This window comes from Streptomyces sp. NPDC051909, assembly GCF_040681095.1.
In the GTDB taxonomy this organism is placed as follows: Bacteria; Actinomycetota; Actinomycetes; order Streptomycetales; family Streptomycetaceae; genus Streptomyces.
The window spans coordinates 1-57,078 of sequence record NZ_JBFAYA010000004.1; the positions used below are offsets into that span (position 1 = coordinate 1).

The 57,078-nt window shown below is 74.0% G+C and carries 47 protein-coding genes and 3 pseudogenes (1 of these 50 only partly in view); 20 read left to right on the plus strand and 30 right to left on the minus strand.

Features of this window, described 5'->3' with window-relative positions:
* Positions 1-794: pseudogene (locus tag AB0M18_RS07550) on the minus strand (sugar transferase); the annotation flags it as partial.
* Positions 795-1,245: 451 nt separating this feature from the next.
* Here AB0M18_RS07550 and AB0M18_RS07555 point away from each other — a divergent pair.
* Complete coding sequence (locus AB0M18_RS07555; protein ID WP_365755884.1) at positions 1,246-2,130, plus strand: glycosyltransferase; 885 nt, start codon at positions 1,246-1,248, stop codon at positions 2,128-2,130.
* Positions 2,131-2,415: 285 nt separating this feature from the next.
* Positions 2,416-3,468, plus strand: coding sequence for a M4 family metallopeptidase (locus tag AB0M18_RS07560; protein ID WP_365755885.1), 1,053 nt, complete (start codon positions 2,416-2,418; stop codon positions 3,466-3,468).
* 24 nt (positions 3,469-3,492) lie between these two features.
* On the opposite strand, the gene AB0M18_RS07565 is transcribed toward AB0M18_RS07560, so the two are convergent.
* From AB0M18_RS07565 to AB0M18_RS07575, 3 genes and pseudogenes are all read right to left on the minus strand, one after another.
* The gene (locus AB0M18_RS07565) at positions 3,493-4,734 is read right to left on the minus strand and encodes a sialidase family protein (RefSeq protein WP_365755886.1); all 1,242 of its coding nucleotides are present in this window, start codon (positions 4,732-4,734) and stop codon (positions 3,493-3,495) included.
* Between the two features lie 100 nt (positions 4,735-4,834).
* Positions 4,835-6,228: pseudogene (locus AB0M18_RS07570) on the minus strand (FAD-dependent oxidoreductase).
* 152 nt (positions 6,229-6,380) lie between these two features.
* Complete coding sequence (locus AB0M18_RS07575; RefSeq protein WP_365755887.1) at positions 6,381-7,091, minus strand: TetR/AcrR family transcriptional regulator; 711 nt, start codon at positions 7,089-7,091, stop codon at positions 6,381-6,383.
* Positions 7,092-7,214: 123 nt separating this feature from the next.
* Here AB0M18_RS07575 and AB0M18_RS07580 point away from each other — a divergent pair, with 123 nt between their 5' ends.
* Entirely contained in the window at positions 7,215-8,849 is a 1,635-nt protein-coding gene (locus tag AB0M18_RS07580; RefSeq protein WP_365755888.1) for an amidohydrolase, read from the plus strand.
* 20 nt (positions 8,850-8,869) lie between these two features.
* On the opposite strand, the gene AB0M18_RS07585 is transcribed toward AB0M18_RS07580, so the two are convergent.
* On the minus strand, positions 8,870-9,919 hold the full coding sequence (locus AB0M18_RS07585) for a LacI family DNA-binding transcriptional regulator (RefSeq protein WP_365755889.1): 1,050 nt from the start codon (positions 9,917-9,919) through the stop codon (positions 8,870-8,872).
* 174 nt (positions 9,920-10,093) lie between these two features.
* Here AB0M18_RS07585 and AB0M18_RS07590 point away from each other — a divergent pair, with 174 nt between their 5' ends.
* The 5 genes from AB0M18_RS07590 to AB0M18_RS07610 are packed head-to-tail and all read left to right on the plus strand — an operon-like array spanning position 10,094 to position 15,377.
* A complete protein-coding gene (locus AB0M18_RS07590; protein ID WP_365755890.1) occupies positions 10,094-11,716 on the plus strand; it encodes an ABC transporter substrate-binding protein in 1,623 nt (540 codons plus the stop codon).
* A gap of 8 nt (positions 11,717-11,724) precedes the next feature.
* Complete coding sequence (locus AB0M18_RS07595; protein ID WP_365756224.1) at positions 11,725-12,684, plus strand: ABC transporter permease; 960 nt, start codon at positions 11,725-11,727, stop codon at positions 12,682-12,684.
* A complete protein-coding gene (locus AB0M18_RS07600) occupies positions 12,681-13,574 on the plus strand; it encodes an ABC transporter permease (RefSeq protein WP_365755891.1) in 894 nt (297 codons plus the stop codon). The genes AB0M18_RS07595 and AB0M18_RS07600 overlap by 4 nt, the downstream gene beginning before the upstream one ends.
* Positions 13,575-13,581: 7 nt before the next feature.
* Positions 13,582-14,574 carry an ABC transporter ATP-binding protein gene (locus tag AB0M18_RS07605; RefSeq protein WP_365755892.1) on the plus strand — a complete coding sequence of 331 codons (993 nt, stop codon included), beginning with the start codon at positions 13,582-13,584 and terminating at the stop codon, positions 14,572-14,574.
* The gene (locus AB0M18_RS07610) at positions 14,571-15,377 is read left to right on the plus strand and encodes an ATP-binding cassette domain-containing protein (protein ID WP_365755893.1); all 807 of its coding nucleotides are present in this window, start codon (positions 14,571-14,573) and stop codon (positions 15,375-15,377) included. Before AB0M18_RS07605 ends, AB0M18_RS07610 begins: the two co-directional genes overlap by 4 nt.
* Before the next feature lie 5 nt (positions 15,378-15,382).
* On the opposite strand, the pseudogene AB0M18_RS07615 reads toward AB0M18_RS07610, so the two are convergent.
* From AB0M18_RS07615 to AB0M18_RS07650, 8 genes and pseudogenes are all read right to left on the minus strand, one after another.
* Positions 15,383-15,683: pseudogene (locus AB0M18_RS07615) on the minus strand (ABC transporter ATP-binding protein); the annotation flags it as partial.
* Positions 15,684-15,850: 167 nt separating this feature from the next.
* Entirely contained in the window at positions 15,851-16,627 is a 777-nt protein-coding gene (locus AB0M18_RS07620; RefSeq protein ID WP_365756225.1) for an SGNH/GDSL hydrolase family protein, read from the minus strand.
* A 93-nt stretch (positions 16,628-16,720) separates the two neighbouring features.
* Positions 16,721-18,673 carry an amino acid transporter gene (locus AB0M18_RS07625; RefSeq protein WP_365755894.1) on the minus strand — a complete coding sequence of 651 codons (1,953 nt, stop codon included), beginning with the start codon at positions 18,671-18,673 and terminating at the stop codon, positions 16,721-16,723.
* Positions 18,674-18,876: 203 nt separating this feature from the next.
* Positions 18,877-20,190, minus strand: a complete 1,314-nt coding sequence (locus AB0M18_RS07630) for a cytochrome P450 (RefSeq protein ID WP_365755895.1) — start codon at positions 20,188-20,190, stop codon at positions 18,877-18,879.
* Positions 20,187-21,884: an FAD-dependent monooxygenase gene (locus AB0M18_RS07635; protein WP_365755896.1), complete on the minus strand. Its 1,698-nt coding sequence runs from the start codon at positions 21,882-21,884 to the stop codon at positions 20,187-20,189. Before AB0M18_RS07635 ends, AB0M18_RS07630 begins: the two co-directional genes overlap by 4 nt.
* A 33-nt stretch (positions 21,885-21,917) precedes the next feature.
* Positions 21,918-25,196 carry a ferritin-like domain-containing protein gene (locus AB0M18_RS07640; RefSeq protein ID WP_365755897.1) on the minus strand — a complete coding sequence of 1,093 codons (3,279 nt, stop codon included), beginning with the start codon at positions 25,194-25,196 and terminating at the stop codon, positions 21,918-21,920.
* Entirely contained in the window at positions 25,193-26,701 is a 1,509-nt protein-coding gene (locus AB0M18_RS07645) for an NAD(P)/FAD-dependent oxidoreductase (RefSeq protein ID WP_365755898.1), read from the minus strand. Before AB0M18_RS07645 ends, AB0M18_RS07640 begins: the two co-directional genes overlap by 4 nt.
* Positions 26,702-26,717: 16 nt before the next feature.
* Entirely contained in the window at positions 26,718-28,346 is a 1,629-nt protein-coding gene (locus AB0M18_RS07650; RefSeq protein ID WP_365755899.1) for an FAD-dependent monooxygenase, read from the minus strand.
* Positions 28,347-28,716: 370 nt separating this feature from the next.
* Between AB0M18_RS07650 and AB0M18_RS07655 the strand changes: the two genes are divergently transcribed.
* A complete protein-coding gene (locus AB0M18_RS07655; protein ID WP_365755900.1) occupies positions 28,717-29,415 on the plus strand; it encodes a VC0807 family protein in 699 nt (232 codons plus the stop codon).
* A 177-nt stretch (positions 29,416-29,592) separates the two neighbouring features.
* Positions 29,593-31,653, plus strand: a complete 2,061-nt coding sequence (locus tag AB0M18_RS07660) for a SpoIIE family protein phosphatase (protein ID WP_365755901.1) — start codon at positions 29,593-29,595, stop codon at positions 31,651-31,653.
* A 73-nt stretch (positions 31,654-31,726) separates the two neighbouring features.
* Here AB0M18_RS07660 and AB0M18_RS07665 read toward each other — a convergent pair whose 3' ends face one another.
* The 5 genes from AB0M18_RS07665 to AB0M18_RS07685 form a co-directional block, all read right to left on the minus strand.
* Positions 31,727-32,179: an SRPBCC family protein gene (locus tag AB0M18_RS07665; protein ID WP_365755902.1), complete on the minus strand. Its 453-nt coding sequence runs from the start codon at positions 32,177-32,179 to the stop codon at positions 31,727-31,729.
* A gap of 67 nt (positions 32,180-32,246) precedes the next feature.
* Entirely contained in the window at positions 32,247-32,873 is a 627-nt protein-coding gene (locus AB0M18_RS07670; RefSeq protein ID WP_365755903.1) for a DinB family protein, read from the minus strand.
* A 99-nt stretch (positions 32,874-32,972) separates the two neighbouring features.
* Positions 32,973-34,934, minus strand: a complete 1,962-nt coding sequence (locus AB0M18_RS07675) for an ABC transporter permease (RefSeq protein WP_365755904.1) — start codon at positions 34,932-34,934, stop codon at positions 32,973-32,975.
* Positions 34,935-34,956: 22 nt separating this feature from the next.
* On the minus strand, positions 34,957-35,352 hold the full coding sequence (locus AB0M18_RS07680) for a helix-turn-helix transcriptional regulator (RefSeq protein ID WP_365755905.1): 396 nt from the start codon (positions 35,350-35,352) through the stop codon (positions 34,957-34,959).
* 124 nt (positions 35,353-35,476) lie between these two features.
* Positions 35,477-35,950 carry an Lrp/AsnC family transcriptional regulator gene (locus tag AB0M18_RS07685; RefSeq protein WP_365755906.1) on the minus strand — a complete coding sequence of 158 codons (474 nt, stop codon included), beginning with the start codon at positions 35,948-35,950 and terminating at the stop codon, positions 35,477-35,479.
* A 308-nt stretch (positions 35,951-36,258) separates the two neighbouring features.
* Here AB0M18_RS07685 and AB0M18_RS07690 point away from each other — a divergent pair, with 308 nt between their 5' ends.
* Entirely contained in the window at positions 36,259-37,761 is a 1,503-nt protein-coding gene (locus tag AB0M18_RS07690; RefSeq protein WP_365756226.1) for an FUSC family protein, read from the plus strand.
* A 108-nt stretch (positions 37,762-37,869) separates the two neighbouring features.
* A complete protein-coding gene (locus tag AB0M18_RS07695) occupies positions 37,870-38,931 on the plus strand; it encodes a lactonase family protein (protein WP_365755907.1) in 1,062 nt (353 codons plus the stop codon).
* A 111-nt stretch (positions 38,932-39,042) separates the two neighbouring features.
* On the opposite strand, the gene AB0M18_RS07700 is transcribed toward AB0M18_RS07695, so the two are convergent.
* From AB0M18_RS07700 to AB0M18_RS07720, 5 genes are all read right to left on the minus strand, one after another.
* A complete protein-coding gene (locus AB0M18_RS07700) occupies positions 39,043-39,960 on the minus strand; it encodes a hypothetical protein (protein WP_365755909.1) in 918 nt (305 codons plus the stop codon).
* 98 nt (positions 39,961-40,058) lie between these two features.
* A complete protein-coding gene (locus tag AB0M18_RS07705; RefSeq protein ID WP_365755910.1) occupies positions 40,059-41,051 on the minus strand; it encodes a BadF/BadG/BcrA/BcrD ATPase family protein in 993 nt (330 codons plus the stop codon).
* The gene (locus tag AB0M18_RS07710; RefSeq protein ID WP_365755911.1) at positions 41,048-41,725 is read right to left on the minus strand and encodes a uracil-DNA glycosylase; all 678 of its coding nucleotides are present in this window, start codon (positions 41,723-41,725) and stop codon (positions 41,048-41,050) included. Before AB0M18_RS07710 ends, AB0M18_RS07705 begins: the two co-directional genes overlap by 4 nt.
* A gap of 58 nt (positions 41,726-41,783) precedes the next feature.
* Positions 41,784-42,869 carry an exo-alpha-sialidase gene (locus AB0M18_RS07715; RefSeq protein ID WP_365755912.1) on the minus strand — a complete coding sequence of 362 codons (1,086 nt, stop codon included), beginning with the start codon at positions 42,867-42,869 and terminating at the stop codon, positions 41,784-41,786.
* 110 nt (positions 42,870-42,979) lie between these two features.
* Entirely contained in the window at positions 42,980-44,065 is a 1,086-nt protein-coding gene (locus tag AB0M18_RS07720; RefSeq protein WP_365755913.1) for an NADH:flavin oxidoreductase/NADH oxidase, read from the minus strand.
* A gap of 139 nt (positions 44,066-44,204) precedes the next feature.
* Here AB0M18_RS07720 and AB0M18_RS07725 point away from each other — a divergent pair, with 139 nt between their 5' ends.
* Positions 44,205-44,558: a helix-turn-helix transcriptional regulator gene (locus tag AB0M18_RS07725; protein ID WP_365755914.1), complete on the plus strand. Its 354-nt coding sequence runs from the start codon at positions 44,205-44,207 to the stop codon at positions 44,556-44,558.
* Between the two features lie 124 nt (positions 44,559-44,682).
* On the opposite strand, the gene AB0M18_RS07730 is transcribed toward AB0M18_RS07725, so the two are convergent.
* Positions 44,683-45,342 (minus strand): DUF305 domain-containing protein, encoded by a 660-nt coding sequence (locus tag AB0M18_RS07730; RefSeq protein WP_365755915.1) that lies wholly within the window; start codon positions 45,340-45,342, stop codon positions 44,683-44,685.
* A 193-nt stretch (positions 45,343-45,535) separates the two neighbouring features.
* On the opposite strand from AB0M18_RS07730, the gene AB0M18_RS07735 reads away from it, so the two are divergent.
* Positions 45,536-47,047 carry a hypothetical protein gene (locus AB0M18_RS07735; protein WP_365755916.1) on the plus strand — a complete coding sequence of 504 codons (1,512 nt, stop codon included), beginning with the start codon at positions 45,536-45,538 and terminating at the stop codon, positions 47,045-47,047.
* Here AB0M18_RS07735 and AB0M18_RS07740 read toward each other — a convergent pair.
* From AB0M18_RS07740 to AB0M18_RS07755, 4 genes are all read right to left on the minus strand, one after another.
* Complete coding sequence (locus AB0M18_RS07740) at positions 47,023-47,691, minus strand: helix-turn-helix domain-containing protein (protein WP_365755917.1); 669 nt, start codon at positions 47,689-47,691, stop codon at positions 47,023-47,025. The two genes, AB0M18_RS07735 and AB0M18_RS07740, sit on opposite strands and share 25 nt — an antisense overlap.
* Positions 47,692-47,820: 129 nt before the next feature.
* Complete coding sequence (locus tag AB0M18_RS07745) at positions 47,821-48,495, minus strand: phosphatase PAP2 family protein (RefSeq protein ID WP_365755918.1); 675 nt, start codon at positions 48,493-48,495, stop codon at positions 47,821-47,823.
* A gap of 67 nt (positions 48,496-48,562) precedes the next feature.
* Complete coding sequence (locus AB0M18_RS07750; RefSeq protein WP_365755919.1) at positions 48,563-49,501, minus strand: M56 family metallopeptidase; 939 nt, start codon at positions 49,499-49,501, stop codon at positions 48,563-48,565.
* A gap of 86 nt (positions 49,502-49,587) precedes the next feature.
* The gene (locus tag AB0M18_RS07755) at positions 49,588-50,178 is read right to left on the minus strand and encodes a DUF5134 domain-containing protein (protein ID WP_365755920.1); all 591 of its coding nucleotides are present in this window, start codon (positions 50,176-50,178) and stop codon (positions 49,588-49,590) included.
* 231 nt (positions 50,179-50,409) lie between these two features.
* Here AB0M18_RS07755 and AB0M18_RS07760 point away from each other — a divergent pair, with 231 nt between their 5' ends.
* Complete coding sequence (locus AB0M18_RS07760; RefSeq protein ID WP_365755921.1) at positions 50,410-50,961, plus strand: GNAT family N-acetyltransferase; 552 nt, start codon at positions 50,410-50,412, stop codon at positions 50,959-50,961.
* Positions 50,962-51,018: 57 nt separating this feature from the next.
* Here the strand turns inward: AB0M18_RS07760 and AB0M18_RS07765 are convergent, their stop codons facing one another.
* Positions 51,019-51,702 (minus strand): glycerophosphodiester phosphodiesterase family protein, encoded by a 684-nt coding sequence (locus AB0M18_RS07765; protein WP_365755922.1) that lies wholly within the window; start codon positions 51,700-51,702, stop codon positions 51,019-51,021.
* A gap of 260 nt (positions 51,703-51,962) precedes the next feature.
* On the opposite strand from AB0M18_RS07765, the gene AB0M18_RS07770 reads away from it, so the two are divergent.
* The 4 genes from AB0M18_RS07770 (at position 51,963) to AB0M18_RS07785 (ending at position 56,046) form a co-directional block, all read left to right on the plus strand.
* Positions 51,963-53,363: a DUF6421 family protein gene (locus AB0M18_RS07770; RefSeq protein WP_365755923.1), complete on the plus strand. Its 1,401-nt coding sequence runs from the start codon at positions 51,963-51,965 to the stop codon at positions 53,361-53,363.
* Between the two features lie 32 nt (positions 53,364-53,395).
* On the plus strand, positions 53,396-54,157 hold the full coding sequence (locus tag AB0M18_RS07775; protein WP_365755925.1) for an SDR family oxidoreductase: 762 nt from the start codon (positions 53,396-53,398) through the stop codon (positions 54,155-54,157).
* A complete protein-coding gene (locus tag AB0M18_RS07780) occupies positions 54,154-55,227 on the plus strand; it encodes a low specificity L-threonine aldolase (protein WP_365756227.1) in 1,074 nt (357 codons plus the stop codon). The genes AB0M18_RS07775 and AB0M18_RS07780 overlap by 4 nt, the downstream gene beginning before the upstream one ends.
* A 126-nt stretch (positions 55,228-55,353) precedes the next feature.
* Positions 55,354-56,046 carry a phenylalanine--tRNA ligase beta subunit-related protein gene (locus AB0M18_RS07785; protein WP_365755926.1) on the plus strand — a complete coding sequence of 231 codons (693 nt, stop codon included), beginning with the start codon at positions 55,354-55,356 and terminating at the stop codon, positions 56,044-56,046.
* A 36-nt stretch (positions 56,047-56,082) separates the two neighbouring features.
* Here AB0M18_RS07785 and AB0M18_RS07790 read toward each other — a convergent pair whose 3' ends face one another.
* Positions 56,083-56,820, minus strand: a complete 738-nt coding sequence (locus AB0M18_RS07790) for a lysophospholipid acyltransferase family protein (protein WP_365755927.1) — start codon at positions 56,818-56,820, stop codon at positions 56,083-56,085.
* 198 nt (positions 56,821-57,018) lie between these two features.
* Between AB0M18_RS07790 and AB0M18_RS07795 the strand changes: the two genes are divergently transcribed.
* Positions 57,019-57,078 carry the 5' portion of a thioredoxin family protein gene (locus tag AB0M18_RS07795; protein ID WP_365755928.1) on the plus strand. It continues 288 nt past the right edge of the window, so 60 of the gene's 348 nt are visible here — the first part of the coding sequence; its start codon is at positions 57,019-57,021; the stop codon falls past the right edge of the window.

Here is a 57,078-nt window from a genome sequence, read left to right on the forward strand (position 1 = left end):
GGCAGCCGAGAGAGCCGGGACATGCGCGGGGCCCGGACGTGGATCAGCGGCACCCCGCCGACCGACCGCACCTCAAGGCGCGAGGCGGCCACGTCGCCGAAGGCGGGGGCGATCAGGAACTCGCCGCCGGCGGCCGCCGTGCTCCACGCGAGCCGGCGAAGGAGCGGAGCGTCGATCTCCGCCGACGGCAGCACCACGACGGCCGTCGAGTCGCCGAACGTCCTTATCGCCCCCGGCACCTCGTCGACCCCGCCGAGCACCTTCACCTCGAAGCGGTCCACCTCGGACGCGTTCACCGGATCCGTCAGGCACACCCCGGCGATGTCCATGCCCTGGAGCACGGAGCCCGCGGGCGCGCCCGGCACCCGGTCGCGCAGCAGCGCGGCGAGCAGTTCGGCCACCCCGGCCGACGGGCCGACCAGGACGGCGGTGGTACGGCCCCGGCCGCGCGCCCAGTGCCCGCGCAGTCGCCGCCGCAGTGCGTACCGGACGGCGAGCGACAGCCCGGCGGCCACGGGGGCGGCCAGGATCATCTCGTACATCAGATCCGGATCACGACCCAGGCCCCAGCCCAGGGCGGCCGCGAGCGCCGGAAGCACCAGGGCGCCGCGCAGCACCCGCCGGAACGCCTCGGTGCCGGAGCCCAGCGGGCCCCGCGCGTAACCGCCGTGGGCGTGCAGCACCGCGGCCCAGGCCGGCGGCAGCGCCGCCACGGCCGGCCAGTGGCCGCCCGCGCGCAGCACGAACAGGGCGGCGACGGCCGCTGCCGCGGAGTCCGCGGCCAGCAGTGCCATCTGGTGTCTTCTTCGCCACCACCGGCGAAGAGGCAGGTCGACATGTGTGGATTCGACACGGTGCCGCTCATGCGTGACCGGCAGGACGGTCATCCATTCCCCCCAAGGGCGCTTCCCGCGCACCTCGTCGAACCCCCACGGCCCTTCCCCCGGTTCGCCCGGTGAGCGCACGACTCACGGGCAGGGGAAGGGCGGCGACGGTCGACGAGGGTGCGCGGCTCTTCCGCCTGACTGAACGGTGCGGACGTGAGGTCGCAAGTCTCCCCAGCCACGACCAGGTCCGCACAGGACGCAGAATCCGCCCGGGACGATTGTTTCGACCGAGCGGATCCGGCAGCGCTCAATCTAGACCAACTAGGGCAGGCCATCCAGGAGTTGTGTGAAACTCCTACCGATACTTGAAGGAAGTGTAAGAGTGGGAAGAGTGGGACTCCTTGGTCATACTGTCCCCGTGTCCAGCATCGTGATCCCCGCGCACAACGAGGAACGTACCCTCGGCCGGCTGCTCGACCGCCTCCTGGACGGCGCCGGCGAGCGGGAGTTCGACATCCTGGTCGTGGCCAACGGCTGTACGGACGGCACCGCCGCCGTCGCCGCCGCCCGCGGCCCCGGGGTGCGCGTCGTCGAGACCCCCGTCCCGTCCAAGCACGAGGCCCTGCGCCTCGGCGACCGGCACGCCCGGGGCTTCCCCCGGATGTACGTGGACGCGGACGTGGAACTCGGCGCCGCCGACGTGCGCGCCCTGGCCGCCGCCCTCTCCGGCCCCGGGGCCCCGCTCGCCGCCGCGCCCGAGCGTGAACTGCCGATGACCGGCTGCTCCTGGCGGGTGCGGGCCTACTACCGGGTCTGGCAGCGGCTGCCCGCCGTACGGGAAGGGCTGTTCGGGCGCGGGGTGATCGCCATGACCGGCGAGGGCCACGCCCGGATCGCCGCGCTCCCACCGCTGATGGCCGACGACCTGGCCGCGTCCCTCGCCTTCGCGCCCGCCGAGCGCGCCGTCGTCCCGGCCGCCCGGGTCGTCGTCCGCCCGCCGCGCACCTGGCCCGACCTGATCCGCCGCCGGATCCGCGCGGCCACCTCGACGGCCCAACTGGAGGAACGCCGGCGGAAGTCGGCGGAATCTCCCACTCCGGCCGTCACCCCCGCGCCGCCGCCGCCGACCGCCCGCACCGGCCTCGGCGACCTGCGCGCGCTGCTGCGCGCCGACCCCACCCTGCTGCCCGCGATGCTCGTCTTCCTGTCGGCGGCACTCACGGCGCGCAGGGGCGCGCGCAAGGCGATCCGGGCGCGCGACTTCGACACCTGGCTGAGGGACGAGAGCAGCCGCCAGGACTGAGTGCGCCCCGGTCCTCCCGCTCCGGCGTGCGCGCCGTCGGAATCCCGCATGATCGGCGGGACGCCCCGGGGAAGGCCATGCGGTGACGGACCGGGAGCCCGGACGGCATCGGCGACGGCCCCACGCGCCCGCCCGCGACGCCGAATCCGCGCTGCTGCCCTGAACCGCGGCGGATCCATAGGCCCGGAGCCCTCGACGCGGGGCCGTGCCGTGCGCGATGATCACGCCCGCACTACGGCACCACCCCCCTACCCTCACCTCGCATCCCACACCGGGAGGACGTTGATGGCTCGCCGCACATCCCGCGGCCTGATCGCCGCGGCCACCGCCACCGTGGCGCTGATCGCCCCGGCGGGACTGGCCGGACCGGCCGCCGCCGCGGGCGCCGCCCCGCAGCCCGCCGGGCCCCAGGCCCGCATCTTCATGGTCAACCCCGTGCAGTCCACGGGCGACCAGTCGCTCACCGACGCCAAGGACTCCGCCACCGCGGTCCCCGCCTCCGCCTACGCCCTGGCGGAGCTCCGGAACCTCGACGGCAGCGGCGGCCTCTCCGGCCGCTGGGCCTCCGTCCGGTCCGACACCGGCGCCTCGGCCAAGACCGCCGACGCCGGAGCGTACGACCGGCACGACGACCAGTTCGAGCAGGTCATGGCGTACTTCTGGGTCAACGAGGCCCAGGAGTACCTCCAGGGCCTCGGCTTCGGCACCGAACTGCCCGGCGCCAACGACCGGGTGCAGCCCGTGCGGATCAACCAGTGGGGCGCCGACAACTCCTTCTTCACCGACAAGAAGGACGAGATCCGCTTCGGCAAGGGCGGCGTCGACGACGCCGAGGACGCCGAGGTCATCGTCCACGAGTACGGCCACGCCGTGCACGAGGCCCAGGTGCCCGGCTTCGGCACCTCCGCCGAGGCCGGCGCGATCGGCGAGGCCTTCGGCGACTACCTCGCCGTCGCCGTCGGCAGCAACGCCGCCGCCCGACACGGCTGGCCGCTGCGCGCCGACGCCGCCTGCGTCGGCGACTGGGACTCCGTCACGTACAGCGGCGCCCCGCACTGCCTGCGACGTCTCGACGGCACCAAGGTCTACGCCGACCGCGTCGGCGAGGTCCACGCCGACGGCGAGATCTGGTCCCGCGCCCTCTGGGACATCCGCACGGCCCTCGGCCCCCGCACCGCCGACCGGATCATCGTGAACGCCCAGTTCGGCTTCGCCCCCGACACCTCCTTCTCGGCCGCGGCGGCCCAGACCGTCGCGACCGCCCGGAGCATGTACGGCCAGTCCGCCTCCGACGCGGTCCGCGACGCCTTCCGGGCCCGCGGGATACCGGGCGTCTGAGCCGTCGGCCGGGCTCGCCCTGGCTCAGCCCGGCCGGACCCCGGCCGGGCGTGCCGGGCTGAGCCGGTCCAGCGGGACGCGCCGGAAGGCGATCGACTCGTACGGGCCGCGCACCCCCGTCTCGTACAGCACGCCGACCGTCTCCGCGTCCACCCGCACCAGGTCCGAGTAGGCGGCGGGTCTCGGCGACAGGGTGAGCGCCCGGGTGAGGGTGCGGCCGCCGTCGGTGCTGGTCCACAGGGCCTCGGCGGCGCGCCGGCCGGGCACCGAGGGTGCGGAGAACAGCAGCAGACCGGGCCGTCCGGACCCGGGCCCGGACACGTACAGCGCACTGCCCTGCACGACCGGCACGGAGGCGAGTGCGGGCTGGGGCGCGTACGGGCGGTCGAGGGTCGCGCCGCCGTCGCCCGAGCGGCTGTCGGCGCGGTTGCCCGGGGCGTCGCCGAGCTGGTCGCGGGTGCCGAAGTAGAGACCCCCGTCCGGGAGTTCGGCCACCGTGGACTCGTTGCTGTTGACCTGGCCGTCGTACGACGCGTCCACGTAGCCGATCCGCCAGCTGCGGCCTCCGTCGTCGCTGAGCAGGGCGTGTGCGCCGTAGTGGCGCGGCTCGCGGCCGGTGTCCGTGGAGCCGGGGGCCGGAGCGGCCGAGTGGTTGGCGGGGACGACGAGCCGGCCCGCGTACCGGCCGTGGGTGAGGGCGAGGGCATGCCCGGGACCGGTGGCGTACCAGCGCCAGTCGGCCCGCTTCACCGAGGCGGTGATGTCCCGGGGCGCGGAGAAGCCGCGCCCGTCGTCCGTGCTGCGCTGCACGTACACCCGCCGCCCGTGCGCCGCGTCCACCCGGCCCTGGAGCACGGCGCGTTCGGTCGCCGTTCCCGCGTTGCCGGAGGAGAGCAGCACGACGTCGCCGCTCGCCGGGTCGACCACGGGGGCCGGATTGCCGCGGGTGTCCCCGTGCCCGGCGGCGACCACGGACAGCGGCCCCCAGCTGCAGCCGCCGTCCGACGAACGCCGCAGCACCAGGTCGACGGCGCCCGCGTCCCCCGCCCCGTGCACCCGGCCCTCGGCGAAGGCGAGCAGCGTGCCGGCCGGGGTGCGGACGACGGCCGGTATCCGGTAGACCGCGTAGCCGCCGGTCCCGGCGGTGTACGGCACCGAGCCCGCGCACCGCGCGGGCCGGGGCGGTTCGCCCGCTCCGACGGCAGCCGCCGTCAGCGCGAGCACCGCCGCAGCCCGTCCCCAACGTCCGTATCGCCCCCGTCGCATGCCGCCCACCGCATCTCGTCCCGGCGGCGGGTCACCCAACACCGGGCCACAGGACGGGAGTCGGGCGGCGAAGACGAGGTGAACGCGTGCGGGCGGAGGCTCAGCTGTCGAAGCCGAGGCCCGCGCGGTCCAGAGCGCGCAGCCACAGATTGCGGCGGCCCTCGCGGGCGTCGGCGCGGGCGAGCGCCCACTGGGTGATGCCGATGCCGAGGGAGCGCACCGGCTCCGGCGGGAACGGCAGCGGCTTGCGGCGCACCAGCTCCAGCGAGGTGCGCTCGGTGCGCTCGCCGGCGAGCAGGTCGAGCATCACCTCGGCGCCGAAGCGGGTGGCGCCCACGCCGAGACCGGTGTAGCCGGCCGCGTACGCCACCCGGCCGCGGTGGCTGGTGTCGAAGAAGACGCAGAAGCGGGTGCTGGTGTCGATCGCGCCGCCCCACGCGTGACTGAAGCGGACCCCGCCAGCTGCGGGAAGGTCGCGAAGAAGTGCCGGGCGAGGGTCGCGAAGGTCTCCGGGCGCTGGTCCCGCTCGGCCCGCACACCGCCCCGGAAGCGGTGGACGGCGTCGAAGCCGCCCCACAGGATCCGGTTGTCGGCGGACAGGCGCACGTAGTGGAAGCGGTTGGCGCAGTCGGCGAAGCCCTGCCGGTTCCCCCAGCCCACGGTGGCGAGTTGATGATCCGTCAGGGGCTCGGTCATCAGCGCGTAGTCGTAGACGGGGACGGTGTACGGGCGGTGCCGGCGCAGCAGCGAGGGGTACGCGTTCGTCGCCAGCGCCACCTTTCGGGCACGCACCCGGCCATAGGGCGTGGTGACGGCGATCCGGGCGCCGTCCTCGGCGAGCCGGGTGCCCGGCGTCTGCTCGTACACGCGCACGCCGAGCTCCTGGCAGGCCCGCTCGAGGCCCCGGGCGAGCCGGGCCGGGTCGACCATGGCGACGCCGTCCCGGTTCCACAGCCCGCCCAGAAAGGCGGGGGAGTCGATCTCGGCCCGCACCGCGACCTCGTCGAGCAGCGCGACGTCCGTGCCGTACCGCGCGGCGGCCTCGGCCTCCTCCTTCAGGCCCGCGAGCTGGTACGGCTCGGTGGCCACCACCAGCGAGCCGCTGCGCCGCCAGTCGCAGTCGATGCCGTACCGGGCGAGGGTGTCCTCGATGGCCCGCAGGTTCTCCCGGCCGAGCCGTTCCAGACGCCCGATCTCGCCGGGCCAGCGGGCCAGGCCGTTGCCGAGCCCGTGCGTGAGGCTCGCCTCGCAGAAGCCGCCGTTCCGCCCGGACGCGGCGGCGCCGACCCGGCCCGCCTCGACCAGGACGACATCGGCGGACGGGTCGCGCTCCTTGGCGAGCAGCGCGGTCCACAGCCCGCTGTATCCGCCGCCGACGACGAGCAGATCGCAGTCGGTGGGCCCGACCAGAGCGGGCGCGGCCGGCGGCCGGTGGAGGGCGTCCAGCCAGAAGGGCGTGGGCGAGGCGTCCCGGAGCGCGTGCACGGGGTCCATGGGTGGAGCTCCTTCGGATCACGGAGGCGGACGCGGCGGCGGGCCGCGCGGCCTGACGAAGTGCCGCCATGAGACCGGGCGGGTCCGATTACCGTCAATGATGTTGACATAAGCGCATCCGGCCCCGCCACCGCACCGGACCCGGATGCCCCCTACTCCTCGCCGAGCGCCGTCAGCCGCGCGCCCACCGCGTCCAGCATCAACTCGAGGGCGAACGGGTGGCCGCTGTCCCGCATGTCCGCCGCGAGCAGCGGGTAGGTCGCCGCCACGTTCGGGTGGGTGTCGGGCGAGAGCCTGCCGTAGGCCGCGTGCCAGACCTGCTCGTCGGCCTCGCGGGCCGGCTCCGGGAGGGCGAGGGCCGCGGCGTCGAGGGCGGCGAAGGCAAGGGCCTGGTCGACGAAGGCGTGGTAGATGCGGACCGCCTCCGCGTCGGGGAAGCCCGCGCGGCGGATCACGCCGAGGATCGTCTCGACCGCGCGGGTCTCGTGCGCGCGGCCCGTCGTACGGTGCGCGGCGAGCGCCGCGACCTGCGGGTTCGCGAGGTAGGCGGCATGGATGCGCAGGGCGATGTCGCGCAGGTCGGCCCGCCATTCGCCGGTGGCCCGCCAGCCCGCCTGCGCCCGCCCGACCATCTCGTCGGCGAGGGCGAGCAGCAGGTCGTCGGTGTTGCGGAAGTAGCGGTAGAGCGCGCTGGGATCGGACCCGAGGGCCGCGCCCAGGCGCCGTACGGACAGCGCCTCCGCGCCGTGCTGGGCGACGAGGCGCAGCGCGGTCTCGACGATCACCCGCTCGGAGAGCACGGTGCCCTGCTTGGTGGGGCGGCGGCGCTGCCGCCGGTCCTCCGGAACCACTCGTTCGGCCATGGCCGGACCCTATCGGGGGAGCTCTTACGACAACACCCTTGACGTTCAAACGGCCGCGCCTGTTGCATGGCGCACCTCCCCGGGCCGCCTTCCGGGGCCCCCTCACCCTCCAGGAGTACGCAGATGAGCACGGCCGACCTGGTCTTCACCGGTGGTCCCGTCTTCACCGGCGACCCGGCCCGCACCCGGGCCACCTCGCTCGCCGTCACCGGCGAGCGGATCGTCGCCGTCGGCCACGACGAGGTGCGCGAGCTCGTCGGCCCGTCGACCGAAGTCGTCGACCTCACCGGCAGGTTGCTGATCCCGGGCTTCCAGGACGCCCACATCCACGCCGTGTACGGAGGCGTCGAGCTGGCCGAGTGCGACCTCAGCGGCACCACCGGCATCGACGACTACCGGCGGATCATCGCCGACTTCGCCGCCGCCCACGCCGACCACGAGTGGATCACCGGCGGCGGCTGGTCCATGGAGAGCTTCGAAGGCGGTCTGCCCACCCGGCAGTTGCTCGACGCGCTCGTCCCCGACCGCCCGGTGCTCCTGGTCAACCGCGACCACCACGGCTCCTGGGCCAACTCCCGCGCCCTGGAACTCGCCGGGATCACCGCCGACACCCCCGACCCGGCCGACGGCCGCATCGAGCGGGACGCCGACGGCAACCCCACCGGCGTCCTCCAGGAAGGCGCGGCGGTCCTGGTCTCCCGGCTGGTCCCGCCCGGCACCACCGCCGACCGCGTCGCCGGACTGCTGCGTGCCCAGACCCTGCTGCACTCGCTCGGCATCACCGGCTGGCAGGACGCCATCCTCGGCGAGTTCGCCGGCCGCCCCGACCCCTCCGACGCCTATCTCGCCGCCGCCCACGACGGCACCCTCACCGCCAGGGTCACCGGCGCCCTGTGGTGGGACCGGGCACGCGGCGCCGAGCAGATCCCCGAGCTCGTGGAGCGGCGGGCGAAGCTGAGCCACGGCCGGTTCCGCGCCGGCTCGGTGAAGATCATGCAGGACGGCATCGCCGAGAACTTCACCGCCGCCCTGACCAGCCCCTACCTCGACGGCTGCGGCTGCGCCACCGCCAACTCCGGGATGAGCTTCGTCGATCCGCAGGCGCTGCGCGGCCATGTCACCGCGCTCGACGCCCTCGACTTCCAGGTGCACTTCCACGCGCTCGGCGACCGGGCCGTACGGGAGGCGCTCGACGCGCTCGAGGCCGCCGTGGCCGCCAACGGGCGGCGCGGCAACCGCCACCACCTGGCCCACCTCCAGGTCGTCCACCCCGACGACATCGCCCGCTTCGCCCGGCTCGGCGCGCTCGCCAACATCCAGCCGCTGTGGGCCGCGCACGAACCGCAGATGGACGAGCTGACCATCCCCTTCCTCGGACCCGAACGCGCCGCCTGGCAGTACCCGTTCGGCGCGCTCGTCCGCGCCGGCGCCACCCTGGTGGCGGGCAGCGACTGGCCGGTCAGCAGCCCGGACCCGCTCGCCGGGATCCACGTCGCCGTCAACCGAGCCGAGCCCGGCGCCACCGACGGCCGGGTCTTCCTCCCCGAGCAGCGGATCGACCTGACCACCGCGCTGGGCGCCTACACCGCCGGCTCCGCGCATGCGAACGGCCACGACGAGGCCGGCAGCCTCCGCGCCGGACACCTGGCCGACCTCGTCGTCCTCGACCGTGACATCCTCAGCGCACCGCCCGAGGAGATCGCCGACGCCCGCGTCGAGCAGACCTTCGTCGGCGGCACCCGCGTCCACGGGGCCTGAGCGCGGGCATCATGAGCGAGTCACGACGAGGCCCGCACCCGCAGCCGGGCGGTGAGCAGCACGCCGGGGGGCGTGCCGCCCCCGCCCTCCAGGGCCGCCACGAGCAGCGCCATCCCCTTCTCGGCGACCTCCACCGGGCACAGGCTCAGCGTGCTGACCGGCGGATCCGCGTGCGCGGCCGACTCGTCCTCGCTGACGCACACCACCCGTACGTCCCCGGGCACGGCCAGGCCGAGCCGCCGCGCCGCGTCCATGACCAGCGGCGGACTGGCCTCCGCGACCACGAACAGACCGTCCGGCCGCGGCTCGGCGGTCAGCGCCCGCTCGACCGCCCGCACCACCGGACCGTTGCCCGGCTCGGGGACCAGGGTCACCAGCTCCTCGGCCCCGTGGTCCGCGCACCAGGCGCGGTACGCCGCGAGCATCTCCCGGTGGAACCTCGTCGTGCTGTCGGGCAGCACCAGCGCGGTCCGCCGGGCACCGCCCGACCGCAGATGCCCCAGGCAGTCCCGTACCGCCGCGTCGGTGTCCAGGTCGACCCAGTGCGCGCCCTCCCGGCCCGCGACCGAGGCGTCGCTGAAGACCGGGATCCGGGCCGCGAGGAAGTCCTCCACCAGGGGATCGTCCTCGACGGGATCGGCCACGATCACCGCCTCGAGGGGCAGGTCGGCCCACTCCCGCTGGAGCGATCCGGCGGGCAGCATCACCAGGGCGTAGCCGTGCCGCAGCGCGGCCGCGGCCGTCGCGCCGGTGAGCTGCGCGAAGTACGGCGAGTCGAGATACGTCCAGGGCTCGCCGGCGAACTCGCCGACCACGTAGCCGATCAGCCGGGCCCGCCCGGCGCGCAGCTGGCGCGCCGTCGCGTTGGGCCGGTAGCCCATCCGCCGCGCGGTCTCGACCGCCTTCTCCCGCACGGCGGGGGAGAGGCGCCCGGTGCCGTTGAGCGCGGCGGACACGGTGGTCTTGGAGAGGCCCGCCTCACGGGCGACGTCGACGAGCCGCACCCGGGGCGCAGCCGCCCCGCCGCGGCTCTCCCCGGCATGCCCCGCGGAGGGTTCACGTGTGGTCACGGTCCGATGCTGCCACCTCCCTGACCTCGGCAGAACCGTTCCCGCAAAGTCTCCGGAAAGTCGCGGAAACCCTTGTGCGGGAACGTTCCCGCATCAATACTCGCTCCATTCCTCCCCCACGTACCCCACGTACCGAAGCCCCCCGTCACTACACCCGTAAAGGGGTGGGTCTCCTTGCGCACGCCCAGACTCGGTCTGCTCCTCGCCGCGCTCGCCGTCACCGCGACCGCCTGCTCCGGCGCCACCAAGCCCACCGGCACCGGCCCAGACGGCTACGCCGTCACCCCGCTCTCGCCGCCGGCGAAGGGACCACTGCCCTCCCTCACCTGGTCGCTGTACGCCGAGCCGTACACCCTCGACTACGCCCAGGCCTTCGACTACCCGCCCAACACGGTCCTCGCCAACGTCTGCGAGCAGCTCCTCCGGGTCACCCCCGACCTGAAGATCGAGCCCGGCCTCGCCGTGAAGTGGGAGAACCCCGACCCGACGACCTGGGTCTACACCCTGCGCCCCGGCGTCACCTTCCACGACGGCACCGTGATGACCGCCGACGACGTCGTCGCCTCCCTCAAGCGCCAGATGGACCCGGCCACCGGCTCCCCCTGGGGCTCCGCCTTCAAGAACGTCAAGGCCGTCGAGAAGACCGGCCCGCTCCAGGTCACCCTGCGCCTGACCAAGCCCGACGTACTGCTCAACGAGCTCATGGCCGCCTCGCCCGGCACCATCGAGAGCGCCGCCTTCCTCGCCAAGACCGGCAAGGAGTACGGAGTGCCCGGCGGCAAGGTCGACTGCACGGGTCCGTACGCCCTGGAGAAGTGGCAGCAGGGCGAGTCGATCACCCTCAGGAGACATCCCGGTTACTGGGACAAGAAGCTCACGCCCAAGACCGACACCGTCCGCTTCACCTTCGTCGAGGACTCCGCGGCCCGCACCAACACCTTCCTGACCGGCACCGCCGACGGCGGCTACCTGGTCCCGTCCTCCTCGCTCGCCCAGCTCCGGTCGAGCGGCAAGGGCAAGGTCCACTTCGGCCCCAACACCGCCGCCGCCAACCTCGCCGTCCTGAACTTCCACGGCACCCTCGGCGACCTCAGGGTCCGCAAGGCCCTCTCCATGGCCCTCGACCGCGAGAACATCATCAAGGCCGCCGCCGGCGGAGTCGGCGTCCCCGCCAAGGCCCCGGCAGCCCGCGGCGCCTGGGCACTCCTGCCCGAACGCACCGAGGGCTACTTCAAGGAACTGCCCGACCCCGTCCACGACGTCGCCGCCGCCAAGGCCCTCGTGCGGGAGGCGGGCGCCACCGGCAAGCCCGTCACCCTCGTCACCAGCAGCCTCGCCCCCGAGATCAGCGTCGTCGCCAACGCCGTCCAGGCCGCCGGCCGCGAGATCGGCCTCGACGTGCGCCTCAAGGCCGTCGCCCCCGAGGCGTACAGCAGCATCTTCGTCGACCCGAACGCCCGCAAGGGACTCGACCTCGTCATCACCAACGGCTACGACAACACCCCCGACCCGCTGGAGTTCTACCAGTACCTGCGCACCGGCGACTTCGGGAACTACGGCAACTGGTCCGACCCCGGCTACGACGCCGCCTTCGACCGTGCCATCGCCGCCGCCGACCCCGGCGCCCGCAGCGACCTCACCCACGATCTGCAGAAGATCGCCGTCCGCAAACTGCCGATCATCCCGATCTACGAGGCGCCCTACTCCGTCTTCCTCGGCGACCGCGTCACCGGCGCCCCCACCGGCATCGCCCAGCTCTACTACCCCTGGGCCGCGACGATCGGCGCCGCACACTGATGAACGGCCTGACCCGTTATCTCCTCGGACGGCTCGCCGGTCTCCTCGGCGTCCTGCTCGTCACCTCCTTCGTGGTCTTCGCGAGCATCCACCTCGCCCCCGGAGACCCCGTCTCCTTCCTGCTCCACGGCCGCCCCGCCACCCCCGAGACGGTGGCCGCGCTGCGCGCCGAGCACCACCTCGACGACCCGCTCGCCGCGCAGTACGCGGGCTGGCTCGGCGACGTCCTGCGCGGCGACTTCGGACGCTCCGCCCAGTACCACCAGGACGTCTCGGCCCTGCTCGGCTCCCGGCTGACCGGCACCGTGCTGCTCGTCGGCTACGCGGCCCTGCTCGTCGCCGTCGGCGGCGTCACCGCCGGCGTGCTCGCCGCACTGCGCCCCGGCCTCGTCGACCGGCTCGTCCTCATCGGCACCGGCATCGCCACCGCCACGCCCTCGTTCGTCAGCGCCATCGCCCTGGTGTCGCTGTTCTCCGTCCAGCTCGGCTGGTTCCCCGGACCCGGCGGCACCCCCGACGGACTCGGCGACCGCCTCCACCACCTCACCCTGCCCGCCTCCGCCCTCGCCACCACCTTCGCCGGCCTCCTCGCCCGCGTCACCCGCTCCGCGATGCTCGACGAACTCGGCCGCGACCACGTCGAGGTGGCCCGCGCCCGCGGCGTCCCGGGCCGCACCGTCGTCCGCCGGCACGTGCTGCGCAACAGCCTCGGCCCCGTCGTCACCGTCGGCGGCACCATGCTCGCCGGACTCCTCGTCACCACCTCCGTCGTCGAGACCGCCTTCGACGTCCCCGGCCTCGGCTCCCTGCTCGTCCAGTCCGTCACCGCCAAGGACTTCGCCGTCGTCCAGGCCATCACCCTGCTCAGCGTCGCCGCCTTCGTCCTCGCCAACCTCGCCGTCGACCTCCTCGCCCCCCTCATCGACCCCCGGCTCAGCCTGCTCACCCACGGGGAAGGCCCCTCATGACCCTCACCGCACCCACCGGGGCCGCCGACCCCGCGGCCGCGCTGCGCAGACGCCCCGGCCTGCGCCGGCTGCGCGCCCTCGGCGGACAGGGCCCACTGTTCACCACGGCCCTCCTGGTGCTCGCCGCACTCGTCCTCGTCGCCGCCCTGGCCCCGCTGCTCGCCCCGTACGACCCCGAGGCCATGGACCTGTCCGCCAGCCTCGTCGGCACCGGCGGCGACCACCTCCTCGGCACCGACCAGTCCGGCCGCGACATCCTGTCCCGGCTGCTGCACGGCGCCCGCACCGGGCTCCTCGGCCCGCTGGTCGTCGTCGCCGTGTCCACCGTCCTCGGACTCGTCCTCGGCGTGGTCGCCGGCTGGCGCGGCGGCTGGGCCGACACCCTGCTCTCCCGCTCCATGGACCTCGTCTTCGCCGTCCCCGGACTGCTCCTCGCGATCATGCTGGTCGCCGTCGTCGGCTCCGGCATGACCGCACCCGTCGTCGCCATGGCCGTCGCCTACACCCCGTACGTCGGGCGCCTCGTGCGCGGCATCGCCCGCCAGGAGAAGGCCCGCCCCTACATCGAGTCGTACGTCGTCCAGGGCTGGTCCGGCTGGACCATCTGCCTGCGCCACCTGCTGCCCAACATCGCGCCCACCGTGCTCGCCCAGTCCGCGATGAACTTCGGCTACGCGCTGATGGACCTGGCCGCCCTGTCCTTCCTCGGCTTCGGCGTCCAGCCGCCCACGGCCGACTGGGGCGCCATGATCAACGACGGACAGTCGGCGATCCAGCAGGGCGCGATGCTGCCCGCGCTCGCCCCGTCCTTCTGCATCGTCCTCGCCGTCGTGGCGTTCGGCATCGTCGGCGAGGGCCTCGCCGACCGGATCGCGAAGCGGGAGCGCTGACCCCACCATGACCGCCCAGCCCAGCACCGAGAGCGCACCCGTCCTGGAGATCGACGGGCTCACCCTCGACCTCCCCGGCGACCGCGCCGCCCGCCCCCTCCTCGACGGCCTCCGCCTCACCGTCGGCCCCGGCGAGACCGTCGGCCTCGTCGGCGAGTCCGGCTCCGGCAAGTCCGTCGCCTGCCGCAGCGTCCTCGGCCTGCTGCCCGGTCGCGCCCGGGTCACCGGCGAGGTCCGCGTCGCCGGCCGCGACGTCCTCACCCTGGACCGCGCCGCCCTCGCCGCCCTGCGCGCCCGCGAGGTCGCCATGGTCTTCCAGGACCCGCGCGCCTCCGTCAACCCGCTGCGCCGCGTCGGCGACTTCGTCACCGAGGGCCTGCGCGCCACCGGCGTCCCCGCCGCCCGGGCCACCGCCCGCGCCGAGGAACTCCTGGCCGCCGTCGGCATCCGCGACCCGCGCGGCGCCCTGCGCCGCCACCCGCACGAGTTCTCCGGCGGCATGCTCCAGCGCGTCGTCATCGCCGCCGCGCTCGCCGCCGACCCCGCCCTCGTCGTCGCCGACGAACCCACCACCGCGCTCGACGTCACCACCCAGGCCGAGATCATCGCGATCCTCACCCGCCTCCAGGCCGAACGCGGCACCGGACTCCTCTTCGTCACCCACGACCTCGAACTCGCCGCCGCCATCTGCGACCGGGTGTACGTGATGTACGCCGGCCGCATCGTCGAGACCGGCCGCACCGGCGAGCTCTTCGACCGGCCCCGCCACCCCTACACCGCGGGCCTGCTCTCCTGCACCCCGCGCCTCGACCCCGACGCACCCGCGCCCGCCCCCATCGCGGGCCGCCCCGTATCGGTCTCCGAGGCCCCGCCCGGCTGCGCCTTCGCCGCCCGCTGCCCGCACGCCCAGCCGCGCTGCACCCGGGAGGTGCCCGAACTCCGCCCGTACGGGGACGGGTTCACCGCCTGCCACCGCGCCGACGAAGGGATCCTGCTGTGACCTCCGGACTCGCCGTCCGCGGACTGCGCAAGACGTACGGCGCCCACACCGCCGTCGACGACGTCTCCTTCACCCTCGCCCCCGGCTCCTCCCTCGGCATCGTCGGCGAGTCGGGCAGTGGCAAGACCACCACCGTCCGCATGCTCGTCGGCCTCGAACGCGCCGACGCCGGCACCGTCACCCTCGACGGCCGCGACCGCTCCGCCCGCCCCCGCGGCCGGGCCGAACGTCTCGCCCGGGCCCGCGAGATCCAGATGGTCTTCCAGGACCCCTACCTCTCGCTCGACCCGCGCGTCACCGTCGGCGGCTGCGTCGACGAGGTGCTGCGCCTGCACTTCCGCCTCGCCCCGGCCGCCCGCCGGGCCCGGGTCGCCGAACTCCTCGACCAGGTCGGCCTGGGCCCCCGCGAGGCCGCCGCCCTGCCCCGGGCCCTCTCCGGCGGCCAGCGCCAACGCGTGGCCATCGCCCGTGCGCTGGCCGCCGAACCCCGGGTCCTGGTCCTCGACGAGGCCGTCGCCGCGCTCGACGTCTCCATCCAGGCCCAGATCCTCGAACTCCTCACCCGCATCCGCCGCGAGGCCGGCGTCGGCTATCTCTTCGTCACCCACGACCTCGGCGTCGTCCGTCACGTCACCGACGACATCGTGGTCCTGCGGCACGGCCGCATCGCAGAGTTCGGCCCGACGGCGCGCGTCCTCGCCGCCCCTGAACACCCCTACACCCGCCTGCTGCTCGACTCCGTGCCGCGCCGGGGCTGGGACCCGGCGCGGATCGCGGAGCAGCGGGCGGGGGCGGGCGGCTGACCCGGTCAGCCGGCGGGCACCACCGCCCGGCCCGAGCGGAGCTCCAGACGGGCGCCGCCGAAGCACTCGCGGAAGCGTTCGTCGTGCGAGACCGCCACGACCGTGCCCGCGAACGCGGCGAGCGCGGCCTCCAGTTCCTCGATCAGGGACAGCGCCAGACGGTTCGTCGGCGTGGTCCTCGGGCAGGCCGGGGCGGCCCTGGGCGTAGGCGGAGAGCAGCGGCAGGGGCGGGGCGACGGCCGGGAGCTCCTGGGCGAGGTGTCCGACACGGACGGGCAGTCGTACCGTGCCGGAATCCGGGGCGAGGCGTGGGCCGTGCAGGCGCGCGCGGACACCGGCGGCCTCCCGCCCGACGCGGCTGCGCGTCAGCGGTTCACGCCGTGCCCCTGTCCTGGATCAGCGGAAGAAGTAGTACGCGTACGAACCCATGCGGCCCACCGTGACAGGGCGTCCCGACCACCCGCCCCCGGTTTTCAGGGGGTCCGGGGCGCGGTCACCGGAAGCAGCTCCGGGCGCTTGGCGGTGCGGCCGTCGCCGGAGGAGCGGCCGCGCAGCCGGCGCCCGAGCCAGGGGCCGAGGAAGGCCGCGGCCCAGGCCAGCTCCGTGCCGACGGCGCGCAGGCCGGTCGCGGGGCCGGTGGCGGGCGGCGGCAGGGGGCGGCTCCAGCCGGCGTCGCTGCCCGGGAGACCGAGGGCGTCGGCGAAGGCGGCGGCGATGCGCGCGTGGCCGAGCGAGGAGGCGTGGAGACGGTCGTGGCTCCACAGCCGCGGGTCGGTGACGACCGGGTGGGCGGCGGTCTCCAGGACGGTGACGCCGTGCGCGCGGGCGGCCTCCCGGATACGGGCGTTGAGCGCGGTGATCCGGGGTGCGACCGGGCGGGCCGCCGGGATGAGGCGGGTGAGGTCGGGGAAGGTCAGGGTGGCGACCCGGGCGCCGCCCGCGCCGAGGGCCGCGAACATCGCCGCCAGGTGCCCCGCGACCTCGTCGGCGTCGAAGCGCGGCCGCAGCAGGTCGTTGACCCCGGCGACCACGGTGGCGAGATCGGGTGCCAGGGCGAGCGCGGGACCGAGCTGTTCGGCCCGCACCTGTCCGGCGAGCCGGCCGCGCACGGCGAGATTGGCGTAGCGCAGCCCCGGGTTCGACCCGGCGGCCAGCTCGGCGAGCCGGTCGGCCCAGCCGCGCAGCCCGGTGGCGTCGTCGCCGTCCCCGACGCCCTCCGTCTGGCTGTCGCCGAGGGCGACGTACCGCAGGTACCGGGGCCCGGAGTACGCCGCCCCGGAAGACGCCGACTCTGCCGGCTGGTCACGCCGTTCATTATTCACATTGTTGAGTATAGGGAGGAGTCAGCCGACGTGGACGCGAGGGCGCCGGGACCGGTCCGGCTCGGCCTCGCGGAGGATCTCCCGGGTGACCGGGGCGATCTCGCCCTGGCCGAAGAGGAAGAAGCGGAGGAAGTTGGCGAAGGGGTTGCCCTCGGTCCACTCGAAGTAGATGTGCGGGCGGACCCCGGTGAGGTCGCGGGAGTGGAGCAGCAGGGCCGCCAGCGCGTTGGGGACGGACGAGCTCTCCACCGTCAGCACGCGGTAGCGGTCGTGGAGGATCTCGCCGCGGACCGTCAGTCCGGCCTCGAACTCGGACGGGTCGGTGACCGTCACCTCGACGAAGACGAAGTCCTCGGTGCCGGGGAGGTCGTTGTCGGCGCGGATCTGGTCCTTCTTCGACCGGTACTCGTCGACATCGCGGTTGCCGGGCTCGTTCGCGATGAACCGCGGCGTGCGGTTGGAGATGTCACGGATGAACCGCTCGGCCATGTCGTCGAGCTCGACGTGGGTGACCCGCAGTTCGAAGGCGCGGCCGAGCCGGGAGAGCAGCGAGATGAGGATGATGCCGGCGATGAAGCAGGCACCGATCTTCACGCCGTCCGGGCGCTCGATGACGTTCACCACGGTGACGTACAGCAGGACAGCGGAGATGGTGGCGAAGCCGATCACCCAGCCGCGCTGGCCGGCCCGGCGGGCGGCGATGGTCACCGCGATGGCGGCCGAGGACATCAGCACGAGGACACCGGTGGCGTAGGCGCCGCCCTGGGCGTCCACGTCGGCGTCGAAGATCCAGGTCACGAGGAAGGCGACGAGGGTGAAGACGATGACCATCGGGCGCACGGCGCGGGCCCAGTGCGGGGCCATGCCGTACTTCGGCAGATAGCGCGGCATCAGGTTGAGCAGACCGGCCATGGCGGACGCGCCGGCGAACCAGAGGATGGCGATGGTCGAGACGTCGTAGATGGTGCCGAAGGTGTTGCCGAGGTACTCGTGCGCCAGGTAGGCGAGCGCACGGCCGTTGGCCTTGCCGCCGGACTCGAACTCGTCCTGGGGGATCAGGACGGTGGTGATGAAGCTGGTCGTGATGAGGAAGACGCTCATGATGAGCGCGGCCGAGGTGAGCAGCTTCTTCGTGCCGCGGATGCGGCCGGTCGGCTTGGTCTCGGTGTCGTCCGGATCGCCCTCGACATGCGGCATCACGGCCACGCCCGTCTCGAAGCCGGACATGCCGAGCGCCAGCTTCGGGAAGACGATCAAGGACACGCCGATCATGACGAAGATGTTGCCGTGCTCGGCCGTCAGGGCTGAGGTCCAGTCGGTGACCACATGGCCCTCGGTCAGGACGTGGTACAGGCCGTTGACCACGACGACGGCGTTGAGCCCGAGATAGACCGCGACGAGGGCGACGGCGACGCCGATGGCCTCCAGGAAGCCCTTGAGGAACACCGCGCCGAGCAGGGCGATCAGGATCATCGTGATCAGGACCTGCTTGTCGTGCAGGGCCGATTCCAGGTGCGGGTTCTCCACCAGGTGGGTGGAGGCGTCGGCGGCCGACAGGGTGATGGTGATGAGGAAGTCGGTCGCCGCGAAGCCCAGCAGGGTGAGGACGAACAGCTTGCCCTTCCAGAAGGACAGCAGTCGCGACAGCATCGCGATCGATCCCTCGCCGTGCGGACTCTCCTCCGCCACCCGCCGGTAGACCGGCAGCGCGCCCAACAGCGTCACGATGACCAGGATGATCGTCGCGACGGGGGAGAGCAGCCCGGCCGCGAGGGCGGCGATGCCGGGCTGGTAGCCGAGGGTGGAGAAGTAGTCGACACCCGTCAGGCACATCACCCGCCACCAGGGCTGCCCCTTGTGTTCGGTGTGCTCGGGTTCCTTCGGGCGTGACGGCCGCCCCTTGCCCATGTCGGACAGACCTTCCAGCATCCAGGCCCGCAGGCGGCTGGAACGGGTGACGGTGGGCGTGGCCATCGGGGGACTCCTGCTGTCCGGTACGGCGTATAGGTCGGTTTCGGCCATCGACGGACGGCGGCCGAGACAGCGTACGCAAGGGACACGTAGGGAAGACACCGGAGCGCGTATGGATACCGTCAAGATCCCCCTGGCGGGCGTTGCCCTCGTCACAGCAGGTGCTGCCCGGGAGGCGCGTGGCCGCCGGCACGGCCCGCCGGCAGCTACACGCCGACGTCCCCCCGGCCGTCCCCCCGGCCGTCCCTCCGGCCGGGAGCCCCCGCCCCTCCACAGGTGACCGTCAGCCGCTCCGGACCGTGGAACACCCAGTCCGGGGCATGGCGCACCTCCACCACCGGCCGGGCGGCGGGCCGCAGGGCCGGGAGACGGGCCAGGAGGACGGCGAGGCCGGTCTCCGCCTCCGCGCGGGCCAGGGCGGCGCCCGCGCAGTAGTGGATGCCGAGCCCGAACGCGCAGTGGCGGGCCTGGGCCCGGTGGACGTCGAGCCGCTCCGGGGCGGGGAACCGGGCCGGGTCGCGGTTGGCCGCGCCGAGGACGAGGACGAGCCGGTCGCCCCGGCGTACCGGGTGGCCCGCGAGCCCGCAGTCGCGCTGCGCCCAGCGGGTGATCATCTGCACCGGCGGGTCGTGCCGCAGGAACTCGTCCACCGCGCCCGGCAGCAGCGCCGGGTCAGCCCGCAGCTCGGCCCGCAGCCCCGGGCGGGCGAGCAGCGCGAGCACCGCCTTGCCGAGCAGGCCCGTCGTGGTCTCGTGACCGGCGGTCAGGAGATGGATGCAGGTGGCCGACTGCTCCGACGGCGTGAGCGCGGTCCGCTCGTCGGCGGCCCGCGCGAGCGCCGAGAGCAGGTCCCCCCGGTCGCCGCCCGGACCGCGCCGCGCGTCCAGCTCGCGCCGGAAATAGGCGGTGAGCTCGGCCGCCGCCCGCTCCGCCACCGTCATCCCCGCCGGACTGCGGTCCGCCCGCGCCCCGCCCGCCCGCTGCAGTGCCAGCGCCCGCTCCCGGAACCATCCGTGCCGCTCCGCCGGCACGCCCAGCACCCCGGCGATGACAAGCAGCGGGAAGGGCGCCGCGAACTCGGCGATCAGGTCCACCGATCCCCGGGTGGCCAGCGGGGCGACCAGCCCGCGCGCGATCCGGCGGATCGCCGGGCGCAGCGCCGTCACCGGCCCGGCACCCAGCGCCGGGGTGACCAGGGCCCGTACCCCGGTGTGGCGGGGCGGGTCGAGGAAGACCAGCCAGTTCTCCACGACCTCGCGAAGCACCGCGTACCCCGGCGGCAGTGGGGCCGCGCTGGCCGTCGCCGGGTCCGCCCGGCCGAACTCCCGGCGCGCGAGGACCCGCGCCACCTCCGCGTACCCGAACACGTACCAGGTCGTCGGCGCCCGCCCGGGGCCCCGCGCGGGGTGGACCGGCCCGGCCTCCCGGTAGCGCCGGTAGACGGGGTACGGGTCGGCCAGATCGAGCAGCGCCGGGTCGAAGGGCGGCAGAGCACCGTACGCGGCGGGCTCGGCGCTCATCCCGCCGCTCCCCGCACCCGGTCGGCCAGGGCGCCGGGGTCCCGGGGCGGCACCGCGCCCCGCCAGGCCACGTGCCCGTCCGGACGGACCAGGACGTACGGGAGCTCGTAGCGCGCCGCCGCCACCGGATCGGCACACGGCTCCACCCGCAACGGCACCCGGCGGTCGGCGAACGCCCGCATCGTGCCGTCCGCCCGCAGCCGCCCGCCGGAAACAGTGCCGTCGCCGGTGCCGAAGCAGAGCAGGACGAACTCGCGCCCGTACAGATCGAGCGTCGAACGCCCGGGCGCGAGCCACGCGTGCGGCGCCCGCATCCCCGGCAGCGTCGAGGCGTTGAGCGCGGGTGCCGCGACCGGGGGCGCCTGGGGTGCGGGCTCCTCGGCGGCGAGGAGAGGGGAGGAGTAGCGGTGCCCGAAGTGCATCTCCGGCCGGTCGAACTCCCGCCGTACGTCCGAGGCCGCCAGCTCCTCGGCCAGCGCCGCCCTGGCGCGGGCGCCCACCGGGGTGTCGTCCAGGAGGGCCGGAGAGATCCGCCGCTCCTGGGTGCGTCGCAGATTCCGGTGGGCCTCCGCGATCCCGGCCAGGGCCACCGGGCGGCGCTCCGAGCCGTACGCGTCGAGCAGCCCCGGCCCCGCCCAGCCGGCCAGCGTCGCGGCCAGCTTCCAGCCGAGGTCGGCGGCGTCGCAGACCCCCGTGCTCATCCCGAAGCCGCCGGACGGCGACAGGGTGTGCGCCGCGTCCCCGACGAGGAACACCGGCCCCGACCGGTACCGCTCGGCGACCCGGTGGGCAAGCCGCCACACGGTGTCCGAGACCACCTCCAGGGGCGTGGCCAGGGCCACCGCCCGGCGCACCACCTCCAGCGGTGCCGCCGGGCCGACCGGCGCGGTCAGCCGGTAGAGCCCGTGCCCGTCGATCGAACGCAGCGGATAGCGCAGCCCCGTGGGCGAGGTGAGGAAGTGGACGAGCGGGGCGCGCGGCCCGAGCAGCTTCGGCAGTTCCGGTGCCCGGAACACGATGTTCCGCAGTGTCCGGGCCGAGTGCAGCTCGGGCGAGGGGATCCCGCAGGTCTTGCGCACCGGCGAGGAGGCACCGTCGCAGCCGACCAGGAACCGGGCCCGGACCGTGACGGCGGCGCCCGGGGACCCGCCGGCGGCGACGCCCGCCATCACGCCGTCCGGCCCGGTGGTGAAGCCGAGCAGCCGGTGGCGCAGCCGTACCGGCCCGTCCGGATGGCGGCCCACCCGGTCGAGCAGCAGCGGCACCATCCAGTGCTGCGGGCAGATCGCCTCCGGCTCCGGGGTGTGCGACGGCAGCGGCCGGGTCGCCAACGTGCCGAACCCGAGGCGGTGGATCTCGTGCCCGCCGACCGCCGTCACCCACGCCACGTCCAGCGCGTGATCGTCCGGCCAGCCCGCGCCGCGCAGCGCCTCGGCCGCCCCCCAGCGGCGGAACATCTCCATCGCGCGCGGCCCCACCGTGGTGATCCTGGGCTCGACCGAACCGCCGTCCCCCGCCTCCACCAGCACGAAGTCCACCCCGCGCGCGGCGAGGTCGAGCGCCAGGGCAAGCCCCACCGGCCCGGCCCCCACCACCAGGACGTCCGTCTCCCACACCCCGGCCCCGCCCCTGGCGCCCGTGCCTCCGCCCGGACCCGCCGGGCTCTCGTACCCGCTCATCGGTCCAGTGCTCATCGGTCCAGTGCTCATCGGCTCAGCGCTCACCGGTCACCGCCCTCCCTCGGCACGGAACTGCTCGGCGTAGAAGGTCATCAGCTCCGGCACCCGCCCGGGCACCCCCGCGCACTCGCGGGCCATCCGCGCCAGATGGGAGAAGCGCATCGCGAACGCCCGGCGCGCCACGTCCGGCCGGGCCAGCGCCACGGGCGGCTCCTCCAGCTCGAAGGACGGACCGGCCGTCCGCCCCCGCCAGCCCGAGTCGAGCGTCACCAGGAGCTCGGCCAGCGGGCGCATCATCCCGGTCATCACGTCGATCGCCGCGTTCATCAGGCGTGAGCGGCGCAGGCTCGCGTCCGGGCTCTCCGCGAAGTGCTGCACCATCAGCTGAAGCATCAGGAAATAGGCCCGGTCGAACAGCCGCATCACCTCCCGGGCGTGCGGATCGCGGACCGCCGCCCGGCCCGGATGCGCCGGGTCGAGCGTCGGATTGCGCAGCGCCGGATAGGCGGGGCTCCACGGCGCGCCCTGCCCGCCCGGACCGTCCGCCCGCTCGGTCATCAGCAGCTCCCCGATCCGTACGAACGTGTCGTGATGGGACTCCGGCACCGGTCCCGGCGCGTTCAGGACCCCGCCCTCGCCCTGCTCGGTGACGAAGTCGATCGCGAACAGCGCGCTCGACAGGTCGTCCACCTCCAGCTGGTAGTCGGGATGACGGGCGTCGACCGTCCGGCCGAGGAAGAGATGGTGCTCGCCGCCACCCCGGCCCCGGTCCACCAGGAACAGGTCCGGCACCCGGGTCAGCCCGTCGCGGATCGCCGCGTACAGCTCGCTCGGCGAGCCGAACGGCGCCGCCCCCGCCGTCCCGGCGGCCGCGTCCGCCGCCCCCTCCGGACCTCCGGCCGGCGGGATGCCGACGCCGCCCGCCAGCCGCTCCGGCCGCTCGATGGCGACGAACCGCTGCACGCTGCCGAGGTGCAGCGGCTCAAGCGCGAAGTCCAGCGGCAGCGGCAGCAGCCCCGGCGTGCCGAAGTCGATCGCCGGCACATGGAAGGGCTCGCCCATCGCCATCAGGACGTTGTTGACCACCAGGAAGTGCACCATCTCCTCGCGGGCCACCGCGAAGAGGCTGTCCCGGATCCCCCGGCTCAGCGTCTCGCCGCCGTCGCCGCAGGCCAGCCGCAGCTGCCGGGGCGTCCACACCCCGCGCTGCACACAGGCGAAACCGGCGCCGTGCGTCGGCAGCGCGTACCCCGCGTAGAGGTACTGCAGACAGGTCGCCAGCTCCACCGTCACCGCCTGCCACAGCGCAGCCCGCAGCTGGGCGCGGGTGGTGATCCGGGGGCGCGCGGCGGCCGGCGAGGGCGACGGGGCGGCGACCGGCAGGACCGCGTCGGCGGTGCTCCGGGCCCGCAGATGGCTGAGCAGCAACCGCGCCTTGGGCAGCGTGAGTTCGCGGGTCGGCGGCATGTAGTACGTGCGGCCCCTGTTCGCCGGGTCGCACATCTGCCAGATCAGCTTCGCGTACGTCTCCACCTTGCAGCGGTCCGCCAGGCTGAACACCTCGTCCCGCATGAACGGGAACAGCTGCTCGTAGAAGGCGAACACCTCCCGGTGCAGCAGCTCGAAACCCACGTCCTCCCTCAGGACCGCGTCCAGCGCCCAGTCGTCCGGCAGCACCCGCACCTGCGCCCCACCCGCCCCGGCCCACCAGCCCAGCGCGTCCGCGTCGTCGTAAGCGGCAGCCGCCGAACCGGGCGCGTCGAGCGGGCACGGCGGCAGCTCGTCGGCTCCGGCGGTCAGCAGCAGCCGCGCCGTCCCGGCCCGGGCGCCGCGCACGGTGAACCAGCCCCGCCCCCGCTCGTCCGTCATCAGCCGGCAGACCGCGTCGTAGGGCCCTGGCTCCTGGACGCCCGCCGCACCATCCGCGTCGGCGGGCGTCTCCTTGTCCTCGGCGAGCCGTCCGGGCCGCAGGTCCACGATCCGCAGCTCCCCGGCGCGCGCCCCGGGGGAGGCGGCGACCGGGTCGCGGGGCAGCGCCCGCGGATGGGCGAACTGCCGGACGACGACCGGCTCCTGGGCCGCCGGACGCCCCCGCACACTCGCCCGTACGGCGATCTCCACGGCGTGGTCCTCGCCGCGCTCCCGGTCCGGGTGCTCGACGAACACCGCCGCGTCGTCGGTGACCACCACCCGTTCCCGCTCCCGTAACAGCACCCGCCGGCCCGTGCCGTACGGTCCCACCAGGCACAGGCCCTCGTCCGCCGCCCAGGCGGCGCCCGGCGCGCTCACCGGGACCCGGGCCACCGGCCCGCCGTCCGGCGGGCCGTCGCCTCCCGGGAGCACCGCGACGAGTTCGTCCGAGACCGTCGTGCGCAGTTCGAGCTCGCCGGTTCCCGGCCGGCCGAACGGCAGGTTGAACACCGCCTCCTCGGGACCCACGCGCACCGAGCAGATCCGGGCCCGCGGCCCGCCGCCGGTCGGGTCCGCACCGTACGGGACGAGGAGCCGGCCCGCCGGATGCGTACGGAGCTCGTCCGGGCACCAGGGCGCGATCACCCCGCGCAGCCGCCACTGCTGCGGGGCGTCACCGGGCCCGTCGTACCCGTGCCCGGGGTCGCCGGACGCGCCCGCCGCGTCCAGGGTGAACTGGACGAGCAGCCCGCCCGCCTCCTCGGCCGCCGCCCGCAGCGCGGCGGCCAGCGGCGAGCCGCCGCCGGGGCCGTCCGGCCAGTCCAGGGCGGGTCCGGCGGGCACGGCGAACTGGTGAAGCACCGAGGGCACCGGGGCGAAGGACTGCCAGCGCGGCGGCTGGAAGCCGGTCACGTCCCCGAGGCACACATGCCCCGAGTCATGCGAACGGCCCTCCCGGCCCAGCGCGAACCGGCCGATCATCAGGGTCGTCGTCCAGGCGGAGGCCGGATCGACGTCGAACACCCGGGCCCGGTTCGCGGTCGTGCCCAGATACGGGTTGTAGTGGCCCCACAGATCCACGGCCCGGCCGAGCAGCGGATCCCCGCCGGCCGGCGCCACCGGTGTGCCGTCCGGGCCCTCGGCGGCCGTCACCCGGGCGTCCACCGAGAAGTGCCCGTTGCCGGAGAAGTGCCCGCCGAGCGCGCCTCGTCCGCGCAGCAGGGCGTGCAGCTCGGCGGCCGGCCGGTCGGCCGGGAACGGCGCGACGGCACCGGAACCCGGCCGGTCCAAGGGAGCGAGGACGGTGTTGGTCGCCAGGTCCAGGAGACCGGCCGCGGCGGCGCCGCGCGGCCCGGTGGGCAGCCTGGTCACCGCGGTGCCCGCGAAGTGCAGCCGGGGCAGGTCGAAGACGCTCACGCCGCCTCCAGGAGGGCCGGGGCCGGACGGCCGTGCCGGTGGGCGGCGGCGAAGCGGTCGATGTCGGCGACCGCCGCGAGGGCCGACTCCACCGCGCCCTCGATCCAGGCGGGTTCGGAGGAGCAGTGCTCCCCGGCGAAGAACAGGCGCCCCTGCGGGCGGGCCGCGCGGCGCCGTTCCTCGGCGCAGGCCGCCGCGTCCTTCCCCCAGCGGATGGCGCAGCCGCCCGCCGTCCACGGGTGCTCGCCCCAGGCGATGCCCGCCACGCCGCGCACCATGCAGCGGCGCAGCAACTGCGGGTGCATCCGCCCCAGTTCGTCGATCACCACCGCGTTCCGCTGCCGGGCCGGCATCCGTCCGAGCAGGTCGGCGTCCTCGCCGATCGTGTAGCTGGCGAGCAGCGCAGCGCCCCGCCGGCCGGCCGCGCCGCCCGTGTCGTCAGGGCCGCCGCCGTCCTCCGCCGGGGCCGGATAGTAGGTCTGCCGGATCAGGCCGCCGCTGAAGGAGGCCCCGCCGCGGATCCCCTCGCGCTCCCAGAAGGGCTCGCGGACATGCAGCGCGACCTTGGTCGCCGGGCAGTAGTCGACCTCGCGGACGACGGCCTTCTTGTCCTCGTCGAGCCCGGTCAGCGGCATACGGCGCAGCACCGGGAACGGCACCGTGCACAGCACCAGGTCGGCGCGGCGCAGGACGGCGAGCGGTCCCCGTCCGATCCGCAGCCGGACGTGGTCGGGCGCCACGTCGAGCCCGGTGACCTCCTGGCCGAGCCAGACCGGTCCGCGGATCCGGGCGGCGAGCCGCTGCGCCAGCTGGTCCATGCCGCAGGCCAGACGGATCAGCCGGGGGCTGGTCTCGGTGAGGATGTCGTCGAGGAAGCTGTCGAGGCGCGTGCCGCAGCCGGCCCGGACGCCGGGGTGCGCGGCGAAGAGCCCGTGCACGTCGACCCGGTCCTTCCCGTCCCCGAGGAGATGGGGTGTCAGGTCGATCCGCTCGACCCGGTCGAGCAGGTCGCGGGCCAGATCGGCGCGCAGCCCGGTGCGCAGCGCGGGCGGGGCGACCGCGTCGACGACGGCGGCGAGCCAGGCGCCGAAGACCACGGTCTCCTCGCGGTAGTCGTCGCGGGCGAGCGCGGACCGCACGTCCGCGATCAGCCGGCGCGGTGCCTCGCGCAGCCGGACATGGCCGGTGCCGGTGGCGAGGAAGGCGTTCTCCTCGGACAGCAGCGTGGTGAAGGGGCGCACCTGGTCGGCGAGCCCGAGGTGGTCGATGTAGTGCATGGTCCGGCGGTGCGTGGTGGGCACACGCATCGCGCCGAGCTCGACGAAGGGGGCGCCCTCCTGGGCGCCGAAGCGGTGGGTGCGGACGCGGCCGCCGAGCCGGCGGCTGCCTTCCAGGATCTCCACGCGGTGGCCGAGGCGTTCGAGCTCGTAGGCGGCGACCAGGCCGGCCATGCCCGCGCCGATGACGGTGACCGTGCCTCGGGTGCGCGTCAGGTGCTTGGACAAGGGACTCCGACTCCCGTCACTCTGCGCTGACTGAGGGGGACATGGGGGCGGGGGCGGCCTGTCCGAGCGCGGTCAGATAGGCGTCGAGTGCGGCGGTCCGGCGGGCCGGGGCGACCAGGCCCACATAGCCGTCGGGCCGCACCAGACGGAGCTCGCCGGGCCGGCCGAGCAGCCGGGCCTCGGCGGCGTCCGCCGGGGTCACGGACAGCACCCGGACCGGCACCGGCCCGCGCGCGCAGCGCTCCAGGACGGCGTCCCGTACGGCTCGGGCGTCCGGGACGCCTGGCCCGCCGGCGAGCAGGACCAGCGTCCAGGTGTCGTAACGGAGCAGTGTGTGCAGCCGCACCGGCCCGGTGCCGGGATGCCCGGTCGACACCAGGGCGTCGGGCATCCGGTCGCCGGCCCGTGGACCGCGGCCCCGCCCGAGGCCCGCCGGGGCACGCTGCCAGGACAGGGCGCTCGGCCGGTGGTTGCGGCCGAGGTCGCTCAACTGCAGGTCCAGGCGCCGCTGGAAGCCGCGCAGCGCGAGCGCCGGCGGCACGGTGGCGGAGAAGACACGATGGCCGAGCGGCGGCAGCGGCAGCTCCATGAAGTTGCACCGCATCTCGCGGATGTAGCGCAGCGCGAGGGCGCGCTGCTCGGTGTCGTACGTGTCGAGGAGCCGGGTGTCGGCCTCGCCGCGGTGCACGGCGGCGAGCTTCCAGGCGAGGTTGTGGGCGCCCAGCATGCCGACGTTCATGCCGTGGCCGCCGACCGGCGCCCAGGCGTGCGCGGCGTCGCCCGCGAGCAGCCCGCGCCCGAGCCGGAGCCGGGCGGCGACCCGGTCGCCGAACCGGGCCCGGTTGAGCCAGGGCGGTTCGGTCGGGCTGAGCCGCAGCCGGGGGAGCCGGGCGGTGTCGGCGACCAGGTCGCGCAGTTCGTCGAGGGTGGGCGGGCCGGTCGGCGTGGGGTCGGGGTCGTCGCGGAAGCAGAAGAAGCGGAATCCGCCGCCGGGCAGCGGGAAGACGAGCAGCGAGCGGCGCGGAGCGAGGAAGATGTGCCCGTGCCCCGGGTGTCTGCCGTACGGCCAGTCGGCGTGCGCGTTGCCCTGGACGACCTGGAGGCCGGTGCGGCGGCGGCCCTGGAAGGGGATGCCGAGCCGGTCGCGGACCATGCTTCCGGTGCCGTCGCAGCCCACGATCCAGGCGGCGGTGCCCGATGCGGCGGACCCGTCGGGGCGGGCGAGCGTGAACTCGGCCCGGGCGTCGTGGACCTTGACGTCGGTGACCTCGCTGTCCCACTCGACCTCGGTGCCGAGCCGGGCCAGCTCCGCGCACAGCAGGCGCTCGATGTCGTGCTGTTCGATGTTGAGCGGGCGGCTGTGCGCGGAGCGGTGCCAGCCGGTGCTGAGCGCGCCGAGCCGCCGGCCACCTGCGTGGATCGTGACCTCGCTCAGCTCCACGCCGTGCCGCACGAGGACGCCGGCGACCCCGAGGGACTCCAGGGCCTCCGCCGCCCGGGGCCATACGACGAGGGCCCGGGCCTCGTGCTTGGCGGCCGGCGCGCGATCCACCACCCGCACGTCGAGGCCGAGTCTGCGCAGGGCGATCGCCAGCGTCAGGCCGACCGGCCCCGCACCGACCACACACACGTCCACACCCGGCATCCGGCCCCAACTCCCCACCCGTGTCCTGCCCCTGCACACCGTCCGCCGGAACCAGCGACTCCGGCATGTTCTTCAAGGGTGCGCGCTGATGATCACGTCCCGCCAGGGCGTACGGCCCGGCGCGAGAAGCATTCGACCTGGCGATATGACTCCCTGTGCATCACATCGTCGGTTTGGGTGACGGTGTGCGCAGAAGAGCCGGAAATGATCCGGAGTGCGACCCTCCGGACAACTTGAAGATCATTTTGGATCGGCGCACCTTGTGACCCCGCTCTGGCCCGACCTACGGTGCCGGGTGCCGCGCCGACCGCGGCCCCTTCGGGCGGCCCGTTCGGACCGCTCGTCCATGCAGTCCATACAGGGGGAATCCATGTCCGCGACCACCGCGCAGCCAGGTCCGCCGGCCCGCTCCGGCGCCGCCACCGCCATCGGCTGGGTGCTCACCATCGGCCTCAACGTCGTGGCGCCGATCCTCACCTACAACGCACTCGTCGAGCGCGGCTGGAGCGAGTTCGGCGCGCTCCTCGTGAGCGGCGCCTGGCCGGTCCTCGACACCGTCGTGCACCTGGTCTGGCATCGCAAGCTCGACGAGTTCGCGATCGTCACGATCTTCTTCCTCGTCCTCACCGCCGCCGTCTCGCTGGTCGGCACCCACACCACCCGTGCCCTGCTCGTCAAGGACTCGGCCGTCACCGGCCTCTTCGGCGTCCTCTGCCTCGCGACCCTGCTCGCGCCCCGGCCGCTGATGTTCTACTTCGGCCGCCGCTTCTCCACCGACGGCACCCCGGAGAGTCACGCCTGGTGGAACGGCCTGTGGCAGTTCGAGGGCTTCCGTGTCGTGATGCGGACGATGACGATCGTCTGGGGTGTCGCCTACCTGATCGAGGCCGCCGCCCGCGTCGTCCTGTCGTACCTCCTGTCGGTGGATGCCATGGTCGTCGTCAACCCGGTCCTCGTCTACGGCACCCTCGGCCTTCTCGTCCTGTGGACCATCCGCACCGCCAAGCGCTCCCGCGCCGAGGGCGCGGCCCGGGCGGCGGCAGCGGCCGAGGCGGCCGCCGGCGCCTGAGGCGGCGCGTGTCGCCCGACCGGGGGAACGCCGGGGGCGGGCGTGGGCCCGGTGCGGGGCGGTCCCGCCGTGACCGGGCGTACTGCGGAGCGCTCGCCCCTTATGTCTCATATAGGGTGATTCGGTAGGGATCGCGGATATGCCCCTCGGGGCCCGGCCGATGCGTAGGTCGATGCGTTGGACACTCACCAGCCGCCGAGCAGGGTCCCGCAGCCGCCCCGGGCGGCCGTCGGGTACGCGGGCGTGCTCAACGACCTGCTGCCCATCGCGCTGTGGCGCGAGGACGCGGGCGGCCGGATCGTCGAATGGTCCCTGGCCGCCCAGGACCTCCTCGGCTACCGCCCCGAGGACGTCATCGGCCGCTTCGCCACGCCCCTGCTCGTCCCCGACGCCAACCGCGAGCTGGCCGGCCGGCTGACCCGCAAGGTGCAGTCCGGCGAGACCGTCGTCGGCACCCTCCCCGTGCGGCACCGCGACGGCCACTCGGTCGCCATGGAGATGTGGATCGTGCCCGCCGCCGACCCGGACGGCCGCCCCGGCGCCATGCTGATCGCCTTCGAGACCTCCCAGGTCCTGCGTATGCGCGACAACCTCGCCGCCCTCGAATCCCTCTTCACCCAGTCGCCCATCGGCCTCGCCACCCTCGGCCCCGACCTGCGCTTCCTGCGCGTCAACGACGCCCTCGCCCGGATGAACGGCGTCCCCGCCGCCGACCACATCGGCCGCCGCCTCACCGAGGTCGTCCCCGGCATCAACGCCGGCGCCCTGGAGGCCCTGATGCGCCAGGTCCTCGACACCGGCACCGCCGTCGTCGACGCCCGCCGGGCCGGCCGGACCCCCGCCGACCCCAGCCACGACCACATCTGGTCCAACTCCTACGCGCCGCTCCTCGACCACGGCGGCAACCCGCTCGGCGTCATCGCCTCGCTCATCGACATCACCGAGAGCCAGCAGGCCCACATCGAGGTCGAACGCGCCCGCCACCGCTTCGCCCTGCTCGCCGAGGCCGGCGCCCGTATCGGCACCACCCTCGACCTGCGGCAGACCGCCGAGGAGGTGGTCGGCTTCCTCGTCCCGCAGCTGGCCGACTCCGCCGACGTCCAGCTCCTCGAATCCGTCCTCGACCCCGACGAGTCCACCGCCGCCACCCGCGGCATCCTGCGCCGGCTCGCCGCCCGCTTCCCCGACCCCGGCGCCCCGACTGCCCTGCTCGCCCCCGGCCAGACCTTCCAGATCCCCCTGGACTCCGTCTACGAGGAGGTCATCACCGAGGCCCGGCCGATGGACCTGCACGTCGCCGACGTCCCCGCCCTCATCCGCGACCCGCGCCTCGAAGCACTCCGCCGCTACCTCGCCACCCGCATCGGCGCCGCCCGCCTGATCCCCCTGGTCGCCCGGGGCAAGGTGCTCGGCACGGTCTCCGTCACCCGGCTGCGCCACCGCGAACCCTTCGACGAGGAGGACCGGATCCTGATGGACGAGGTGGTCGCCCGCGCCGCCACCAACATCGACAACGCCCGCCTCTACACCACCCAGCGGCAGGCGGCCCTCACCCTGCAGCGCAGCCTCACCAACAACGCCCTGCCCGACGTCCCCGGACTCCAGCTCACCGGCCGCTACCTGCCCGCCAGCGACCACGACGTCGGCGGCGACTGGTTCGACGTGGTCCCGCTGCCCGGCGGCCGCACCGCGCTGGTCATCGGTGACGTCATGGGCCACGGCATCCACGCGGCGGCCGTCATGGGCCAGCTCCGCACCGCCGTGCGCACCCTGGCCCGCCACGACATCCCGCCGGCCCGGATGCTCAGCTCCCTGGACGCCGTCGTCGACGACCTCGGCGAGGACGAGATGGCCACCTGTGTGTACGCGGTGTACGACCCCGCCGACGCGCGGCTGACCGTCGCCCGGGCCGGCCACCCGCCGCCGGCCGCCGTCACCCCCGACGGCACCGTCACCTTCCTCGACGGCTCGCCCGGCACCCCGCTCGGCACCGGAGCCCACGAGTTCTGCACCCAGGAGGTGACCCTCCCCGCCGGCGGGCTCCTGGTGCTCTACACCGACGGCCTCATCGAGGCCCGGGACCAGGACCTCGACCAGGGCATGGCCCGGGTCGCCGGCGCCCTGCGCGCCATGGACCGTCCGCTGGACGCGGTGTGCGACGAGCTCCTGGCCGGCCTCCCCGAGGGCCCGGCGCAGGACGACGTGGCCGTCCTGCTCGCCCGTACGACCGCGCAGTGACGACCGCGGGTCCACCGGGCGGACGGCCGGGCGGTAGCGGACGGCCGGGCGGTACGGGGGGGCGGGGCGCCGTTCAGGCGGTGGCGCCGCGCTCCAGGATGCCCTTCAGCTTCTCCTCGTCACGCGGCATCTCCTTGCGCGCGGCGGGCTTCACGACGAGCGGTACGAGGGCCTTCCCGATGCCGTGCCCCTCGAAGTCGAGGGAGAGCGTCAGGCGTGAGCGGGTGCCCTGTTCCAGCGGCTCGATGGTGCCCTGGACGTCACCGCGGACCGGCCCGTCCACACCGTGCAGGTGCCAGCTGCGCGGTGGGTCCAGCTCCATGAACTGCATGGTCATGTCGAATTCGCGCTTGCCGATACGCCGGGTGACGGCGACCTGCGAACCCACCGCGCCAGGGGTGCCCTTCCGCGGCGTCACCTTGACCGCGCTCTCCTGCCAGTCGGGTACGTGGGAGGGGTCGGTGATGTAGGCGAAGACCTCTTCGGGCGGGCGTGCGATGTCGATGGAGGCGTTGATCCTGGACATGTCGCCACCTTCGCTTGCGGAGGATGGATCACTCCCATCGTCCCACGCGCGCGTCCGGCCCGTCGGGTCAGCCGCGGGCCCGGTACAGGTCCCTGAGCAGGGCGATCTCCGCTCCGTGCGCGAGGAGTTCCTGGTTCATCCACCACACGACGTCGACGAGCGCCTCCTCGGGGTCGCCGCCGTGTGGATAGCTGCAGTATCCGACGGTGTCGAGGTCCGCGTCGGTCAGCCCGAGCAGCATCGCGTGCCAGTCCGCCATGCCCCGTTCCAGATCGGCGACGGCCGCGGCCGCGTCCCCGCGGCTGTGGAAGTCGTCGCGGGTGAGCGTGCGCCCGCCCGCGGTGTGGTCGGTGCGCAGCGTGAACATCTCCGCGAGATGGCTCGTGCGCCACGCGATCGTGGTGAACGGCGCCGGCGCCGGATGCGGCGGCGGAGTCGCGTCCCGCCCCCACTCCCCGGCCCCGGTGAGCACCGTGGCCCGCGCCCCGGGCCCGTCCGCCCGCCGGCGCACCGACCAGCAGTCGGCCACCGGCTCCCACAGGTACTCGTCGTCCGTCAGCGGCGGCACCGGCACCTCGGTGCCGTTCCCGCTGTCCATCACCGGCCCGCGGAGCCGGTGCAGCAGCCGGTCGCGGGTGAACACGAACTGCTCGAGAAGGGGTACGAGACGGGCGGGGCGGGCGGGGACGGCCATGGAACGCTCCGGATCACGGTACGGGGACGGGCGCCTGGCACGTTGTCACAGAACCTCCGCACCGGCCACGGGATTTCGGGCCCTGCCGGAGTCCGGCGGTCACAGGGTGACGACGGTGACCTCGGTCGCCTTCACGCCCGTCCACACCGGCGCGCCGTCCGCCAGGGAGAGCTCGGCCGCCGCCTGCGGGGTGATCTCGGCGACGAGCGGCGGCACCTCGTCCGAGGTGATCAGCACCCGGAGCCGGCTGCCGCTCGCCGTGATCTCGCGGACGGTGCCGGGCCAGACGTTCCGGGGACTGCCGCCGGGGCGCTCGCGATGCACGGAGACCGCCTCGGGCGGGATGATCGCGAGGACCTCCGCGCCCGCCGGCACCGGATCGGCCGCCACGAGCGTCCCGCCGTCGACGAGCGCCAGCCCGCCACCGGCGCCGCTCGCCGTCGCCGGCCAGGCGTTCCGGCCCAGCATCCGTGCCACCCACGGCGAGCGCGGATGGCGCGACACCTCGGCGGGGGCGGCGTCCTGCAGGGCGCGCCCGTCCTCCAGGACCAGCACCCGGTCCGCCAGGGACACCGCCTCCACCGGGTCGTGGGTGACGATCAGACAGACTCCGCCGAAGGCCGCGAGGTGGCCGCGCAGGGTGTGCCGCACCTGGGCGCGGGTGGTCTGGTCGAGGGCGGCGAGCGGCTCGTCGAGCAGCAGCAGCCGGGGCCGGGCGGCGAGCGCCCGCGCGAGGGCGACCCGCTGTGCCTGGCCGCCGGACAGCTCGGCGGGCCTGCGCCGGGCGAGACGGCCGACGCCCAGCCGGTCCAGCCAGGCCTGCGCGGACCTGCGCGCCTCGGCCCGCGGCACGCCCCGGGCCCGCAGCCCGTACGCCGTGTTCGCGAGTGCCGACAGATGCGGGAACAGCGCCCCGTCCTGCGGGACCCACGCGACCTGCCGCCGGTGCGGGGCCAGGTCGGTGACGTCGGTGTCCCCGAGGGTCAGCCGCGCGTGCGCCCGGGGCGTGAGCCCGAGCAGGGCCCGCAGCAGCGTGGTCTTCCCTGCCCCGTTGGGCCCGACGACGGCGATCGTCGTCCCGGGCTCGGCGTCCAGGACGAGCCGGTCGAAGCCGGTGACCTCGGCGTGCAGCGCCCAGCGCGCCCCGAGGCCGGCCGCGTCCCCCGGTTCGGCGCCCCGCTTCTCGTACGGGTCGGGGGCGTACGGGACGGGGGCCGGGCCCGGGGCCGGCTCAGGCTCCGCCGGGGCGGAGGCGGCGCGTACCGGGCGCCGGCCCGAGGGAGCGCCCGTCCAGCGCCCGCGCAGCGCGATGAGCACCGCCATCGCGATCACCAGGAGCAGCAGCGAGACCGAGGTCGCGGCCTCGGGCTCGTCCTGGAGCAGCAGGTACACCTCGAGCGGCAGGGTCTGCGTGGTGCCCGGCAGATTTCCCGCGAAGGTGATCGTCGCGCCGAACTCGCCGAGGGCCCGCGCCCAGGTGAGTGCCGCGCCCGCGACCAGACCCGGGGCCACCATCGGCAGCGTGACGGTGAGGAACACCCGCAGCGGCGAGGCGCCCAGCGAGGCCGCCGTCTCCTCGTACCGCGGCCGGAGCCCGCCGAGCGCGCCCTCCAGGCTGATGACCAGGAACGGCATGGCGACGAAGGTCGCCGCGAGCACCGCGCCGGAGGTGTGGAAGGGCAGGGTGACGCCGAACGTGTCCTCCAGCCACGGTCCGAGCAGCCCGCGCCGCCCGAAGGCGAGCAGCAGCGCGACACCGCCCACGGTCGGCGGCAGCACCATCGGGAGCAGCACCAGGGACCGCACGAACGCCTTGCCCGGGAACGGGACCCGGGCGAGCAGCCACGCCAGCGGCACTCCGAGCAGCAGCGAGAGCCCCAGGGCCCAGGAGGAGACGAGCAGCGAGAGCCGCAGCGCCTGGACGGTCCCGGCATCGGTCAGGTGTGTGCCCAGCTCGCTCCATTCGGTGCGCGCCAGGACGCCGACCAGCGGCAGCAGCAGGAACGCGACCCCGAGCAGGGCGGGGACCGCGAGGGCGATCGGGGTGCGGGATCGTTTCATCGGTACTCGGGCGATCAGGTGCTCAGGTGCGGTCGATGTGCACGCTGGTCGACTTCACCCGGGCGGTGGCCTGCATGCCGACCTCCAGGCCGAGCTCCTCCACCGCCTCGCGGGTGAGCAGCGAGACGAGCCGGTGCGGGCCCGCCTGGATCTCGACCTGGGCGGCGACGTCGCCGAGCTTGACGGCGGTCACGATGCCGGGGAACGCGTTGCGGGCCGAGGTGTACGGCTCCTCCTCGTCCCCCGCCCCGGCCTGCGCGATCTCGACCGAGAACGCGGCCAGGTCACGCCCGTCGATGAGCCGCCGGCCGCCCTCGTCGCGATGCGTGGCGACCCGCCCGGCGTCGGCCCAGCGGCGCGCGGTGTCCGGGCTGACGCCGAGCAGACGCGCCGCCTGCCCGATGGTGTAGGACTGCATGTGCGTCAGCCTAGGTGGGGCGGGATCTCATCTGCAATCGACTGTGGGCCAAGCTCCTGGCACCTGCCACTCCATCCTGGAGGAAGCTCCAAGCCCGCCCGCCCTTTCCGCGTCGCCGTCCCCTTCAGGCGGTCCCGCGGCCCACCGCCTCCACCAGCGGCAGCAGCCGGTGCGCCACCCGCTCGCGCAGCGCGATCTCGGTGCGGGTGCGGACCACGCCGGGGAGCTGGATCAGACGCTGGATCACGTCCTCCAGGTGTCCCGCGTCGCGGGCCACCACCCGGGTCAGCAGATCGCCGCCGCCGGTGATCGAGAAGGCCTCGACGATCTCCGGCACGCCCGCGAGCGCGTCCCCGACCTCGTCCAGGTGTCCCTGAGTGACCTCGATGTGCACGAACGCGAGCACCGGGTGCCCGAGCGCCGCGGGGGACAGCACCGGTCCGGTGGCCGTGATCACGCCGTCCCGCTCCAGGCGGTCGATCCGGGCCTGCACGGTGCCCCGGGCCACGCCCAGGATCCGCGCGTACTCGCGCACGCTGGTGCGCGGCCGCTCGATGAGCAGCCGCAGGATGCGGGTGTCGAGCTCGTCCACCGCCATGGTCCGTTGGCCCCCTTCTGGCCGGATCACCGACCTGTCGACTGTACCAATGGCCCACCACTCGGGGCGCCGGTTGAGCCAGTGGGCCGATGGATGTTTTCCTTCGAAGGAGAGTTGGACTGATGGCGCCGCGCACGCGCCGGACCGGCGAGGTGGCCGGACCCCGGACCCGCGGCGCCTTCGTCATGTGTACGTCCGGGACGCGGGACAGCGTCCGTGATGCGTGAAGAGGGTGTGTGTACGACAGCGGGGGCGGAACGACCGTCATGAAGAAGGCCCTGGCGGCCACCGGCAGGCTGCTGCGCCAGATGTGCGTGGCGCCGGACCCGGGCAGGGTCCGGCTGCGGGTCGCGAGCCGTGCCGTCGTCGGTGTCGGCCTCGCCGTGGCCGTCGCCGAACTGGCCGGCCTCTCCCTGGCCGCGTCCATCACCGCGGGCCTCGCCGCGCTCCTCGCGCTCTTCACCGTCGCCGACCCCACCGTCCGCCGGCAGGCCGTCACCACGGCCCTGCTCCCCCTGGCCGGCTTCCCCGTGCTCGCCCTCGCCACCGTCCTGCACGGCGCGCCGCCGCTGCGCGACCTCGCGTGGCTCCTGGTCGTCTTCGCCGGGGTGTACGCACGGCGCTGGGGCCCGCGCGGCCACGCGCTCGGCATCTTCGCCTTCATGCAGTTCTTCGTCACCCAGTTCCTGCACGCCGTGCCCGCCCAGCTGCCCGAGCTCTTCGGCGCGGTACTGCTCGCGCTCGGCACGGCCGGCGCGGTCCGCTTCGGCTTCTGGTGCATCGAGCGGCGCGTCCCGCCGCCCGCCGCCCCCGCGCCGCTGCCCGGCACCGGTCTGTCCCGGCCCACCACCCGGCAGGCCTTCCAGGCCACCGCCGCCTGCGCCGTCGCCCTCGCCGTCGGCCAGTTCCTCTCCGAGGAGCGCTGGTACTGGGCCGTCGGCACCGCCTGGTGGATCTTCGTCAACACCGCCTCGTGCGGCGAGACCCTGGTCCGCGGCTTCCGCCGGGTCGTCGGGACCGTCACCGGCATCGCCGCCGGCCTGCTCGTGGCGATCCCGCTGGGCGGCGCCCCCGCCCCGACGGCGGCACTGGTCGCCGTGTGCGTCTTCGGCATCTTCTACACCGCGCCGCTCTCGTACAGCTGGATGATGTTCTTCGTGACCGTCATGGCCGGTCTCCTGTACGGGCTCCTCGGCGTCCTGCACCCCGGGCTGCTGCTGCTTCGCTTCGAGGAGACCGCGGTCGGCGCCCTCGGCGCGGCCGTCGGCGTCGCCCTGCTGCCGATCACCACCCACGCGGCCACCAACGCCTGGATCCAGCGCGCCGTCGGCTGTGTGCACGCCTGCACCACCGCGGCGGCCCGCCGGCTCGCCGGCGACCCGCACGCCGACCCGGCCGCCCACGCCGCCGAACTCGACCTGCTGCTCTCCCGCGCCCGGCTCACCCTGGCCCCGCTGGTCCACCCGCTGAGCCCGCTGCGCGCCCGCAAGGCCCGCGCCCGCCACGTCCTGGACCTGCTCGACGCCTGCGCCCGCGAGAGCCGCGGCCTCGCCGCCGTCGCCGCCGACCCCGACGCCTCCCACGACGCCCGCCTCGCGGCCGCCGCCTGGCGCGTCGAGGCCGCCGTGCACGCCCTGGTCCCGCCCGTCGCCCCGAAGCGCCCGCAGGCGCCCGCCGAGACCGCCCTCCCGGCCCATCACCCCGGCGCGGAGGCCGCCCTGACCCACCTCCACGCCCTGGAGCACGCCCTCACCGCCCTGGCCACCCCGCTGCGCACCGCGCCGAGCTCGCCGCTGGTGCCTGCGGCCTGATTCCCTTCTCCCTCCCCGGCCACCCCCCTTTGGTCTAGACCGCCTGCTAACGTCGCCCCCGACGGCGGCCGGTCGGTCGTGGCCGGCCTCAGGGACAGGGGAGGCGCCGTGGGCGACAGGCAGGAAGAGCAGACGGGCGCGCGGCGCCCAGGACGGGCGTACATCGGTTCGTTCACGTCGACCGGCGGCCTCGGAGTGCTCGCCGCCGACGTGGATCCCGGGACGGGCGCGCTCGACATCACCGGATCGAGTGACGCGGTCGCCGATCCTTCGTTCCTCGCCCTCGGCGGCGGCGTGCTCTACGCCGTCTCCGAGACCGAGAACGGCGCCGCCGCGGCCTTCGACATCGGCGGACCGGCGCCGATCCCGCTCGGGGCGCCCGTGCCCGTGGACGCCGCCGGGCCCACACACCTCGCGCTCACCGGCGGGCACGTCCTCACCGCGAACTACACCTCCGGCAGCGTCTCCGTGCTGCCCCGCACCGCCGACGGCACCCTCGGGCCCGTCAGCGGGCAGCTGCGCCACGAGGGCGGCGGACCCGTCGCCGACCGGCAGGAGGCCCCGCACGCGCACCAGGTGCTGCCCGACCCCAGCGGGCGCTGGGTGCTCACCGTGGACCTCGGGACGGACTCCGTGACCGTCACCGCCCTCGACGCCGCCACCGGCACCCTCCGCCCGCACGGCGCCACCACGCTGCGCCCCGGCACCGGACCCCGTCACCTCGCCTTCCACCCGGCCGGCGGGCACGCCTACGTCCTGAACGAGCTGGAGCCCACCGTCACCGTCTGCCGATGGGACGCCGCGGCGGGCGTGCTCACGCCGCTCGGGGAGACCCCCGTCGTGCCCGAGGGCGCCCCGGGGGCCCGCTACCCCTCCGAGGTCGTCGTCGCCCCCGACGGACGCTTCCTGTGGGCCGCCGTGCGCGGCGCCGACACCCTCGCCGTGCTCGCGCTCGCCGAGGACGGCGCGAGCGCCCGCCTGGTCGCCTCCGTGCCCTGCGGCGGCCAGTGGCCCCGTGACCTGACCCTCGCGCCCTCCGGGCGGCACCTGTACGCGGCGAACGAGCGCTCCGGCGACGTCACCTGGTTCACCGTGGACCCGGAGACCGGACTGCCCGAGCGGGCGGGGTCGGTCCCGGTGCCCTCGGCCTCCTGCATCGTCCTCGGCTGACCGGCGGAGGCGGTGCACGGGAAGGGCCCGCACCGGATCCCTCCGGTGCGGGCCCTTCCCGTCACGGTCGTCGGCTTCGGCCGCGGTACGGCCCTGATCCGAAAGAACGGCCTAGCGCACCGGGGCGCCCGGCTGCGGGGCGATGCCCAGGGCCGACATGAACTGCGAGAGCACCAGCCGGCCGATCGCCGGGTACGCGCCCAGCGGCTCGGCCACCGCGCAGCCCGCCTCCTTGGCGGCCGCGTCGAGCAGGCCATCGGACAGCTCCGGGCCGATCAGGTACGGGGCGAGCGCGAGCTGCTCCGCTCCGGCGTTGCGCAGCTGCTCGGCGATCGAGGCGATCGAACCCTCCTGGTCCAGCGCGGCCGCCATCACCGGCACCGCGAGCCGGGCCGCGAGCAGCATGCCCGTGATGCCGGCGGCCTGCACGGCCTCCTCGCCGCCCACGGTGGCCAGGATGATGCCGTCGGCCGCCGTGGCGACCGTGAACAGCCGGGCGCGGTCGGCGCGGGCCAGACCGGCCTCGGACAGGCGCACGTGCAGCGCCTCGGCGAGCAGCGGGTGGGGACCGAGCACATCGGTCAGCTCGGCGTTGTTGCCGCCGTCCATGACGGCCTGGCGGATCTGGCGGGTCAGCGCGCTGTCCGGGCCCGCGAGCAGCGGCACCACGACCGCGGCCGAACCCTCGGGGGCGGCGACCTCGCGGCCGGCGGCCACGGCGATCTCGTAACGCTCGGTGCGCAGGGCGGAGACCGCGGTGAGCACCGACGCGAGGGCCGGGTACTCGGCGTCGTCGCCGTCCAGGTAGCCGATCACGGCCTCGAGGCCGGGCAGCTCCGAGCGGGCGATGCTCACGACCTCCTCGGCCAGCGAGCGTATGGCGGCCGACGGCGCGCCGGGAACGGCGAGCACCAGGGTCGGAGCGCCCTCGGGCGCCGCCACGGGTTCAGGGCGACGGTGCCGCCCGGACTGGCGGGGTCGCGGCATTCGTACAGGCAGCCCGGGAGTGGGCCCAGTGGGGGAGCTCATGGCGCCGCATGCTACTGGTTTCGCGCGGCGCCCGACTCGCTGAGGTGCAGTCGGGCGACTTCTGCCCCGCTATGTCCGAACTGGTCGCGAACCGCCGTTTAGCTGGTGAGTTGGAGCATGCGCGGGTCCTCCGGCAGACGCAGTGTCCCGCTCGCGAGCGCGGCCGCGATCGTCACCGCCCCGGCCAGCGGATCGCCCGCCGCGGGCACTTCGCGAACCCCCGGCGCGAGGCCGCCGAGTTCGGCCCGCAGCGATCCGAGCAAGGCCTCGCCCATCCTGAACAGCCCACCGGTGAAGGCCACTTCACCACCCGAACCGTCGGGCACGACGGCTGCCGCGGCCTCCGCGATGTGCCGGCCGGCCTCGCCGAGGATTCCGCCCGCGACCGGATCGCCGGTGCCGGCGACCGCGGCCACGTCCGGCGCGAAGGAGGCGAGCACGGCAGGCCGGTCGGTACGGGGATAGAGCGCGGCCGGCAACCCGGCGGCCGGACCGAACCGTTCCTCGGCCCGCGCGAGCAGCGCCGCCGAACCCCCGCGCCGTCCGTCGTACGCCCGCATCGCCGCCTCCAGACCGGCCCGGCCGATCCAGGCGCCGCTGCCGCAGTCGCCGAGCAGATGGCCCCAGCCGTCCGCACGGCGCCAGCCGGACAGGTCGGTGCCGATCGCGATCAGCCCGGTGCCGCCCGCGACCACGGCGCCGGGCCGCTGCCCGAGCGCCCCGGCGTACGCGGTGACGGCGTCCGCCGCGAGCGCGAGCCGCCGCACGCCCCAGGCCCTGTCGAGGGCGCCCGGCAGTTCGGCTCGCAGCCGGTCGCCGAGCGTCGCCATGCCGGCCGCCCCGACGGCGACCGCGAGGACCGTCCCGCCGCCGGCCCGGGCCGCCATCGCCTCCACGGCCGGCAGCAGCCGCCCGAGCAGCCGCCCGACGTCGATCCCGCCCGGCCCGGTGGGCACCGGCTCCCCGGACGTGACCGTCTCCAGCACCCGCGCGTCACCGTCCCCGCCCCCGGGGCGTGCGAGGGCGACCCGGAGGCCCGATCCGCCGGAGTCCACCCCGACGACGAGGCCCCCCGAGGCGGCGGCCGTCACGGCAGCTGCCAGTCCACCGGCTGGGCGCCCTGACGGAGCAGCAGCTCGTTCGTGCGGCTGAACGGACGCGAGCCGAAGAAGCCGCGGTCGGCCGACATCGGCGAGGGGTGCGAGGACTCGATGGCCGGCAGATCGCCCAGGAGCGGGCGCAGATTGCGCGCGTCCCGCCCCCACAGCACCGACACCAGCGGCTTCCCGCGTGCGGCGAGCGCCCGGATGGCCTGCTCGGTGACGGCCTCCCAGCCCTTGTCCCGGTGCGCCGCCGGGCGGCGCGGGGCCGTGGTGAGCGCCCTGTTCAGGAGCAGGACGCCCTGCCGGGTCCACGGGGTCAGATCGCCGTTCGAGGGCCGGGGGAGGCCCAGGTCGGTGTTCATCTCCCGGAAGATGTTCTCCAGGCTCGGCGGCAGCGGGTGCACGTCCGGAGCGACGGAGAAACTGAGCCCCACGGCATGCCCGGGAGTGGGATAGGGGTCCTGGCCGACGATGAGGACCCGCACCTCGTCGAAGGGCTGCTGGAACGCCCTCAGGACGTTCGCCCCCGACGGGAGGTAGGTCCGCCCCGCGGCGATCTCCTGACGGAGGAAGTCGCCCATCGCGGCGATGCGTTCGGCCACCGGCGCGAGCGCGTTCGCCCACCCGGCCTCGACGATTTCGTTCAACGGTCTTGCTGCCACGCCGTCACTCTACTGGCGCACACCGACAACGCCGCCGGACCCCGATCCCACCCCCTGCTCAGCCGATCACCGCCGCCCGCACGCACAGCACGTCCGGCAGGTGCTCGGCGAGCAGCCGCCAGCTGTCGCCGTCGTCCGCGCTCGCGTACACCTCGCCGTTGCGGTTGCCGAAGTAGATCCCGGCCGGGTCGGCGTCGTCGGTGCACAGGGCGTCGCGCAGCACCGTGCCGTAGTGGTCGCCCTCCGGCAGGCCCTTGGAGAGCGGCTCCCAGCTCGCCCCCGCGTCCGTGGTCCGGTAGACCCGGCAGCGGCGGCCGGCCGGCACCCGGTCGGCGTCGGCGTTGATCGGGAACACATAGGCGGTGTCCGGGCGATGGGGGTGCGCGGCGACCGCGAAGCCGAAGTCGGACGGCAGGCCCGTGCCGATGTCGGTCCACCGGCCGCCCCCGTCGTCACTGCGGAAGACACCCCAGTGGTTCTGCAGATACAGCCGGTCCAGGTCGCCCGCGTCCTGGGCGATCTTGTGCACGCACTGCCCGAACTCGGGGTTCGGGTCGGGCAGGAAGACCGCCGACACCCCCTGGTTGGACGGGTCCCAGCTCGCCCCGCCGTCGCGGGAGCGGAAGACTCCGGCGGTCGACACCGCCACCGTCACCGCGTCCGGGTCCCGGGCGTCGGTGACCACCGTGTGCACCGCCTCGCCGCCTCCGCCCGGCACCCAGCGGTCCCGGGTCGGGTGCTCCCACAGCGGGCGCACCAGCTCGAAGGACTCGCCGCCGTCGGTGGACCGGAAGAGCGCGGCCGGCTCCGTCCCCGCGTACACCACGCCGGGGGAGTGCGCGGGCGCCGGATGGAGCTGCCAGACCCGCTCCAGCGAAGCCCCGGTGTCCTGCGGGAACTTGACCGCCGGCCGGGGCGGCTCGGTCCAGCTCGCCCCGAGGTCGTCGGAGTGGAAGACGGAGGGACCCCAGTGGGAACTGTCTCCGCCGACCAGGATTCTCGGGCGGTCACCCCGGGTGTCGATCCCGATCGAATAGATCGCCTGCGCGTTGAAATGGGGGGCGTCGAACTCCCATCGGCCGTCTCGCCCGCGGCCGATGAAGAGCCCCTTGCGGGTGCCCACGGTCAGTACTACGTCGGTCATGCCGACACCTCCAGGACGCCGTTGTCGCGGATACGGGCCAGTCTGCACCCCACCACTGACAACGGCTCCTGGAGTGGCCTCCGCCCCTGCTCAGAGGCGTGTTGTCGGGCTCAGATCGCCCAGGCGTACGGACTGGGCGCGGAGATCTTGGCACCCAGCTCGCGGGCCGCGCGACGAGGCCAGGAGGCGTCGCGCAGCAGCTCGCGCCCGAGCAGTACGGCGTCCGCCTCGCCGTTGGCGACGATCTTCTCGGCCTGCTCGCTCTCCGTGATCAGACCGACGGCCGCGACCGGCAGCCCGGCCTCCGCCCTCACCCGGGCCGCGAAGGGCACCTGGTAGCCCGGGCCGACCGGGATGCGGGCCGGGCCGCCGTTGCCGCCGGTGGACACGTCGAGCAGGTCCACCCCGTGTTCGCGCAGCAGGGCGGCGAAGCGCACGGTCTCGTCCGCCGTCCAGCCCTGCTCGTCCAGCCAGTCGGTGGCCGAGATCCGGAAGAACAGCGGCAGTTCCTCGGGCCAGACGGCGCGCACGGCGTCGACGACCTCCAGGGCGAGCCGGGTGCGGTTCTCGAAGGAGCCGCCGTAGGCGTCGGTGCGCCGGTTGCTGTGCGGGGAGAGGAACTCGCCGATCAGATAGCCGTGGGCGCCGTGCACCTCCAGGACCTGGAAGCCGGCGGCGAGCGCACGCCGCGCGGCGTCGGCGAACCGCTCGGTGATCTCGTGGATCTGCTCGACCGTCAGCTCGGTCGGCACCTGGTGGTCGTCGGCGAAGGCGACCGGGCTAGGCCCCACCGGCTGCCAGCCGAGACCGCCGGCGGGGTCGACCGGCCCGCGGCCGTCCCAAGGCCGCTTGGTGGCGGCCTTGCGCCCGGCGTGGCCGATCTGGACGCCCGGAACGGTGCCGTGCTCCGTCAGGAACGCGGCGATCCGGCGCAGGCCCTCGATCTGCGTGTCGTCCCAGAGCCCGAGGTCGAAGGGGCTGATCCGGCCCTCGGGGGCGACCGCCGTCGCCTCGACCAGGATCAGCCCGGCGCCGCCGGTGGCCCGGGAGGCGTAGTGCGCGAAGTGCCAGTCGCCCGCGACGCCCGCGCCCGGACCCGTCGGTTCCGCCGAGTACTGGCACATCGGGGCCATCCAGACCCGATGGGGCACGGTGACGGACCGCAGGGTGAAGGGCTCGAACAGGGCGGCGCTCATGACGGACTCCTCGTCGGTGTGACGGATGCTGTCTCGGGCTGACGCTCGTACGATACTCATCGTAGTACGGCGTCTGTCAAACTACGAGAAGTCTCGTACAATGAAGTCCCCCGATTCCGAGAGCCGTGGAGCCGCCGCCGTGACCACCGCGACCAACCCCCGGGTCCTGGAGCACCCCGAGCGCGAGGAGATCCGCCTCGAAGCCGTGCTCCACGCGCTCGCCGACGCGGTCCGGCTGCGGATCGTCCGGGACATGGTCCGCGGCGAGGGCGAGGAGTTCGCCTGCTCGTCCTTCGTCCTGCCGGTCACCAAGTCGACGACCACCCACCACTTCCGTGTGCTGCGCGAGAGCGGCGTGGTCCGCCAGCTCTACCGCGGCACGACCAAGCTCAACATCCTCCGCCGCGACGACCTCGAAGCCCTCTTCCCCGGCCTCCTGGACAGCATCCTCGCGGCCACCGAGGCCCAGTCCGTCCGCCTGGGCGAGCCGTAGGAGAGATCCGGAAGCCGGAGAGCGGGCCCTCCGGCCATACGGCCCGTTCCCGACCGCCGCACGGCCGGCCCGGGGTCAACCGATCGGCCGGCCCCGAGGCCCGGCCCCGGCCCCCGGCCCGCCCCTACAGCGACCGCATCCGGTCGATCTCGGCCGACTGCTGCGCGATCACATCGCTCGCCATCTCCTCCACGAGCACGTTGTTGCCCTGGCTCAGGACGTCCGCCGCCATCGTGATCGCGCCGTCGTGGTGAGTGATCATCAGCTTCAGGAAGAGACTGTCGAAGGCCGCGCCCTTCGCCGCCCGCAGCTGCGCGAGCTGCGCCTCGGTCGCCATGCCCGGCATGGCGTGATGGTCGTGGCCGGTCATCGGGCGCGGACCGCCGTTGTTCTTCAGCCAGCCCTCCATCGCCCCGATCTCCGGCCCCTGCGCCGCCGAGATCCGCTCGGCGACCTTGCGGACCCGCGGATCCTTCGCGCGCCGCGGGGCGAGCGCGGTCATGGCAAGGGCCTGGCGGTGGTGCTCGATCATCATCTGCACATAGCCGTAGTCGGCGCCGTTGGGGCGCTCGTCCGGCATCAGCCGGGCCGCCTCCTCCGGGGAGACCCGTTTCGCGGGCTCACCGGGCTTGCCCGGCGCCACGATCCCCGGGCTCTTCCCCGAACTCCCGGAGCCGGAAACCGGCTTGGTCTCGTCCGGCCCCGACTCACAGGCCCCCAGGGCGAATACGGCACAGGCGGCGAGCAGTGCGGCGAGGGCACCACGGACACGATGTTTCGACAATGCGACCTCCAAAGGCACTTCGGCAACTTCGGTCACTCGGGAAACTTCGGGAACTCGGTCGACGGCGGCGGTTCGAGGAAAACTCATTACGTCTCTGTTGCCATCTGTTGAGATGTGCACGCTAAGGAAGATACTGCCGGGGTCCATCCGTCGTTCAACTGCGAACGAAATCCAGAGAGGACGGAGTGACTTCGTGCGTACCACGAGTACCCCGCGTGCACGGATCAGAGGCCTGGGTGCGGCGACCGCCGCGGCAGGTCTGCTGATCGGACTGCTCGCCGCAGGACCCGCGGCCGCCACACCCGACCCGGGCGACGCGCCCGTTCGGAACGACGTCACCGCGGAGCAGGCGGCCGACGCCCGCGCCGCCATCGCGAGCGGTGAGATACCCGGCGTGGACGAGATCGTCCACAGCGCCAACATCGAACATCTCGTCAACATCCCCAAGGACGCCCTCAAGGGCACCAACTCGGACCTGGCGTTCCAGGGCAAGTACGCCTTCGCCGGGAACTACGACGGCTTCCGGGTCTTCGACATCAGCGACCCGGGGAACCCGAAGACCGTCACCCAGGTGCTCTGCCCCGGATCGCAGAACGACGTGTCCGTCTCCGGCAATCTGCTCTTCCTCTCCACCGACTCCTCCCGAAGCGACAACTCCTGCGCCAGCACCTCGCAGCCCGCCTCGGTGAAGGAATCCTGGGAGGGAATGAAGATCTTCGACATCAGCGACGTCGCCAACCCGAAATACGTCGCCGCCGTCGAGACCGCCTGCGGCTCGCACACCCACACCCTCGTGCCCGAGCGCAAGAACGTCTACGTGTACGTCTCGTCCTACTCGCCCAACGCCGCGTTCCCGGACTGCCAGCCCCCGCACGACGGCATCTCCGTGATCAAGGTCCCGCGCAACGCGCCCGAGCAGGCCAAGGTGGTCGGCTTCCCGGTGCTGTTCCCCGGTGAGGGCCCCGACGGCGGCGGCAACCCCGGCGCGCCCACCAACCCGGGCGTCTCCAAGACCACCGGCTGCCACGACATCACCGTGCTCCCGGGCAAGGACCTGGCCGCCGGCGCCTGCATGGGCGACGGCATCCTGTTCGACATCGAGAACCCCGAGCAGCCCCGGGTGATCGACCGGGTCCAGGACAACGTCAACTTCGCCTTCTGGCACTCCGCGACCTTCAACCAGAAGGCCGACAAGGTCGTCTTCACCGACGAGCTCGGCGGCGGCGGCGCGGCCACCTGCAACGCGGCCGTCGGCCCGAACCGCGGCGCGGACGGCATCTACGACATCGTCGGCAAGGGCGACAAGCGCAAGCTGGTCTTCCGCAGCTACTACAAGATCCCGCGCCACCAGGCCGACACCGAGAACTGCGTCGCCCACAACGGCTCGCTGATCCCGGTGAAGGGCAAGGACATCATGGTCCAGGCCTGGTACCAGGGCGGCATCTCCGTCTGGGACTTCACCGACTCCCGGCGGCCGAAGGAGATCGCGTACTTCGAGCGCGGCCCGATCTCCGCCACCACCCTGGTCGGCGGCGGCTCCTGGTCCGCCTACTACTACAACGGCTTCATCTACTCGAACGACCTGGTCAAGGGCTTCGACGTGCTGAAGCTCAGCGACAGGCGCACCGACAAGGCGGGGCGGATCCGGATGGACGAGCTCAACGTCCAGACCCAGCCGGACTACTTCGAGGACTTCGAGGACTGACGTCCCACCCGTGAGACCGGGACGATCGACCGCGTGCCGTCGGGCGGACCCCCGCCCGGCGGCACGCCGAGCTCCCAGTCGAGCCCGTACCGCAGGAACAGCTCCGCCCGCAGCCGGGCCGCCGGCATCGGCGCCCCCGGCAGCAGCACCGCGAACACCGCGCCCATGAGCAGCGCCCGCAGCAGCGGGTAGTCGGTCTCCACGTCCTCGGAGCCGTACCGCTCGACCGTGTCCCGCAGCAGCGTCGCGAGCCGCTGCTGCTCGGGGCACCGCACGAAGCCCTCCGCCTGCAGGATGCCCGCCATGTGCGTCCGCATGAGCACCGGCCGCTCCTCGGCGAGGCCCAGGATCGCGTCGATCGCCCGGGCGAGCCGCTCCCGGCCGTCCTCCGAGCGCGGCTCGCGCTCCAGGGCCGCCTCCAGGGTCCGGTGCATCAGCCGGTGCACGGCGGACTGCAGCAGCTGACGTTTGCCCGGGAAGTAGTACGAGACCAGGCCACGGGCCGATCCGGCCCGCTCGGCGATGTCCCCGAGGGTCGTCGCCTCGTAACCGCGCTCCGAGACGAGGTCCACTGTGGCCGCAAGGATCCGGTCACGGGAGCGCCGCCGAAGCTCTTCATTGACCGATGCGCTACGCGGGGACATGCTGGACTCCTGCGTTGACTGGCTCCGAGCCAATATACTCAGCGCGTCCTGTCGTCGCGCCCTCGTGGCCGGCGGCGGGACCTGCCGTCTGTTCTGGGCGACGCGGGGGATCGTCCAGGACAGGCGGCTTCATCGTGTGCCTTCCATTCTGCTCCCGGCGCCCGGCTCCGCGGTCGGCGGCCCACCCGCCGTCACCAGGCGGTACGTGATGATCGTCACGGCCACGCAGCACCAGCCGAACAGCCAGCCGGCCAGCACGTCCGAGGGCCAGTGGACACCCAGATAGACCCGGGTCCAGCCCACCCCGAGCACCGACACGACGGCTGCCCCGGCGAGCGTGCCCCAGCCCCGCCACCCCTCCCTCCAGCGCAGCGCGAGCACCCAGAGCAGCAGCCCGCAGGCCACCGCCGCCGCCATGGCGTGGCCGGAGGGGAAGGCCTGGTACGGCGCCGAGTCGACGGGATCCGGCCAGTGCGGGCGCGCCCGCCCCACCGCCGTCTTCAGGCCGTGCTGGAGCAACCAGGCCAGCAGGGTGGCGCCGGTGATCCACAGCGCGAGCAGCCGCTCCCCCCGGCGCAGCAGCCACAGGACCGCGAGCAGGGTGAGCGCGCGCAGGGTCCACGGGTCCCAGACCCAGTCGGTCAGGATCCGGTTGAGCTGTGTGAAGCCGGGATGGGCGAGTGCGTGGCGGTGCAGGGCATCGGCCACCTCCCGGTCGAAGGAGAGCAACGGGGACCACCTCACCGCCACGAGGACGAGGAGCAGCACGCCCAGGGCGCCGGTCACGACGGCGGAGATGCGCATGGCCCGCATCCTGCCCGACGGCGGGTCGGCGGCGTGCGCGCGGGGTCGGCCGCGTCGCGGTCAGCGGTCAGCCGAGGGCGCGCAGCGCCGGGACGAAGGCCACGAGCACCGGGACCACCGGGACCAGCGCCGCCGCGGCCGTCAGTCCGAGGCGGCGGCCCGCGGTCAGCCGCGGAGTGGCGCTGAGCAGCCGGTTCACCCGCTCCGGAAGTCCGGCGTCCGGAGCCGTGCCGGGGCCGAACACCCCCCGGTCCTCGTTGAGTTCCACCAGCGCCAGGGCCACCGTGAGCCGTCCGAAACGGCGCGAGGCCACGTCGTCGGCCGCCAGCTCCACCAGCCGGTGCATCTCACCGCGGAAGGCCGCGAAGACCGGCACGCCCGGGAAACCGTCCGCGAGCGCCGCCGAGCAGTGCAGCAGCCAGTCGTGCCGCGCCCGGGCGTGTCCCTGCTCGTGCGCGAGCACCGCGTCCAGCTGCCGGCCCTTGAGCCGGCGCAGCGCGGCCGTGGTGATGACGAGGCGCGGTGTCCCGCCGGGCAGCCACCAGGCGTCCGCCCGCTCGCCCTCCAGGACCACGAGCCGGGCGCTGCCCGAGGGCTCCTCACCGGGCAACAGCGGCGCCCGTACGAGCAGTTCGTCACGGCGCTGCCTGCGGCGGGCCCGCGCCCGGCCGATCTCCCGGCCCAGCATCGCCCCGGTCCACAGCCCGCCGGCCGCGAGCACCACGGCGAGCGCCGCCGACCACGGCCCGTTCGCCCCCAGCTCGTACGCCTCGATGACGGCACGCGGCGCGGGCGCGAAGACCTGGCCGCGCACCGCCTGCCAGGCCGCCGCCGCACTGAAGGTCATCGACAGCGCGAAGCTGAGCAGCACCGCTGCCACCACGCACTGCCACACCCACAGCGCCACCACGGGTTCCCGTTCCGCCCAGTCGGCCCGCGCGAGACGTCGCGGGGCGACGACGGCGGTCAGGACGCCGAGTGCGAGCAGCGCGAGGGAGACCAACATGGCGTCAGCCTATGAGTGCGGTACCAGGCCGGGGTATGGCCTTGCGCGGCAAGTGACGCACACCACGGTTTGATTCGCCCGCGAGGTCACAGCGTGAGCAGCATCGCCAGCATCGCGAGCCCCATCGACAACCGGCACACCAACGTCAGTTCCCCGCCGCCCGCACCGCCGCCGCTCCGTATTCGGGCCGTGCCCTCGGACGCCGGCACCGGCACCGGCACGAGCCGGGCACCCGAACGCAGCACGTACACCCCGTAATAGGCGAGCAGCGCCCCTGTGAGCACGGGTATGCCACCCGTCGCGGTGGCGGCCGCCGCGCCGTGTCCCGCGTGCCCGCCCGCCCCGGCGGGGGCCGCGGCCATCGCGAGCGCCATGTAGACCATCGCGAGCGAGCCCACCAGATGGTGCAGATGGTGCCCGCCGTGCCGCACCGCCGCCACGAGCCCGTGCAGCGCGGCGAGCCCGAACAGCACCGCGTACAGCACCCAGCTCCACTCCGGCGGGGTGAACACCGCGGCCGGCAGCGCCATCGCGGCCATGCCGAAGCCCATCACCGCCTCGCTCCCGGCCGCGCCGCGCTCGGCCGCCCCCGCCGCCCGCATACGCAACAGGCAGTACGCCCCGCTGGCCGCGCACAGCACCACGAGCAGCCACCCGGACAACGCCGGTCCGTGCACGCCGCACACCCCCCTCCTCGCGGTCCCGACGCTCCGTGCATGCCCGGCGGCCCGCACGGTCACGCGGGCATCCGGGCGCGCACGGGTGTACGAGGGGGAGTGCGGGGGCGCGCGCCAGGGCATGGCCCGCGGACCCGGCCCGCGGACCCGGCCGTGATCCACAAGCCATGCCCTAGGCTCGGAGCGATCGCGCCCGCCGATCACCCACGCCCGAGGGGAGACCCGCACACCATGGACACCGCCGCGCCCCGGCAGACCGCCCCCGTCACCTACCGCGACGCCGTGCTCGACGACGTCACTGCGCTCGTCCCGCTCGTCGAGTCGGCCTACCGCGGCGACTCCAGCCGGGCCGGCTGGACCACCGAGGCGGACATCCTGCAGGGGCAGCGCACGGACGCGGAGGGCGTCGCGGCGGTCATCACCACGGCCGGCAGCCGGCTGATGGTGGTGGAGCGGGACGGCGCGATCGTCGCCTGCTGCCAGCTCGAACACCGCGGCGAGGCCGCCTACTTCGGCATGTTCGCGGTCCGCCCCGAGCTCCAGGGCGCCGGCCTCGGCCGGCGGATCATCACCGAGGCCGAGCGCCGGGTGCGCGAGCTGTGGGACGTGCGCGAGATGCACATGACGGTGATCTCCGTGCGTGAGGAGCTGATCGCCTGGTACGAGCGCCGCGGCTACCGCCGTACGGGCCGGATGACCCCCTTCCCGTACGGCGACGAGCGCTTCGGCGTGCCGCAGCGCGACGACCTGGAGTTCGAGCTCCTGGTGAAGCCGCTCGTCTGAGCCGCGCCCCCGCGCGTCAGGCCTGCCCTCCGGGCCCGCCGCGCCCGGTGGCGGCGCTCAGGCCGTGAAGCGGCCCGTGCTGCGGATCTCCGGACGGTCGGTGGTGGCCCCGTCGAGGCCCAGGGCGCGGGCGAGCCGCAGGTCGTCCTGGGTGTTCACGACCCAGCCGATCACCCGCAGCCCCGCCTTGTGCGCCGTGTCGACGGTGTGCAGGGTGAGGTGCCGGATGTTGAGGACCAGCGCCTGCGCCCCGACCGCGAGGGCGCGCTCCACGACCTCGCCCTGATCCCCGTCGGCGACCAGCGCGGTGCGCACCCCGGGGACCAGGCCGCCGATCTCCGCGAGCGCCTCGTCGTGGAAGGACAGCACCTCCACCCGTCCGGTCAGCCCGCGCCCGTCGATCACCGCGGCCAGCGCCCGGGCCGCCGCGGCGTCCTTGATCTCGGCCTGGAGCGGCGCCCGGACCGCCGTCAGGACCTCCTCGAAGACGGGGATCCGCTCCCCGCCGCCCGCGTCGAGCTCCTTCAGCTCCGCGAGCGTCTTGCCGGCGATCGGGCCGGTGCCGTCCGTGGTGCGGTCGACGTCGGCGTCGTGCATCACGACGAGCGCGCCGTCCTTGCTGAGGTGGAGGTCGAGTTCGATGGCGTCCATGCCGGCCTGCTCCGCCCGTACGAAGGAGAGCAGGGTGTTCTCGGGCGCGACGCCCATGACTCCGCGATGACCGATGGTGAGGAAACTCAAGATCTTCTCGCTTCCGTCGAGGTCCGCGGCCCCGGCCGCGCCGGGCGCCGATCGGCTCCTTGGCGCAGCCTAGTAGCTGGGGACGAAACGGGAAGCGGGCGCGCGGAACACCGTATTTCTCGGCCTCACGGCGCACCAGACAGGAAAATTCGCGGTGACACCGGGGGGTTGGCAGGAGAATTTTTCCTGCTCCTCTTGTGGGGTGAGGCCGTCCCTGGTTACGGTGTGTGGACGCAAGGTTCTCCTGTGGAGGAAGAGAAATGACGGAAATTCTTGTGCAGGACGTGACCGGTGGGGGGATAGCCACCGACACCCCGGTGATCACCCACCCTGCCTGGACCGAGCTCAAGAATGCCGTGGAGGAGCTCCGCCCCTGGCAGAGCGCGGACGGCTCCATCGACTTCGCCGCCGAGGGCGCTCCGGCCCGTGCCCAGGCCGAGCAGACCGTCGAGCGCATCGTCGCCGCGGTCGAGCAGCTCTCCCCGCTGCTCCCGCACGACGCCGCGTACCACCGCGCCCTCGTCGCCGACCTGCGCAAGTGGGCCGCGGCGGGCTTCGAGGTCCCGGACTTCCTGGACGCGCTGATGGCCTTCCACCCGGCCGCCGACCGCCGGGACGGGCTGCAGCACCTCGTCGTCTTCCCGATGTACACGCAGAACGGCAACCCGGACCGCAACATCGAGGCCGTCGTGCTGCGCATGGTGTGGCCGGAGTGGCTCTCCGAGCTCGAGGCCACCCGCTTCGACAACCCCGGCTACTGCGGCATCACCTTCGAGGACTTCACGGCCGGCTACGACACCAACTCGGCCGTGCTCTTCCCCGAGACCGTCGCCGTGCGCGAGGTGCCGGAGAGCTTCACGTGGGGCGCCATCTTCTGCGACCGCGAGGCCGCCCGCTTCCGCAAGGTGACCGAGGCCGCCGTCGACATCCTGGGTGTCGAGCTGCCCGCGGACATCGCGACCCTGCTCGGGGACCAGAAACGCTGCGAAGAGGCCTTCGCCCTGTGGGACCTGATCCACGACCGTGCCCACAGCCGCGGCGACCTGCCCTTCGACCCGTTCATGATCAAGCAGCGCCAGCCGTTCTGGATGTACGGCCTGGAGGAGCTGCGCTGCGACCTGACCTCCTTCAAGGCGGCCGTGCAGCTGGAGGCCGAGGGCAACGAGCACGGCCGTGACGTGCAGTACGCCGTGCTCTTCGACCGGATGTTCCGCTTCCCGCTCACCGGCGACCGCACCCGCAACTACGACGGCCTCGGCGGTCAGCTGCTCTTCGCGTACCTCCACCGGCACGACGTGGTGCGCTGGACCGACAACACGCTGACCATCGACTGGCAGCGCGCCCCCGAGGTCACCAACCAGCTCTGCGCCGAGATCGAGACGCTCTACCGCGACGGCATCGACCGTCCGAAGCTCGTCCACTGGTTCAAGGCGTACGAGCTGGTCTCCACCTACCTCGCCCCGCACCCGGGCTCGAAGTGGGCCAAGGGCGCCGACGCCCTCGACGTCTCGCTCCCGCCGCGCAAGCTCGTCGACGACGTGCTTCCGGACGAGTTTCCGCTCAGCATGTTCTTTGAGGCCCTGTCCAAGAAGATGAAGGGCGTCATCGCCGACACCAAGGGCATCACCGCCGCGGACATGCCCGAGCGGGCCGCCGCGTGACCGACGTTACGGAACACACGGAGGAGTCGTCCATGAACGCCAACGGAAACGGTGGGCCGCTCGACGGAGCCGTCATCGCGGTCGCGGGTGCGGCCGGCCCGGCGGGTCGCGCGACCCTGCTGCGCCTCGCCGAGGCGGGCGCGACCGTGGTCGCCTCCGACGCCGACCCGGCGCGGCTCGCCGAGGCGGTCGACGCCGCCCGCTACGCCCACGGCGGCGCGACGGTCACCGGCGACACGGTCGACCTGCTCGACCTGGAGGCCACCCGGGAGTGGGCCGCCAAGACCGAGAAGGAGTTCGGCCGGGTCGACGGCCTGGTCCACCTCGTCGGCGGCTGGCGCGGCGCGTCCTCCTTCGCCGAGACCGATCTCAAGGACTGGGACTTCCTGGAGAAGCTCCTCATCCGCACGGTCCAGCACACCTCGCTCGCCTTCCACGACGGACTGCTCCGCAGCGGCGGCCGCGGCCGGTACGCGCTGATCAGCCAGGTCGGCGCGCACAAGCCGCAGGCCAACAACGCCGCGTACAACGCCGGCAAGGCCGCGGCCGAGGCCTGGACGCTCGCCATGGCGGACTCCTTCCGCAAGCTGGGGGGTGACGAGGGGCCGCAGGCGGCCGCTGCGATCCTGGTGATCAAGGCACTGGTGCACGACGCGATGCGCGCGGAGCGCCCCAATGCGAAGTTCGCGGGCTTCACCGACGTCAAGGAACTGGCCGACGCCATCGCCGGACTCTGGGAGCGGCCCGCACAGGAAGTGAATGGACAGCGCCTGTGGCTGACCCCCAAGCCCTGACCGCGGCCTCGCGGACCGATGCCCGTCGTCACCACGACCCGTCGGTCCGCGGCTTCGCCAGCGACAACTACGCCGGAGTCCATCCGGAGGTCCTCGCGGCCATCGCCCTCGCCAACGGCGGCCACCAGGTCGCCTACGGCGAGGACGACTACACCGACCACCTGCAGCGCGTCATGCACAGCCACTTCGGCCCCTCGGCCGAGGCGTTCCCGGTCTTCAACGGGACCGGGGCCAACGTGACCGCGCTCCAGGCGCTCACCGACCGCTGGGGCGCGGTGATCTGCGCCGAGTCCGCGCACATCAACGTGGACGAGGGCGGCGCGCCCGAGCGGATGGGCGGTCTCAAGCTGCTCACCGTGCCCACCCCGGACGGCAAGCTCACCCCCGAGCTGATCGACCGGCAGGCCTGGGGCTGGGACGACGAGCACCGGGCGATGCCGCAGGTGGTCTCGATCACCCAGAACACCGAGCTCGGCACCGTCTACACGGTCGAGGAGATCCGGGCCATCGTGGACCACGCCCACGCCAAGGGAATGAAGGTCCACCTCGACGGCGCCCGGATAGCCAACGCGGCCGCGTCCCTGAACGTGCCGATGCGCGCGTTCACCAACGCGGTCGGTGTCGACGTCATCTCGTACGGCGGCACCAAGAACGGCATGATGTTCGGCGAGGCCGTGGTGGTCCTCAACCCGGACGCGGTCAGCCACATGAAGCACCTGCGCAAGCTGTCCATGCAGCTCGCCTCCAAGATGCGCTTCGTGTCGGTGCAGCTGGAGGCGCTGCTCGCCAAGGACCTGTGGCTGCGCAACGCCGGTCACGCCAACGCGATGGCCCAGCGCCTCGCGGCCGGCGTGCGGGGCGTGGACGGGGTGGAGATCCTCTATCCGGTGCAGGCCAACGCGGTCTTCGCGCGACTGCCGCACGAGGTCAGCCGGCGTCTCCAGAAGCGCTTCCGCTTCTACTTCTGGGACGAGGCGGCCGGCGACGTGCGCTGGATGTGCTCCTTCGACACCACGGAGGACGACGTCGACGCCTTCCTCCAGGCGCTGAAGGAAGAGATGTCGCGCTAGCCGTCCCTGGCGCCGTCTCCGTACGGGTATGCGGCCGGACGGAGGTCACCGACTTCCGTCCGGCCGCGCACTTGTGCTCACAAGAGTTCAATGCAATGGACTGACGGGTCCTCTATGATGGACTGCATGACCCTCACGCTCACCGTCTCCGACGAGGTCCGCGCCCTCGTGCCCGGCTTCACCCACCTCGCGGTCGAGGCCCGCGGACTGGTCAACGGACCCAGCGACGCGACCAGTTCGGCCCTGCTCGACGACGCCGCGCGGCGCCTCGCGGCGCGCCTCGACGGGCGCACCCCCGACCAGGACCCGCACGTGGCCGCCTGGCGGGCCGCCTACACGGCCTTCGGCGCCAAGCCCTCCCGTACCCGCAACTCCGCAGAGGCGCTCGCCAGGCGGGCCCTCGCGGACGGCGGGCTGCCCCGGATCAACCGGCTCGTCGACGCCTACAACGCGATCAGCGTCGCCCATCTGATCCCGGTCGGCGGCGAGGACCTGGGACGCATCCAGGGCGGCATGCGGCTGATCCGGGCCACCGGCGAGGAGGACTTCGTCACCGTCGCCGGCGGCGAGGAGACCGTGGAGCACCCCGAGCCCGGTGAGGTCGTCTGGTGTGACGAGGCGGGCGTCACCTGCCGTCGCTGGAACTGGCGCCAGGGCCCGCGCACCCGCATCGACGACGACACCACCGACGCGCTGTTCCTGCTCGAATCGCTCGCGCCGATGACCCTCGACGAGCTGCGCGCGGCCGGCGACGAACTCGCCGAGCTGCTCGTGAAGGTCAGCCCCGGGGCCCGGATCACCGTCCGCGACCCCGAGTGAGCCCCTGAGGGCCTGCCGCGGCCCTCTGGCCGCCTCCTACTGCTGTTCGCGGCGCTCCGCGGCCTTGAGCTCCTCCGGCGTCGGCGCCGTGCCCCCGAGGTGCGCGGGCACCCACCAGGTGTCGCTCGCGTCCTTGGGGCGCACCGGGTAGGCCCGCTGCGCCGCCTCCAGGAGCTCCTGCACGCGCTCCCGCAGCCGCCGGGTGATCGCACCCGCGTACTGGTCGGCCGGTGCCTCCAGCGGCTCGCCGACCCGGATGGTGATCGGGATGTGGCTGCGCTTGAAGTTCCGCGGCCGCCCCTTGGTCCACACCCGCTGGGTGCCCCACAGCGCCATCGGGATCAGCGGCACGCCGGCCTCCTGCGCGAGGCGCGCCGCACCCGACTTGAAGCTCTTCAGAGTGAACGACTGCGAGATGGTCGCCTCGGGGAAGACACCCACGATCTCGCCCGAACGCAGCGCGCTCAGCGCGTGCTGGTAGGCGTGCTCGCCCTGCGAGCGGTCCACCGGGATGTGCTTCATCGCGCGCATCAGCGGCCCCGACACCTTGTGCCGGAACACCGACTCCTTCGCCATGAAGCGCACCAGACGCTTCTGCGGCAGCGCGGCCAGACCGGTGAAGATGAAGTCCAGATAGCTGATGTGATTGCTCACCAGCACCGCGCCGCCCTGGCGGGGGATGTGGTGCGACCCCTGGGTGTCGATCTTCAGGTCCAGCGCCTTGAACATGGTCAGGGCGGCGCCGATGACCGGCCGATAGACGAGTTCTGCCATCTGGGAGGAACCCCTTACGTCTGTGCCTGGGGAGGGTTCTCCCGGCGAAGTTACGCAGCCGTAGGTTTTCGGCTTTGGGCAGATCGTGCCCCATGTGGGGGCCCGTGACCAGTCCTGACGGCTTCGTAGGGGGAGATTCTCGTCACTCCGGGTGGTCATGGCGGGAATTCAGCGGTCCCCCGGGGCGCTGCACCAGGCATGACGAGCGAACACGGCACGAGGAGGCGGGAAGCGGTGGGTGAGGTCCTGGACGCGGCG

What these genes read in the sequence shown, in the direction of transcription:
- AB0M18_RS07560 (WP_365755885.1), top strand. Translation starts at nt 2,416, where the DNA reads ATGGCTCGCCGCACATCCCGCGGCCTGATCGCCGCGGCCACCGCCACC.
- AB0M18_RS07565 (WP_365755886.1), bottom strand. Translation starts at nt 4,734, where the DNA reads ATGCGACGGGGGCGATACGGACGTTGGGGACGGGCTGCGGCGGTGCTC.
- AB0M18_RS07575 (WP_365755887.1), bottom strand. Translation starts at nt 7,091, where the DNA reads ATGGCCGAACGAGTGGTTCCGGAGGACCGGCGGCAGCGCCGCCGCCCC.
- AB0M18_RS07580 (WP_365755888.1), top strand. Translation starts at nt 7,215, where the DNA reads ATGAGCACGGCCGACCTGGTCTTCACCGGTGGTCCCGTCTTCACCGGC.
- AB0M18_RS07600 (WP_365755891.1), top strand. Translation starts at nt 12,681, where the DNA reads ATGACCCTCACCGCACCCACCGGGGCCGCCGACCCCGCGGCCGCGCTG.
- AB0M18_RS07605 (WP_365755892.1), top strand. Translation starts at nt 13,582, where the DNA reads ATGACCGCCCAGCCCAGCACCGAGAGCGCACCCGTCCTGGAGATCGAC.
- AB0M18_RS07625 (WP_365755894.1), bottom strand. Translation starts at nt 18,673, where the DNA reads ATGGCCACGCCCACCGTCACCCGTTCCAGCCGCCTGCGGGCCTGGATG.
- AB0M18_RS07630 (WP_365755895.1), bottom strand. Translation starts at nt 20,190, where the DNA reads ATGAGCGCCGAGCCCGCCGCGTACGGTGCTCTGCCGCCCTTCGACCCG.
- AB0M18_RS07635 (WP_365755896.1), bottom strand. Translation starts at nt 21,884, where the DNA reads ATGAGCACTGGACCGATGAGCGGGTACGAGAGCCCGGCGGGTCCGGGC.
- AB0M18_RS07650 (WP_365755899.1), bottom strand. Translation starts at nt 28,346, where the DNA reads ATGCCGGGTGTGGACGTGTGTGTGGTCGGTGCGGGGCCGGTCGGCCTG.
- AB0M18_RS07655 (WP_365755900.1), top strand. Translation starts at nt 28,717, where the DNA reads ATGTCCGCGACCACCGCGCAGCCAGGTCCGCCGGCCCGCTCCGGCGCC.
- AB0M18_RS07665 (WP_365755902.1), bottom strand. Translation starts at nt 32,179, where the DNA reads ATGTCCAGGATCAACGCCTCCATCGACATCGCACGCCCGCCCGAAGAG.
- AB0M18_RS07670 (WP_365755903.1), bottom strand. Translation starts at nt 32,873, where the DNA reads ATGGCCGTCCCCGCCCGCCCCGCCCGTCTCGTACCCCTTCTCGAGCAG.
- AB0M18_RS07675 (WP_365755904.1), bottom strand. Translation starts at nt 34,934, where the DNA reads ATGAAACGATCCCGCACCCCGATCGCCCTCGCGGTCCCCGCCCTGCTC.
- AB0M18_RS07680 (WP_365755905.1), bottom strand. Translation starts at nt 35,352, where the DNA reads ATGCAGTCCTACACCATCGGGCAGGCGGCGCGTCTGCTCGGCGTCAGC.
- AB0M18_RS07685 (WP_365755906.1), bottom strand. Translation starts at nt 35,950, where the DNA reads ATGGCGGTGGACGAGCTCGACACCCGCATCCTGCGGCTGCTCATCGAG.
- AB0M18_RS07690 (WP_365756226.1), top strand. Translation starts at nt 36,259, where the DNA reads ATGTGCGTGGCGCCGGACCCGGGCAGGGTCCGGCTGCGGGTCGCGAGC.
- AB0M18_RS07700 (WP_365755909.1), bottom strand. Translation starts at nt 39,960, where the DNA reads ATGAGCTCCCCCACTGGGCCCACTCCCGGGCTGCCTGTACGAATGCCG.
- AB0M18_RS07715 (WP_365755912.1), bottom strand. Translation starts at nt 42,869, where the DNA reads ATGACCGACGTAGTACTGACCGTGGGCACCCGCAAGGGGCTCTTCATC.
- AB0M18_RS07720 (WP_365755913.1), bottom strand. Translation starts at nt 44,065, where the DNA reads ATGAGCGCCGCCCTGTTCGAGCCCTTCACCCTGCGGTCCGTCACCGTG.
- AB0M18_RS07740 (WP_365755917.1), bottom strand. Translation starts at nt 47,691, where the DNA reads ATGTCCCCGCGTAGCGCATCGGTCAATGAAGAGCTTCGGCGGCGCTCC.
- AB0M18_RS07745 (WP_365755918.1), bottom strand. Translation starts at nt 48,495, where the DNA reads ATGCGCATCTCCGCCGTCGTGACCGGCGCCCTGGGCGTGCTGCTCCTC.
- AB0M18_RS07750 (WP_365755919.1), bottom strand. Translation starts at nt 49,501, where the DNA reads ATGTTGGTCTCCCTCGCGCTGCTCGCACTCGGCGTCCTGACCGCCGTC.
- AB0M18_RS07760 (WP_365755921.1), top strand. Translation starts at nt 50,410, where the DNA reads ATGGACACCGCCGCGCCCCGGCAGACCGCCCCCGTCACCTACCGCGAC.
- AB0M18_RS07770 (WP_365755923.1), top strand. Translation starts at nt 51,963, where the DNA reads ATGACGGAAATTCTTGTGCAGGACGTGACCGGTGGGGGGATAGCCACC.
- AB0M18_RS07775 (WP_365755925.1), top strand. Translation starts at nt 53,396, where the DNA reads ATGAACGCCAACGGAAACGGTGGGCCGCTCGACGGAGCCGTCATCGCG.
- AB0M18_RS07785 (WP_365755926.1), top strand. Translation starts at nt 55,354, where the DNA reads ATGACCCTCACGCTCACCGTCTCCGACGAGGTCCGCGCCCTCGTGCCC.
- AB0M18_RS07790 (WP_365755927.1), bottom strand. Translation starts at nt 56,820, where the DNA reads ATGGCAGAACTCGTCTATCGGCCGGTCATCGGCGCCGCCCTGACCATG.